The following is a 57,671-nucleotide window of genomic DNA, read 5'->3' on the forward strand; positions in this document are numbered from 1 at the left end:
AATTTAACGTGAACTTCAGTACAGCAGTGTATACATCTTCCGCTGATACTCGATGGCTAATGGGTCTCCTTTACCCAAAACCGCCAGAATGTCAGCAAACACCTTTTTTGCCTCGCCATCGTTAAAGTTCATTTCCAGCTTAAGAATACCGTATAACAATGCCAGCGCCTCGCCATAGAAGTCGTGCTGACTGTACTGAACCGCTAACAAAAACGCCGTTTGCCGGTTTGCGGGGTCTTCTGCCAGCTGTTTTTCTAATGCTTCAATTTCAGGAGCCTTACCGGCCTCTTGGGCCAACTCCAACCGAGCCCGCACATTTTGATACTCTGGGCCTTGATCCGCCATTTTCACCGTTTCAAGCACTTGCTGAGCATTCTCCAGGCGCTTCAACTCAATTAAAACCGACACCAATACAATCGCAATATTGCCCTGCTCACCGGAATCCCTGTAAGCCTGCTGTAATAAGGGCAGTGCTTGAGCGTAATTTTCTTGGCTTATTAGCTCGTTAGCCGACTGCAATTGTAGATCCCAGGGTTTTGGTAAGTACTTTTCCAGCAACTCCCTTACCTGCGGCTCTGGTTGCGCACCGGTGAACCCGTCTACGGGCTGACCATCTTTCACCAACATCACCGTAGGAAGTGAGCGCACCCCGAACTGCGACGTAATGGCTTGCTGCTCATCGGCATTCACTTTTGCTAATAAGAATGCGCCTGCATACTCATTCGCCAACGTTTCCAATATTGGCATTAAACTTTTACACGGTGCGCACCAGTCAGCCCAAAAATCGATAAGAACCGGTCGTTTAAATGATTCATCTATCAATAGGGCCTGGGCATTTTCTTGACTAATTTCAACAATGTGATTCGACACATTTCTTCCCCAAGGATTAAGCGTTGTACGTTAATAGAATTAAAATTCATATATGGTAGTTGGAATTCAATTTTCAATGCCACTTTCGGGTTAATCACTCGCTCTTTTACGGCCAACCCCGGTAATATCAACCTTGGAGTTTCGAAAGCTTTAACCTCAACTAAAAAGTTATCGTTCAAGGAGAATACCCTATGAGCAGACTCGCTCTTGTTACTGGAGGTACACGCGGTATTGGTAAAGCCATTTCAATCACGCTTAAAAGGTCTGGTTACAGGGTGGTAGCCGGCTACGCAAGCAATGATCAGAAAGCTTTAGATTTCCAAGAAATCAATGATATACCCATCTACAAATTCGACGTTGCAGATTTCGACGCATGTAAAGCAGCCATCGAAAAAATTCACTTAGACATGGGGTGCGACATCAGTGTTCTTGTAAATAACGCCGGTATCACCCGCGACAATACTATCCACAATATGACGCCACAATGCTGGCATAAAGTAATGGAAACCAACCTCGGCTCCTGTTTCAACATGTGCAGAAATGTGATTGGCGATATGCGTTCCAATAATTTTGGTCGTATTGTTAATATTGGCTCTATTAACGGCCAAGCAGGCCAGTACGGCCAGGTGAATTATGCGGCGGCAAAATCGGGGATTCACGGGTTCACCAAGGCCTTGGCTCAGGAAGGTGCCAAGCACAACATTACCGTGAATGCAGTCGCCCCGGCTATATCGAAACAGATATGGTACGAGCGGTGCCTGAACGCGTTCTTGAAAAAATTGTGGCAAAAATTCCAGTAGGCCGATTAGGTCAAGCCGACGAGGTGGCGCGAGCAGTGGCATTTTTGGTTGCCGATGACGCTGGTTTTATTACCGGCTCTACCCTGTCGATTAATGGCGGCCAGCACATGTATTAAGCCTAAAAAAAACCCACCGGCACAATGACGAGCCCGTGGGTTTTTGCTTCACTCCGGTATTGCTTCACTCCGGTATTGCTTCACTTCGACATTGCTTCACTTCAATAGTGTGCCGCTCGCTACGAGTACCCATGACGGCGCCGTTTCACCATCACCGCTCGGAAACAGTAGCCGCCTCTCTATGGAAACCCTGCTCTAATCGGCTATCGTTTCAGTTTGCTGCGGCGCTACTTTCGCGGCGGTTTTGATTGCAGGCTTTTTCTTCCCGGTGGCTTTTTCCCCGATGCTTTTTTGGCTTCCGTTTTCGCGGGTTCGGCTGCAACCAAATCACTCCAAGCAGGTATTTCAGGCCAAACCACCGACTCTTGAACCATTTCGACGATTTTTTCTTGGGAATCACTCAGCAGCTCGAACGTATCTTTTGTGCTAGCCGAAACTTTCTCCTGAACGGTTTCCCAATAGCTTTTCTGAGCATCACAAATTGTGTCCATATCCGTTGTGCCCGACAAGCCCTTTGCATGCTCAATTGTGTCAGCCATTACACCACTAACCAGATCTAACTGCTTCTCTCGAATAGTATTCAGCGTTTCCAAGTTTATGGACATAATATCGGTCAAAGGTTTAAACATCGATTCAGTTTGTTCATACATTTTTTCGTACATAACGACGCTCCTTAATGTGTTTTGAGGCTCAGAGGCAGCGCCTACTGAATTCGCCACGCTATAAAGAAAAATAAAGCTATTTGCCCCGGGGCCACGCCCTTATCGGCTAGCCAATAACAACACAGCTCGCGGCTAAACCTTAGGAAACCGAACAAAACAATAGCCTGCTGCAGCGCAATAACGGCAAGAACCTTTCAACCAGAGGCACACGAGCCGACGACACCTTTCTCACCGTAGTAATATCAGCGCGTAAACGCCGGCAATGGAATGAGCAACCACTTTCCGGCATCACCAATCACCTACTCCCGGGTTCGTATCTCGCCGCTAAAGAAAAGCCCGGTCTGGCCGGGCTTGGAGCCCTACACAAAGGCTCGTTCAGGTTGGTTTTACTGCGCACTCCTTGGACCCGTCCATTTATAAACACCCAGCCCTTTAAAGAATGCACCCTGAACAGGGTTACTGAACTACAGCCGCGCTTTTAATCACTTCGCCGGCTTTTTCTTGGGTTGTGGTAAAGATTTCATAGGCTTCCGTAGACGCAGCAACCATCTTCTCCTGAAGACCTTCAACATAAGTTTTTTGCGTTTGGTAAACACCAGAAAAATCTTTTTGAGACCCTATCTCCTTAGCAAAGGCCATGCTTTCATTAACCATGTCAGTTACCAAAGACTTTTGCTTCTCTGCCAGCTCCTCCATCACTTTGGAGTTCAACGAAAGCAGTTCATTCATGGGTTTAAATACGTTTTGAGCTTGTTCGAACATTTTATCTAACATAGGTCTATCCTCCTTAAACACGATTGCTGCACTGCAATATTTACATGTAGTGTAAGAGTGCGAGCCATAGCCGTCAAGAAAATTGACGCGCCGCAGCATATTTTATTAGACGGATTTTATGTTAAAACTTAAGGGGGAAATAACCGGAAGCGATATACCACCCGGCGGAGGAAAATGGCTAAAGATATGCGGGTTAGGGCTCTCGCACTCAACTCAGCCCCAACACCGACATTGTTGGCGTTATTCGGGTTTAGAGGTAGGCTGATCGCCCTCTTCAGAAGGCGTATCTTTACTCTCGGAGGCTCCTGGCTTAGGGGTACCCGCACCGGCAAAGTTCTGCCAAATATTCATGTTTTTTTCCATCATCTGGTTAAACACATTCATCGGCGATGTCGTTTCCATAAACTCCTGCATAACCCCCTGGAACGCATCTTGGCGCTCAAGAAATGCCGACACACTCTGCTCTAAGTATTGCCGCATAAACACTTGCATGTCGGTGCCATAGAATCGAATAAGTTGTTTCAATACTGTTTGCGTCAGTATCGCTTGCTGGTCGCTCGCTTCTTGCTCGCTTATAATTTGCAGGAGAATACTCTTGGTTAAGTCATTCTCGGTTTTTGAGTCGATAACAATAAAATCATCATGCTGCATAACCAGTTCTTTAATGGTTTCCAAGTTAACGTACTGACTTTTAGAGGTGTCGTACAACCGTCTGTTTGGATACTTTTTTATGACTATCACAGTTATCTCTCAACTTGTTTACGAATTAAACTACGTCTTCACTTTTTTGCTCGGCAGGCTCTGTCACCGGTTCGAGGCGGACCTTCACATAGGCTCCAGGCGCATCTTCTACTGGTGTATATTGCTGGCCTCCCATTGCTGGCGGCACTACTTTTTTACCCGCAAACAACACCAACCATTGGTGCCAATCTGTCCACCATGAGCCCTCTTGCTGCTTTGCCCCCGCCAACCACCGCTGGTGATTTTCTGTCATTTTAGCGTTTACCCAGTGCGGATATTTCCCCTTACTTGCCGGATTAACGACACCCGCCACATGACCAGATTCAGTTAACACAAATCGTGTCTCCCCCCCTAACAATAGCGCACTACGATAGGCAGCAGGCCACAATACTATATGGTCTGCCATAGCCGCTAGGCAATACGCAGGGGTTTTAATAGCGTTTAAATCTACAGCAATACCTTTTACGGTAATGCCTCCTGCCTGGACTAAGTTGTTTTCCAAGTACATATTACGAAGATAGTACAGATAAGCAGGCCCTGGAATATTGGTTGAGTCTGAGTTCCAGTAAAGAATATCGAAAGGGGTGGGGTCTTTACCTTTGAGGTAATTATCGATGAAGAAAGACCAGAATAGGTTGTTTTCCCTCAACAAGCTAAAGCTAAGGGAAAGAATACGTCCGTCCAAAAAGCCCTTCGACTCAACCACCTGTTCAATAAGTGGATACATTTGTTCTGAAATAAAATTACCGACCTCACCGGGCTCAGAGAAATCGAGCAATGTTGTCAAAAAAGTCAAAGACTTTATGCGCGTATCCCCTTGAGACAAGAGCCAGGCCTGCGTCACCGCCAACAGGGTGCCGCCCACGCAATAGCCCGCCAGATTAATCTCGCTGTTACCGGTGACCGACTCGACAACGTTCAGCGCAGCCAATACCCCGTGACCGACATAATCGTCAAACTCTAAGCCCTTCAACGACTCATCGGGGTTCACCCACGACACCATAAATACGGTATACCCCTGTTCTACCAACCAACGAACGAGGGATTTTTTTTCATCCAAATCCAGTATGTAATATTTGTTGATAAAAGGTGGGATAATCAGCAGCGGAGTTTCGTAAACGTGTTCTGTAGAAGGAGAATACTGAATTAACTGTATTAACTTATTTTGATAAATAACTTTTCCCGGCGTATAAGCCAAGTCTTCTCCAAGCGTGAAGGCATCCAGATTAACTTGATTGATTTTAAATGCCTCGGTAGGACTATTGTCCAAATCCCGCATAAAATTATCGATGCCCTTAGCGAGGTTTTCTCCCTCGGTGGCCAATATCTCACGGCAGACTTCGGGATTTGTTAATACATAGTTACTCGGCGCCATGGAGTTTATAAACTGACGGGTATAAAACCTCACCTGCTCTTCCAGCTTTTTATCGTCAAATTCGAGCGTGTCCACCATTTGATGCATGTATTCAGCATTTAATAGGTAGGCTTGCTTTATGTAACTAAACATTGGGTTGCCGCTCCAATCACCATCGACAAAGCGTTTATCATCCTTTTCTTCAACTACAACCGGCTCAACCGGCTGCCCCATCATAGCCCGCGCCGCGTTTTGTAAAAGCTCCTGCTGTTTTTCCATAAAATGCAGCTGCTGCTTAACAAATTGCTCGGCATTAACTTTAACGTTGGGTAGCTTGGCGGTTCCGCTGTCCAGTTTGGGCGAAGAGTTCTGCGCCAACACATCGGCACTGAATTGGCTGCGCACAATGCGTTGCACAACCTCTTTCATCATGTCGTTAAACACGCCACCAAATTTATCTAAATATTGCAATACTTCGGTACGCTCCTGGTCGAGCATAGCGTATAACTCCTTTTTAAAGACCTCGCACTATTTAATGGTCCAGCCGCCATCCAGCACTATAGATTGCCCTGTTAAATTTTTCGCTGCCGCAGAAAGTAAATATTTAACCGTTTCAGCAAGCTCATCCATTTCGATAAACGCTTTTTTTGGCATGGGTTCAAGCATGATTTTATTGATGACCTCAGCTTCCGACATGCCATGCTCCTTCGCTTGCTGCGCTATCTGCTTTTCTACAAGTGGGGTTTTTACATAGGAAGGGCAAATAGTATTAATGGTGATATCAAACTCGGCCGTCTCTAAAGCCACCACCTTGGAAAAGCCCAAAATACCGTGCTTTGCTGCCACATACGCGCTCTTATAGGGTGAAGCAACAAGCGCGTGAATGGAACCTATGTTGACAATTCGACCAAAGTTGCGCACTTTCATGCTAGGTAACAGCGCTCGGGTTAGCATTGCTGGCCCAACCAGCAGCACCTCGGTAAGCAAGCGCCAACGGTCTGCTGGAAAAGCCTCCAATTTCGCCACATATTGAAGGCCCGCATTATTAATTAATACGTCTATATCACCAACAGCCTCAACGACTGAATCGATCGCCGCTTGAGAGGATACATCTAACGCCAGCGACCGAGATTTGTGGCCCTGCGCGCAAATTTCGCTGCTTACGGCTTTTGCCGCATCCCAATTTAAGTCGGACACAACAACCTCAACCCCGGTAGCCGCTAGTGCCATCGCGAGAGCCCTGCCGATACCACTGCCGCCACCAGTAATTAAAGCTTTCTTTACAGCAGTAACACTTTCTTCGACCATCGCTAAACCCTCCCCCACACACGAATAAAGCATTGTACTCCTGGCGAGGGTTACACCGTTATGTCTAAGCGGCTATTAATTGATCCATCTAAGGGGTCACCCCATTAATTGCTTACGGCCTCTGGCTTTGCCTGCGGTTCATGCGCAAAACAAATTTACAGACACGCTGATAGGCTGTTGAAAATTTTAACCTTATAAATGAATCGCAGGCAAAGCCCCGAAGGGCGCGCAGAGGGTAAAACCAATGAATAGAGGTGCCCTAAGTAAGTACAGCTTCCTGGCTAGTCAACATTTCCTTGGTGAATGCCAATAGGCTAGAGCTACCTACCGCCACCTGCACATCGACAGGAATTTCATAGAGCAACCAGTCGACCGACCAACGGGACGCCATACCCGGCAAAATAGCCCGAAACGCGCCCTGCTGTTCTATTTCTATGTACGGATTCTGGTTGTCTGCATGGGCGTAAATTTCCACTTCGGCTTCGCCGGGAGCAATTTCGCTTATTTCAACTTGAGGGAATTTTTTCAAAAACAATAGACCCTTATTCACATTCGCCAACCAACCCTCGGTGTGATTGGCAAATATTTTGGGAATACCGGTTAATTTCTTGGGATTATACTCGTACCAATAGTGTCCATGAGCAAACACCGCATTACAGGTTGAGTGGATCTCTGGCGCGCCCAGTGAAGAATAAAAAGTAACGCCACCTGCTGTTCGGCTAATTTCCCAAGGGGCCATGGTGATAATACTATCGGTCTCGTTAACGATGGCATATTCAACCCGTATACCCTCATTTATCGGGCGAATGGTTTTTGTCAGGCGTATGCCCAAACTTTCATCCAGCTCACTTCTTACCGCTAAACATTGAGCAGAATGCTTAAGCAAGTCATAGCGAGATTCATCCAAGACTTTCGGTGGGGGCCAGCCCCACAGAGATTGGGGCGATGGCCAAAAGGTTGATCCAGTTTGAATGCCTTCCGCTAGGAGCGCATTTTGAGAATTGTATTCGAATGATGTAATTCGACCACCGTTTAGGCTTAATGAAATTTGTCGGCCACAGGAAATCAGTTTTAACGCGTTCTGCTTAATATCCACGCAAACTCCTAACGCACAGATTCCTTCCCTGAAGATAACTGCTCAACCTCAACAATCAACAAAAGTCAGCCACCGCACATTGGCCACTTTTGTCAGAGAATAGAATTTTTTATTGTTATCATTTTCGTCGCCCCGCTTTTCAACACGGAGAAACGGTCTCGGCAAGTCTCGTTGCTCCCGGCTGTTTATAACAGCCAATCGAGCAGAAAACAAATCCGACTGAAAACATGAAATAACACGCCACCATTCCCCTGTATTTGCTCAATAAAGGGGCAGAATTAGGGGTAACCGCTCACCCAATCCAGCTGTCAGATAGGTAGCAACCATTAGGGGTAGGTAAGTTGATCAACATCAGTGCAACCAGTTTTTTTATTCAAAATGCTGCTAATTATTTCAATATCTCCTAAAATGGCCGCCGCTCGTGACGATTGGTATCCGCTTCGTTTACCGGAAGAATCTTTTCTGGGGGTGACTGACCATGCACATAGCACATCTGCATGGTCAGCGCATAACAAAAGATTTTTTTCTAGTAACCAATGCTGGAATGACGAGAGCTAAAAGGTCAAACATAAGGCCTAACAAGCGCCACAGAGTTAACAGTTACTAACCAAAGGAGTGTCTGTACGAGCCTATGGCTCTGGAATGCCATTCAAAAGCATATAGGGAGTGCACTGCAATCCACATCTGTAGCGCCAAAACACCTCCACACATAACGCGCCTCCCAAAGCGGCTTCCACCAGACCTTATATAACTACAAAAATTAAGTAAGCATTAAGGCGGCAGTTTCATGCAATTATCGACTCTGGATATCTCCATTATCTGCTTCTATCTCGCCTCTACAATTGTTATTGGCTTGATATTGAAGAGAAAAGCATCAAAAAATCTCGACTCCTATTTCCTAGGCGGCAAGACTTTACCCTGGTACATGCTGAGCCTTTCCAACGCTTCAGGCATGTTCGACATTTCCGGTACCATGTGGCTCGTTACTCTACTATTCGTATACGGCCTGAAAAGTATGTGGATTCCGTGGTTGTGGCCAGTCTTCAACCAAGTGTTTCTCATGGTATTCCTCTCGCTCTGGCTGCGACGCTCAAACGTACTAACAGGTGCCGAGTGGATTCGCACCCGCTTCGGTGATGATCTAGGGGGCAAGCTTTCCCACGGTATCATTGTTGCCTTTGCGCTTATCAGTGTACTGGGCTTCCTCGCCTACGGGTTTGTGGGTATCGGTAAATTCATGGAAATTTTCATTCCATGGGAAAACGTATCGCCGTATGTACCCTTCGAAGTATCCGCACAATATGTACCGCACCTCTACGGCATTGTATTTACGTCAATCGCAACGTTTTACGTAATGCTCGGCGGTATGCTGAGTATTGTTTGGGCTGACCTGCTGCAGTTCACCATCATGACGGTTTCAGCGGTAATCATTGCCGTGATCGCGATGAATAATGTGTCGCCGGAAGCCTTCAACGCCGCCGTGCCGGATGGCTGGACCAACCCCTTCTTTGGCTGGGAGTTAGGCTTAGATTGGACAAAAACCATTCCTGAAGTGATGAATAAAATTAACTCTGATGGCTACGAGCTGTTCAGCATTTTTGTCATGATGCTGCTGTTCAAAGGGGTGCTTATCAGCGCCGCTGGCCCAGCCCCCAACTACGATATGCAAAAAATTCTCGCCACCAAATCTCCTCGAGAAGCGGCGAAGATGAGCGGGTTTGTGTCCGTAGTACTTATGCCTATTCGTTACTTAATGATCGCCGGCTTTACCGTTCTTGCCCTGGTGTTCTACTCCGAGCTCGATTTGCAATCCGGCGCCGATGTGGACTTCGAAAACATTTTGCCCGCCGCAATCAAGCAGTTCGCACCGGCTGGGGTAATGGGTTTACTTCTCGCGGGGCTACTAGCGGCCTTTATGTCCACCTTTGCCTCAACCGTTAACGCGGCACCGGCTTACCTTGTTAACGATATATACAAGCGCTACATAAACCCTGAAGCTTCAGCGAAAAAACTCATACACATGAGCTACGCCGTGTCGGTTGGCGTTGTCTTAATTAGTACGTGCATTGGCCTTTTCGTATCTAGTATTAATTCGGTATTACAGTGGATCGTATCCGGTTTATGGGGCGGCTACACCGTGTCTAACGTGCTTAAGTGGTATTGGTGGCGATTCAATGGCATGGGCTACTTCTGGGGCATGCTCGTGGGTATTCTCTGCGCATTGGTCGTGCCGCCTATCCTCTCGGCTATTTTCCCAGGCACACCTGGCGACATACTGCCGCTTTACAGCTTCCCGGTTATTTTAGTTGCCTCTTCTCTGGCCGCGGTATTCGGCAGCATATATACCGAACCAGAAAATGAAGAACGACTGAAAGAGTTCTATAAGAAGGTTCGCCCCTGGGGCTTCTGGAAACCAGTACACGACATGGTTGCCGCCGAAAACCCTGGGTTCACCCGAAACCCCAATTTCGGTCGAGACATGCTCAATATCACCATTGGTATTGTGTTGCAAACCTCGCTAGTAGCCTTGCCAGTATTCTTTGTTATTAGGGAATTTTACTCCGCCGCCATTACTGCTGCCCTCGCCGCTGGCGCTGGTTTGATTCTATGGCAAACCTGGTACAAAAAATTATGCGACTGGCCAGAAGAAGAAATGGCTCGCGAGCAGTCTGCGAAAGCAAGGGCCGCTGAATAATACGGTGCAAAATCGGCTTTCAGGTTTTTCCTTCAGCATAACAAATGCTGCAATGGGAAAAACCTGGGGGCCGCTGCTACCTGCGCAGAGCAGTGCAGTCACCAACGTATTCACAAAACCAACATTATAATAAGAAAAAATAGAGCGTTGCGAGCAAGCGATTTTAACCTCTTGCTCAAACCGCTCTCATTATTTTAATTACCAAAATCACTAGCTAAGGTACTAACTGAGATGAAATTTGGCCATTTTGACGACGTCGCGAAAGAATACGTCATCACCAACCCCCAAACTCCTTACCCATGGATAAACTATCTGGGCAACGAAGACTTCTTCAGCCTTATGTCCAACACAGCAGGCGGCTACACTTTTTATAAAGATGCCAAGTTCCGTCGACTCACCCGCTACCGCTACAACAATATCCCCGTCGATAACGGCGGAAAATATTTTTATATTAACGACGGTGGCGACGTTTGGTCTCCAGGCTGGAAACCCGTAAAAGCTGAGCTCGACAAATACTCCTGCGCACACGGCATGAGCTATACCCGCATTACCGGAGAGCGCAATGGCGTTGAAGCTGAGGTCACTTACTTTATTCCGCTAAAAACCTGGGCGGAAGTTCAAAAAGTAAAATTGACCAACAAGTCGAGCGAAACCAAAAAACTGAAGTTTTTCTCTTGGGCCGAATGGTGCCTGTGGAATGCTGAAGACGATATGCAAAACCTTCAGCGCAACCTATCCACCGGTGAAGTAGAAGTGGAAGATTCCGTTATCTACCACAAAACAGAATTTAAAGAGCGTCGCAATCACTATGCGTTCTACTCGGCAAACACGGCTATTCAAGGCTTCGATACCGATCGCGATATATGGAAAGGTCTGTACAACGACTATGACCGCCCCGACGCTGTATTTGAGGGTAAGCCTCGCAACTCCGAAGCCCACGGTTGGTCTCCCTGTGCGTCGCACTACATTGAGGTTGAATTAGCGCCGGGCGAAGAAAAAGACCTGATCTTTGTACTCGGCTACATCGAAGTAGAGCCAGAGAACAAGTGGGAAAGCAAAGGTGTTATCAATAAAGAGCCAGCAAAAGAACTGATTGCCCGCTTCGACACCGTCGAAAAAGTGAATGCCGAACTGACCAAACTCAGTGATTACTGGACGGACCTACTGTCAACGTATTCGGTTGATTCTGGTGATGACCGACTCGACCGCATGGTGAATATCTGGAATCAATACCAGTGCATGGTGACATTTAACATGAGCCGCTCGGCCTCGTTTTTTGAAACCGGTATTGGCCGCGGCATGGGTTTTCGAGATTCCAGCCAAGATTTAATCGGCTTCGTGCATCAAGTACCGGAACGTGCCAGAGAGCGCATTATCGATATTGCCTCAACACAGTTTGAGGATGGTTCTGCCTACCACCAATACCAGCCCCTAACAAAGCGCGGCAACGACACTTTAGGTGGCGGCTTTAACGACGACCCCCTATGGCTAATTCTGTCGACAACAGACTACATCAAAGAAACCGGAGACTTCGGCATTCTTGATGAACAAGTGCCATACGACAACGACGAAAGTAAAGCCACCAGCCATTACGAACACCTGAAGCGCTCGTTCTACTTCACGGTTAATAATTTGGGCCCCCATGGTCTTCCACTCATCGGGCGCGCCGATTGGAACGACTGCCTGAACCTCAACTGCTTCTCGGAAGACCCTAACGAATCCTTTCAGACCACCGGCAACAAGAAAGGCTTCACCGCTGAATCCTTAATGATTGCAGGTTCCTTTGTTCTGTACGGAAATGAATTTATCAAACTGTGCAAAACCATCGGCAAGGAAGACGATGCAGCTGAAGCCCAAAAACATGTTGACGCGATGATAGCCGCCGTTAAAAAAGACGGCTGGGACGGAGACTGGTACCTGCGCGCCTACGACTATTACGGCAAGAAAATCGGCTCTAACGAAAACGAAGAAGGTAAAATCTTTATTGAATCACAGGGTTTCTGTGGCATGGCCGGTATCGGTCAGGAAGACGGCTTAGTACAAAAAGCCATGGATTCAGTAAAAGAGCACCTCGACAGCGATTACGGCATTGTGTTGCAGCAACCCGCGTTTACCAAGTACTACATCGAGTACGGGGAGATATCCACCTACCCAGCAGGGTACAAAGAAAACGCAGGTATATTCTGTCATAACAACCCTTGGGTCATTATTACGGAAGCACAGCTGGGGAACGGCGATCGGGCTTTTGAGTACTACAGCAAAATCGCCCCCTCCTATCTAGAGGATATTAGCGACCTACATAAAGTTGAGCCCTATGTTTACTGCCAAATGATTGCCGGTAAAGATGCCTTTAAGCCCGGCGAAGGTAAAAACTCCTGGCTGACCGGTACCGCTTCGTGGAACTTCGTTGCCATTACCCAGTACATACTCGGGGTTAAACCGGAGTACAACGGGCTAGCCGTTAACCCAAGTATCCCTAGCGCATGGAGTGGCTTCAAAGTGAACCGTAAATTCCGTGGCACTCACTACAATATCGAAGTGAAAAACCCGAATAACGTTAGTTGCGGGGTTACCTCCTTAATGGTAAACGGAGAGCCTGTAGACGGTACTTTAATTCCCCTGCAAGCAGAGGGAATCACCGTGGACGTAGTCGTTACTATGGGTTAAACATTCCAATCAATTCAACACATGAGCCCTGGCAATTACCAGGGCTTTTTTTTGCATGGTGCAACACCACCTCCGGTGCGTGCAAATAAGTAACACCCCTCACCATACCTCAGCCCATTATTCTCTAATGGCATATAAAATGCTTAATAATGGCGTTAATATAACCCTTTAAAAGGTTATTGATTAAAAATTCCTCATTCGATAACAAAACAATCTAGCCGGAATGTAACTTTGGGTAACACTGATCGAGATGAATGTGTAACATACTCACATCTTATCTACAGCCACCCAACAAGAGTCTTACCCATGAAAGCAACTGTACTTATTTCAGCCCTGATAGTAACCCTGGCCGCACCTTTCGCCTCAGCCTACTCCATTGTCGACACCCAGCTTATTACAGGTACTGTTGAGAAAGTAGACGTACAAAACAACCTTTTAGTGATTAACAAAAACTTTGGCAAGCCTGAAGCCGTTCAGCTTCCAGCCAATGCTAACATTGAGCTTCAAGGTAAAACCGCCAGCCTATCGGCTTTAGAATCGGGCGATAAAGTGCGAGTTGCACGTACAACACTTACGCCTACCACCAAAGAGATTAGCGGTGAAATTGTTCGCTTAAATCGATCCGATAACAGCGCATCTATTCGTACAGATGCTGGCAAATTAGTCAAAGTAAAATTTGGTGACAAGCTGCGCGTCCACGGTATCGTTGAATCAAACTCAATCGATAGCCTACGCAAAGGCCACTTGGTGTCTTTTGGTAGCACCAAGTAAAGCAAACCACTACCCCATACGCCCAAAAAGCCCGCATTTGCGGGCTTTTTCGTTTCTTCACGCCTACCATTTGTGACACATCATTTAACCAAACATGAATGGTGCAGCCTCCCTAAAAAGCCGGTTATACTGCCTACGGCCTTTGTAACCGATTACCAAAATCGGACGCCACTTACTCTAGAATGTTCCAATAACAATAATATTAGTAAGAGACACCATGCCTAACACACGTAAAATTGACCCCACACAAGTGATTCCATTACAGGAAAAATTCGGCTACGCCCTCGGCGATTTCGCCTCGAACCTATTCTGGATGCCCTTCATTCTATACGGCACTTATTTTTATACCGATGTATTTGGCATATCCGCCTTATCCGTTGGCACAATGTTATTCGTTACACGTATTTGGGATGTGATCAATGACCCACTCATGGGCATCATCGCCGACCGAAACAAACCAAAAGAAGGTGTTGGAAAGTATCGTCCGTTTTTATATTGGTTCGCCGTACCCTTTGGCTTAGTGGGCGCAATAGCCTTTTTTACGCCCGACCTTAGCCCCCAGGGTAAGCTCATCTATGCCTGGGTTACCTACGTTGCCTTTGGCATGATTTACACGATTATTAATATCCCTTATTCGGCGCTTATGAGCGTCATGTCCAAAGAGCCGTCTGAACGAAACAGCACAAGTTTTTTCCGCATGATTGGGGCGCAAAGTGCCGGACTTCTTGTGGCCAGCAGCCTGATGACTTTCGTCGCGATACTCGGAGGCGAAAATGTACAACGAGGCTTCTTCTTGACCATGGCAATCTTTGCCGCTATCTCCGTGATCAGTTTTTTCCTCACCGGTAAACTGACCCGAGAACGAGTCAAGCCCGAACCCAAAAAAGATGGCGAACTCAGTAAAGACATGTCCGCTATTTTCACCTGTATCCCCTGGTGGATTCTGTTTTTCGTTGCTTTTTTTACCATTGCCGCTTTTACCATTCGCTTTGGTGTAGCAGCCTATTATTTTAAATACTATGCAGACCCAATTGCCGTAGAAGCATGGAACATCGGCTTTATTAAAGGTGGTGCCGTTAGCGCATTCTTCTTTTTTGGCACCATTTCCTCTCTGCTTGGGGTTTTAACATTCAGCTTTATAACTAAGGTCGTCGACAAGAAATCAATGTACTTTGTACTAATTCTTGTTTCTGGTTTGATCTCAACCTATTTTTACTACATCCCCAATACAGACATCACCACCATCATCATTACCCAAGCTGTATTTTCATTTTTAACAGGACCAACGGCCGCCATTATGTTCGCTATGTATACCGACATTGCCGCTTATATAAAACACCAAACCGGCAGTGACTCCGCAGGCTTAGTGATGTCTGCCGGCTCCCTTTCACAAAAGTTTGGCTGGGCCGTTGGCGGTTCGGTTACCGGGGTTCTCCTAGGGCTTGCTGGCTACGAAGCGGATCAGATTCAGCCCGAAAATGTGAAAGCGATTATGAGTATTATGATGAGCTGGGCCCCGATGGGCGCCTGTGTTCTCGGCGCGCTAGCTATGCTTGCCTACCCCTTGAATGACAAGAAAATGCGTGTCATTACGGATGAACTCGCCGCTCGAGAAAACTCGGAGTGAAACACCTTCTCCCCGGCTGATAACCGCCCGACCGGGGTTATATGAATGATGGATACAGTGTTAAATTACGCTAAACCCAACCAATGCTCACAACACACATTGCAGATTTTGAGCAATGTGTGTTGTGAGAAAACTCGATTATTGCTTAATCTTGCTCTATTGTTGGTTGCCGATAAACCTTGTCTGCCAGTGTAATAAACTGTTCTTCAGTCACCCCAGCCCTCAATTGAAAACGTTCATCAACTAACGTCATATTGTAGGCTGGCGCGCTGCGAAAATCGGGAGGAAACAATACCCCAAGCGACTCCGACATAACGGGAAGAAATGCGATTGTAGCGGCTACCCCCACAGATACACCCTTACCCAAGTGCATGGTTTGCGTGCAAGATACAAAGATAACACCCGCGACCAACAAGAAAGTAACCAACATTGAAAAATATTGGACCGACAACAACCAACCAAGGTTAAAATTATAAGCCCCCATACACATTTGAAAGAAGCCGTCGAACACTAGCATTAACATCAACAAATTCATATTCAACAGAAAACGCCCATCGACACGCTGTAATCGAGCAACCGTCATCCATAAGCCACCGTAACAAACAGCCGCAACAACAAAAATAACGACTGCATTTAGCTCTTTAAGTAATTTTTCGGAGAAAGGATCAATTAAGTAAGCTTCCCGTAGCGTAATAATCGTCGCTACCGCGATGGTCAGTACAGTCACCCAAAAAGTACTCAATGAGGTATATAACGGCTCCAAAGAAGACAGTTTTAGCGACGCCGAAATTCTGTAGCTCTCGTCTCGTAAACGAATATTGGTTTTCCCCAGAGTAAGTACTTTACCTAGGGCGAAGGTAATCGATTTACCGGCTTCAATTTTGACTTTACTACCATTGGCTTTAGTACCGTTAAGTGCGCCTAAATCCGTCGCCACAAACTCAGACGAATCGGTATTAACTTCAACACGTAAATGACTCGATTCCATATAGGGATCTTGTAAAATAAGATCGTTACCGTAGCCGCGACCAATTGTTATGCAGTTTTTCTGAAAAGAATGCACTTCCATAACACGACCAGATTTCGTCACTATCTCTACTATCATTGCCAATCTACCTGCTTAATGAAACGCGCCAAAAAGGCATTTGATTTATCTTTGCTTACACCGGAAAGACAAAAATGTTCCATAAGCGCTTTATTGCCTTTGTTCAGGGTAACCCCCATATAAAAAACATCGTATAAATTAGGGTATTTTTTATAGGCTCTAGCACAGTACGCGGTTTTACGTCGAATACCGTTGTCCTTCATTTGTACGATGTCATCTACACAGGTAAAATTCTCAACATCGTCTTCCCCAGCTCTATTAGACGGTCTCCCACGGGAAAACTCCTGTGTCGCATAGCGATAAAACGCCGGTTCTGGCCAATCTTCACCCTCTAAGTAGCGAAACTCATATTCGAAAAATCCCGAGTTAAGCTCCCGAGAAACATAAATCGATTGACGACTATTACAGGTTTTCACCACGGTCAAAATATTTTTTTTATCGTCTGTATCGCTCTGTCCCCAGCAGTGAAACCCCGGGTGTACTTTACCTGTAACAGTAGCCCCCGAAAGCTCATCCAAAGGCCATTCCCGTGAATTAATTTCATCAATAATCGCATCAGTTGCCGCAGAAATTTGTACACCAATGCTTTTCTGAAGCTCTTTGTAAACAGACATTGGTGCCGCCCCTTGCGCCTCGGTATCCAAAGGTGACAACCCTACACGTCCATACGCTGCAGGGCCTAACACACCCTGCAGAAGGTCCGACAATTTATTGGCCGGCACCAGAAAGCCAACCTGATTTCCCGCCGTTTGCACATTAACCCCCACAACTTTACCGCTGGCATCGATAGTGGGTCCACCACTCATCCCTGGGTTCAGCGCACCGGAAAAGTGGATCCTGTCGAATACGTAATCGTCCACCAGGCCATTGTAGTTACCCTCCACTATTGTCATACCAATGTTGTGCGGATTACCAATAGAGTACATTTTCTCGCCTTTGGACGGCAATTTTTCTCGTAACGCCAGAGGCTCCCCCGACTGCGGTATACTCAATACCGCTAGGTCGTTGACAATATCAATGGCTTCAACCTCAAGCTCAATTTCTTGTTCATTTTTTTCAATGATAATTTTGTATTCTTCTGGCTCGAGAACAACCGAAGACACAACGTGATAATTCGTTGCAAAGTGTTGACCATCGCCAACGTAAAACCCACTGCCCGAACTATTTAAGTTTTTCGATTTAACATTAATAATACGCACTTGATAAATGGAGGAACCAAATTGCGCAAACGCCTGCTCAGCCTTGCCCCTTACTTGCTCCTGCCCCACGGCAAGGCAACTCACTGAAAGCAGACTTAAAAATAAGATTGCTTGAAAACGGCGGAATACTACGGCTTGCTGTATGTCCAAAAATTACCTTCCAGTCCGGAAAGCCCGGTTAACATATAAAACAAAATTATACTGCCCATAGCAACAGCTGAACTTCACTTGGGCAAAGAACTCGATAATATAAGCCGCCCCTAGTGAAGTAAAGCCAAGTATAAGTCGGCGACAGCTGCGTGCAGCTGGCTTATAATTGGCAAGCCTCTGTCGAGGCTTTCAGTGAAAAAACGGCTACAAGAGAGCCTCTATAAGGGCAGCTCACAAAGAATGAGCGACTAACCATAAAAATACCGCTAACTAAAAAGTGCCACTAGCCAAAACGTGCCACTTACTATAAGAACAATAGTACATACATTATCCACTAAGGTTGCTAAGCGAGAACAACATGAAATACGGTTATTTCGACGATCAAAACCGTGAATACGTCATCACCCAACCCAACACGCCACGCTCTTGGACTAATTACCTAGGTTCAACCGAGTATGGCGCGGTTATCACCAACAATGCTGGTGGTTACAGCTTTTACAAATCAGCTGCACAGGGCCGATTCACACGCTATCGCTCCAATGCCATTCCCATGGATCAGCCCGGTCGAAACATTTATATTCGGGACCAAGATTCTGGCGATTTTTGGTCCAATGCCTGGCAACCAGTGGGTAAGTCACTTGACCAATTTAAAAGTGAATGCCGACACGGCACGGCCTATACAACCCTTCAGTCTGAGTATGCAACAATAACAACCAACACCACTTATTTTGTTCCACAAAATGAAACACACGAAATTTGGCACACCCGTGTAACCAATACCGGTGACAGTCCACGAAAACTGCGCCTGTTTACGTATGTCGAATACACCAACAACTGGAACCTGACTAACGACCTTCTTAACCTGCAGTATTCGGCCTATATCGTGAATATGTCGGTGAAAGACAACATCATCGATCACGGTACAAATGTAAGTATGGATCCAAACCCAGAAAACTTTGAGGATTCAGACCAAGGGCGCCATACATTCCTAGCCGTGGCCGGTGTAGACGTGAGTGGTTTCGATACCGACCGTGAAAAATTTATTGGCCCCTACCGCAGTTATCACAACCCCCTGGCAGTGGAACGCGGCGAGTGCAGTCAGTCGCTTGCCGTTGCCGATAATGGTTGCGGCAGCCTACAAATTGATATTGAGCTGCAGCCTGGAGAAACCAAAGCGTTTAGCGTCATCATGGGAATTGGTCGAGCTGAGTGCGAAGGCGTTGCCGCGCGAGAAAAGTACGCAAAAACAGAAGTTGTAGAAAAAGCCCTTACCGCCGTGAAAAGCTATTGGCATGCACGGCTCAATAACTTCAGTGTGGAAACCCCCGACGCCGAACTGAATAGCTTTTTTAACACATGGAATCCCTACAATTGCTTAGTTACCTTCGCGTGGTCACGCGCAGCCAGTTTAGTGTACAACGGCGAACGCGATGGCCTAGGTTACCGCGACACCGTGCAGGACATGCTTGGCACGCTGCATTCGATTCCAGAGGAAGCACAGCAACGGCTTGAACTAATGATTACCGGGCAAGCCTCTACCGGTGGCGCCATGCCCGTGGTAAAACCCTACGCACACTCACCGGGGAAAGAAAAATGCCCGGCTGAATCCGAGTATCGCTCCGATGACAGCCTATGGTTATTCAATACCATTCCCGCACTGGTGAAAGAAACCGGTGATTTTAGTTTTTACAATAAGGTATTACCTTATGCCGACAAAGGCGAAGACACCGTACTCGGGCATTTAAAGCGTGCAATCGAATTTAGCCTTACCCGCCTGGGTAAGCACGGCTTACCTTGCGGACTACTGGCCGACTGGAACGACTGCCTAGTACTGGGCCATGATGGCGAAACTGTATTTGTTGCCTTGCAACTAAGGTATGCGCTAGCGAGCTATATCGAAATTTGCGCAATGAAAGGAAATCTGACTGAGGACATTCAATGGGCCGAAAAACACCTGCAAATACTTGACAATAATCTTAGCGAGCACGCCTGGGATGGCCAGTGGTACCGCCGAGCCTTTCGCGTCGATGGATTTGTCTTCGGTTCAAAGAACAACGAAGAAGCATCCATTTTTCTAAACCCTCAAACCTGGTCTGTTTTGAGCGGCCACGCGTCAAACGAAAAAGCACACCTAGCGATGAACAGCGTAGAACAGCGGCTAGCGACCGATGCGGGATTAATGGTTCTAGACCCACCGGTAACTAAACTCGACCCAAAAATTATGCGTGCGCGCTTGTTTAACCCCGGCATGAAAGAAAACGGCGCCGTTTTCTGCCACACCCAAGGTTGGGTTGTTATGGCCGAAGCTATGCTCGGTAACGGCAACCGCGCGTACCGGTATCTGCGCACTTTTATGCCCGCAGCATTTAACGAAAAAGCCGACGTGCGTGAAAGTGAACCCTACGTTTTTTGCCAGAGCACTCACAGCAAATACAGCCCGCGCTACGGTGCCTCTCGTCTGCCTTGGTTAACCGGTGCGGCTACATGGGCCTATCACGCAACATCGCAATACATGCTGGGTATTCGGCCCGAATATGAAGGCCTTAGAATCGAACCGTGTATCCCTTCTCACTGGCAGGGGTATACAGCCACGCGCGTTTTTCGCGGAAAGGTATTTAACATAACGGTTAAAAACCCCGGCAATGTCGAGAAAGGCATTATTTCAGTAACGCTTAACGGAGAAACACTCGACGGTAACCTAATCGAGGTAGAACACTGCCCGCTAGAAAATGAAGTAGTGGCGTTAATGGGCTAAGGTTGCATCGCCGTAAGGTGGTATTGAGCGATAATATGGGCAACAACATGTCGAGAACATCTGGCTTTTGTTGCCCTACAAAATTTTCATTAATCCACGGCTAAGGGGTTAGGTGTTTCATCTACCACCAACACGTCTACCCCCGAAAACCCGTATGAATATCGCCCCCTACTATCCGCTATGCCTGAAAGGCATTTTAATCAAAACCACAATCTTCATTTCAGGGCACTTGAATTAATACCGGTGCCCTTATTTATGTGGCTCACACTGACGTTGATGCCTGCGGGATTTATCCATTACAATTTCTGGCACACTCAAACCCAGAAAAACAACAATAAGGTTCAAAACCAATAATATACTGCCAAAATCTCCTGCTTTATTCACTACAAATGCCACTCCCTGTGCAAAACTCATGGCCTCACTTACCGTAGATACAATAACAACCAGTATAAAAGGTAATACCACCGTAGCGGCAGTTGCGAGAGTAATCGCCTTCAGTAGCCGCTGAACTATTTGAAAATTAAGTTCCAGCGTATGGCCTCGTAATTCTTGCTTGTCGCCAACATCGGCATGGGTTTCCTGCGCCCGTCTCCAGAAATGCCATAAACTATTTTTGAAAATTAAAGGAGCACTGCCGTTTTCACAATCAGCTTTCATCATTTCAGTATCCTTTTTCTGAGTATGCTATTGGTGTAACCTAGGCAACAACGGCCTATAGCTTGCCAATTTCGTCACTAAGCTGAAAACGTGGTGAGGTTACGTAAGCTTCTAGCTTTCTCAACCGACCTTCTACTTTAGTGAAACGGTCGTGCACACTATTAAAAACTGCTTTTCGCTCATAGGTATTATTGAACTTTGACTTCAATTGCCCAGCATTGTCCGTTAAAGTTTTAGGGTCGTCGCGGAGCACGAAGTAGGCTACCCAATAGGCAATGAACGCAACCTGAAGCGTAAAGAACAAACAGGTAATCGCAATAATCCTTACGAGGATAACATCAACATCAAAATAATCTGCCAGACCCGCACAAACACCCCCTATGACGCCTTTGCGGCGATTGCGATAGAGTTTTTTCTCACTGCGAAATTCGCTCATATCCCGTGCCTCCAATTGGGGTCCTGCTTGTCGAGAATAGACTCTAGAGTCTCGATTCTATTCTCCATTTTGTCGGCCATGGCAAGCAGCTCTTCAATTTTTCGCTTGTCCGCTTCAGACTCCTGCGGACGCGGCTTGCTTTTTTGCTTGTAGTGCATATACACCCAAATTGGGGCTACAAACAGGCAGAAAAGAATGAGGGGCGCTTCCAATACGCCAATTAATTGATGCAACATCTGAGGGCTCCCTACTTAGTCTCTTGTGATTTTGATTCTACTCTTTTCTTTAGTGCGGCTAATTGAGCTTCAACTTCATCATTCTTAGCAAGTTGCTCAATTTCTTCCGATAAGGATTTTTTACCCAAATCCATAGATTCAGCGCGACCTTCGAGTTCGTCCAGTTTACGCTCGTAACCTTCAAGCTTGGACAATGTTTCCTCTACAGAGCCACCTTGAAGCACCATACGCACTTTAAGTTTCGAGCTTGCTGTTTTTTGCCGGGCTACAAGGGATTTCTGTCGGGCCTTGGCCTCAGCAATTTTTTGCTGTAACTGGGTAATTTCACCTTCCAGCGACTGCAAGCCTTCCTCTATAGCCTCAAGCTCGGCTTCTACACCAACACCATCGTTAATGAATTTCAGCCTCTCAGCTAAGGCGCCCTTGGCGAGATCTTCGCGTTCTTTCTTAATCGCCAGCTCGGCTTTTAGTTCCCAAGCATCGGATTGATCCGCGAGCCACTGCTTACGGCGCAACAGTTCTTTTTTATCGGCAATCGCTTTTGCTGATACGGTGCGAACCTCCACCAGTGTTTCTTCCATTTCCTGAATAATGAGGCGTACCATCTTTTCTGGGTCTTCAGCCTTATCCAGAAGAGAGTTAATGTTAGAGTTAATAATGTCTGAAAATCGGGAAAAAATGCCCATATCCTATTTCTCCTTGGCGCCAGTTGTATCTTTTGTCCAGCGCACACTGTGAATTAATTTACTGGGTTCGCGTTAACTATTACAGTTTCCATGCCAACCCTGATAAAAACCGCTAACCTATTGTTTTATATGGTTATATTTTAAAATCCTCAACATTCACACAAATTAACGATATAAGCGATATGGCCAACTATAAAGAAAATCACCTAACCATTAGCGAAACACGCCACGGTTAACACTTGAAGAGAATAAACAAAGAAATGTAGTGGAGACTGACGCCAGCCGAAAGCTTCGACTACACCTGCATCAACTCAATCCAACTTAGCTCGACTTAACTAAGAGGGGGCACGCAGGTCGGCAGGTTTATCAATGTCTTGTATAACGCCCACACAGGACGTAGAAAACAGCTCAAGCCTATCTTTATGGTCTTTGAGAATGCTCGCTGCGCCACTATCACCCTGCAGAGCCGTCAGCGCGCCGAAAAATTCGCCAGAAAAGAAAACCGGGTGCCCCCTGCGCCCCTTATAGGCAGGAGCCAGTATTGAGTGCTGCGGCCCCTGCTGGGCTATTTGCTGATATACGTGCTGAGAAATATAGGGCATATCCGCGAGGCAAATAATCCATCCACCCCACGCAGGATTCGCCTGAACACCAAAGGCGATTGAGTCTCCCAAGCCCGGCGAATTCCCAGGGTAGACAATGCTACGGGTAACCTGTGGGGCCAGTGAACCTTCCACGCTTTTATTCGCACCGGAATACACCACACACACACGACAAGAAACAGACGATACGGCCCCTACAACCCTCTGCAGCATGCTTTGCCCATTAACCACCGGTGTAGACAGCTTGCAGTCTGCGCCGAAACGCCGAGATTGACCTGCGGCCATAATCAGAAACCCTGGTGCTTGGTTGTTACTCTTGGACATGTCGTTTCGCTTCGCTGACCAAATGCGCGGCTATGCTGATGGCAATTTCGGCGGGTGTTTTACTGCCAATGTCGAGCCCAATGGGCGCATGCAACCGGTTCAGTTGGTCGTGGTTTATATCAAGTACAAGCAGTCGTTTTTTACGTGCCGCTGTCGTTCTAACAGACCCCATTGCACCAATATAGTAAGCATCACTCGACTGCATTGCCTCCATCAGCGCCATATCATCCAGCCGAGGGTCATGGGATAACGCGACAATGGCCGAATTATGATCGCTAAAATGCTGTTCAATTACGCCATCGGGATAACAACCGTAATAACTATAACCAGAGTCGTTCCAGCCAGTAGCAGCCAAAACCGGGTCACAAATACTGACATCAAAATCAAGTGAATATGCATAGCTTGCCAAGAACCGTGCAATATCGTTGGCACCCACGATTAGCAGCTTGCGCGTTGGCCCCAGATAAACCACGGCCTGCGTTTCAGACGCCTGTAATCGATGCGGTAATGTGCTGGTAAACGACCACTCACCCGTATACAAGTCAATGGTACGGCTTACCCCGCTACGTAAATTTAACAATTCACGGATATCACCCCACCGAGCGAGATCATCCACATTCAACTTTTCCAACAGCACCCTCAAAATAGCACCGCAGGGTAATTTTACCGCGCCATTCTGCTGAGGATCTTCACCGTAAGATAAAATGCGGGGGCCGCCATGAACGAATTCACCCAACCTCAACTGCTCGAGTAATCGCTCTTCAACACACCCCCCCGAAACGGAGCCGACCACACCTCCGGACTCACTCCAAACCATAATGGAACCCGGCGGCCTAGGTGAGCTGCCCCAAGTGGACAATACCGTCACTAAATAACAATGCTCACTTTTTCCCAAGTTTTGACACAGCGATTGCAGAACAGCCTGACTGGAAGATAAAAGCATGAGCGGAGTATCTCTTTTATTTTTATGGGCGGAAGAGAGTATTGTGCACCGCTGATGTGAAATTGATGTAAAAGGGCACGGCTATTCATTAGAGGTGCCCTGATGGCAAACAATAGTTCCCCCCACAATAAACCTGTTTGCGCAGCAGAACATACGTACCGCTAGTCCTCCAGCCAACTTATCGCAGCACGACCACGGGTAATGTCACTTAACTGTTTGGCACAGGCCATTTTCTTATCGTCAGCCACCTGTACACGCAGTATTACCCCGGTACTGTAATCGCTCCCAAACACCTCAGCCCCTATTTCAGCGAGCACATGCCGAACAGTGGCCTCATCAGCAAATGCTATGTCAATCTGGCATTCAGACGTTGGCACTTGGGTAACAAAGGTGGCCATATCTAACGCTTGGGAAACCGATGCACCGTAAGCTCTAACGAGCCCACCCGCCCCCAGCTTTACACCGCCGAAATAGCGCACAACAATAGCGACACTATCGCCCGCTCCACGATGAGCTAAAACATTCAGTATAGGTTTACCGGCTGTACCGGCAGGCTCGCCGTCGTCACTGTAGGCTTGTGTCACCGGCTGTAAAGGGTCACCGACCAGGTAGGCCCAACAGTGATGCCTGGCGTCGGGGAAAAGCTTTACAAGCTCTTGCAGATGCGCCATCGCTAGCGCTCGCGACGTTACGGGGAATAAATGACAGATAAAGCGGCTGCGCTTTTCCACAAGCTCAAAGACTACGGGCTGCGCTAATTGTTGGTAGGGAGAGCGCATAAGCCTAACTAACAGCGCTATTTTTTCTGACGATCAGGCGCTGGAGCGCCGATGTGATCGTAACCGCGCTCTCGCGCGAGTTTCATTTGTTTTTGACGCTCCATAAAGCGAGCTTTTTGGGAATCAGTAAGCGTATCGTGACAGCGTGGGCAAGCAACCCCATCAATGAATTGTTTTGACTGCTTATCTTCATCAGTAATAGGAAAACGACACCCATGGCAAAGCTCGTACTGGCCTTTTTCTAACTGATGATTGACGGTTACCCGATTATCGAAAACGAAACACTCACCCTTCCACAGAGTATTGTCCGCGGGTACCTTTTCCAAATAATTCAGAATACCGCCCTTTAGGTGATACACCTCCTTGAACCCCTGTTCTTTTAAATAAGCCGTGGATTTCTCACAGCGTATACCGCCGGTGCAAAACATCGCCACCTTCTTGTTTAGTTCAGGGTTTAAATTACGCGCCACATACGCCGGAAGCTCTCTAAAGCTTTCAGTGTTGGGATTAATGGCCCCCTCAAACGACCCCACCTCACACTCATAATCGTTTCGGGTATCGATAACGGTCACGTCTGGGTCGCTAATAAGCGCATTCCAATCTTTCGGCTCAATATAGGTGCCCACCGATAAGTTAGGGTCTATGCCCTCCACTCCTAGCGTTACTATTTCCTTTTTAAGTTTTACTTTCATCCGGTAAAACGGCTGTACCTCGTCAAACGACTCCTTGTGCTCCACTCCCGATAAACAGCGGTCACTGTTTAAATAGTGGAACAACGTGTCGATGGCGCTACGTGAGCCAGAAACAGTGCCATTTATACCTTCGGAGGCGAGCAGTATGGTTCCCTTAATACCCTCGGCTATACAAAGCTCAAGCAGGGGGCGCTGTAGCGCCTTGTAGTTAGGCAATGAAACAAATTTATAAAGCGCAGCAATAACAATTTCGGACATACAAGCTCAAGTGATTAAAAAAGGTCAAAATAGAGATTAAAAAGTGCGCGGCATTTTACGCCAACAACGAAGATACCGCACCTAAGGTCAGACATTAGATTTACGGCTTCCGGCACATTCAGGAGACATAGGAGCAGCGCCCTGCCTCTCCAGCCACTGATTGGGCGTATACAAATGCAGCGCCAGTGCATGCACCCCCGAGCTTAGCTCTTGTTGAAGAACCCCATATACCGCCTGATGCCGTTTTACCGGGGGCAGGCGCTCAAAGTCGTTTGAAACCAAAATCACCTTGAAATGCGTCTCCGAGTTGGCCGGTACGCTATGCATATGGCTCTCGTTAAGCAACTCAAGGTGAACCGGCGAAAAATGCTGCTTCAATTTGCTTTCGATGATCTGAAAATGACCACTCATCTAGACCTACTCCATTTTCTATGTGACAGGCATCACATTTTGCATTACGATAACAGTAGTTAGTACCAGTTTTTATAAGTAATAGCTAATTAATGAGTACCAACACTTGGGGCGGAGTTAACACTCCCTAATTTTGTATCCACGGCATCAACAGCACTAATTTCAAAATATCGGCGCGAATTACCTTACGGGCACCCCTATTAATTTATTTTTGTCTCTACCAAAAGTAATTACCGGAGGCGCCCTTACGCCAAACAGCCGTTTTTCCGCACGGAATCCTGGTTTATACCAACGAGCTTTGCTCTCAGGAAGTGACAGCTAAGCTGGTAATTGGGCTATTCCGTGCTATACGATAGGAATGGTATCACGTGAGTAAAGATAGTAATTCGAGAGACCTAATGAAAGAAAACAAAATCTTTTTTTTAAACCGACGCAAGGGTGACGACCGTCGGCTGGATTCAGATCCCTGTAGCGAGATGTCAATGGATCTTTACCACCGCAAGCGCCGCAAGTCGACTGAAAGACGGGACTCTAACCGAACCTTGAGCGATGATTACTACGCATACATGCGTAAAGTTATGGCTGATATTCAACGCAAGGCCAAGCGCTCCAAAGACCCAGCATAATGCTTCTGCGCCTAGACTGGAGCGCAACTTGAGGCAACTGAATCGCTAAGGCGAGCATAAAAGTGCCAATGCGCCAAATAACACACCATAACCTCCCCTCAAATTACTCAACTTTTTGCATTTCTTCCTATACTTGTTCAGAGGCTCCCTAGAACGGTCCTTTCCAAAGCCTGCGCAAGTTCAACCGAAGAAGGATTGTAATGTTTACCGCTGCTGAAACAAAAATTGTTGTCTCAACCCTAAACAAACGCCGGGCCTGGCTAAAGAAAACACTAGAAGACGCCAACCAAGACCCGGCCATGCGTGCCGAGCACGCAGAGTCTTTGAAACTCATAGACAGTACTTTACGAAAAATGGCGCCCGACACCGTGATCCCTCCAGTCAAACGCACCATGGGCACCATGCGCGTATTGATAGCCGAGGATAATGCCGACTCGGCCAATCTACTGCTGGATATCCTTCAAGATTTCGGCATGAAAAATGTCGATTTAGCGGTCGACGGTATCGAAGCGTTCGATAAAATAAAAAAATCAAAAGCACCCTACGACTTGGTGTTATGCGACTGGGATATGCCCGAACTCAATGGCCTGGAAGTGCACAGCAAGGCGAAAGCTTCGAACACCTTGCGTGGGGCGCATTTCATGATGGTCACAGCCGTATCAGAGGCTTCGCGTATCCGTGAAGCCATTCAGCAGGGTGTTAATGACTACATAGTCAAACCCATTGATGTCGATGTATTAGAAAGTAAGATTAAAACAGCGCTCAAGCTCGACCCAGAACCAAACCAAACGCAAGCCAGCTAAGGGGGGCTCACGGTCACCGCTAAAAACTGCGACCGCCTCTGAGCGGGCCGGAAAGCATTAGAAGGCTGACGATGCAGCGCAAGACTGGCGGCCTTTCCAAGTAGCTCAACGCCACGATAGCCTGTTTTCAAACCTTGCCCTCAAGCCCAAAAAAAGGCCACTGTTAACAGTGGCCTTTTTAACAAGAACGAGCTTGATCTATCAGGTAATTTCGGTACCCACCTGAAGTATCTTCATGGTGTTTGTGCCACCGTGAACATTGGCCGAATCGCCTTTGGTGATAAGTACCAAATCGCCGTCTTCCAACCCTTCTTTTTCCATCAAAATTTCTAAAGCGCGAGCATTAGTCTCGATGTAGGGGATTTCACCGCTTTGGAATAATACCGGTTGTACGCCACGGAATAAGGCCGCCTTACGCAGTGTTGCCGGATAGCGAGAAAAAGCAAAAATAGGTAAGCGAGAACCGTAGCGAGACATCAGCAGTGGTGTTGTGCCAGATTCCGTCATAGCCACAATACACTTAACCTTTTGTGTCTGACGCGCCGTGTACATAGTTGCAGACGCAATAGCCTGGTCTGTTGCCACGTAGCCACCGTCAGGCTTAGTGGGGCGAGTCTCGGCCCGTGGGTGCTTCTCTGCACCACGGATAACACGTACCATCGCCTCAACTGTTTGCACAGGGTATTTACCAGCAGCCGTTTCTGCGGAAAGCATTACAGCGTCGGTGCCGTCCAAAACCGCATTCGCCACATCAAACACTTCGGCACGCGTTGGCATAGGGCTGCTAATCATGGTTTCCATCATCTGGGTCGCCGTAATAACACAGCGGTTAAGAATCCGCGCACGCTCAATCAGGTGCTTTTGAACACCAATCAGCTGAGCATCACCAATTTCAACACCCAAATCACCACGGGCAACCATTACCGCATCGGAAGCGAGAATAATATCGTCTAGAATTTGGTCGTCAGCAACCGTTTCTGCTCGCTCTATTTTGGCAACCATCGACATGTCACCGCCAGCTTCACGAACGAGCTGACGCGCTTGGTTCATATCTTCTGCGCAACGAGGAAAAGATACCGCGAGGTAGTCCACGTCAATTTCAACCGCCGTTTTTATGTCTTCACGGTCTTTATCGGTCAGTGCCGGGGCGGAAAGCCCACCGCCTTGGCGATTAATACCTTTGTTGTTAGACAGCTTACCGCCTACAACAACCTCAGTATGAATACGGGAGCCGTCAACAGACTCAACCTTCAAGACCACACGGCCATCATCCAACAACAGCATATCCTCGGGGTTCACGTCCCGTGGCAGCTCTTTGTAATCGATACCAACTTCTTTCTTATTGCCCGCATCACGGTCTAGGCTGGCATCCAAATCGAACTTGTCACCGATTTCCAGCTGAATAGGCCCTTCGGCAAAGCGTGCAACACGGATTTTAGGCCCCTGGAGATCTCCAAGAATAGCGATATAAGTATTGTGCTTGGCACATAATTCCCGAACGTGTCTCGCCCGCTCTTTGTGATCTTCTGCGCTGCCGTGGGAAAAATTCATACGTACTACGTTCACACCTGCGATGATCAACTTCTCTAAAATGCCAGGTTCATCGGTGGCTGGGCCAAGGGTGCTTACAATCTTCGTACGTCTATACATACATTACTCCGTGAGGGACTGGTAGTGAAAAACGCGCGCATTCTACTATATGCGCGACAGGAGTTAAAAAGGAATCGTCTCGAAATTGCCGCTATTTGAAGTAAACGTGAAAAGAATTGGGCAACTAGGCGTTCATTTTGGTGCAAATCAAGTATTGGCCAGACAATCTAGAACGTTAGTGTAAAACCATTAAAAACCATATTGGTCATACAAATAAAAAACGGACACCGAAGCGTCCGTTTCAGTATAGCCAGTGACAAGCTACATGCCGGTAACCATCGAAATCATCACACCAGCCGCAACAGCAGAACCAATAACACCCGCCACATTCGGCCCCATGGCGTGCATCAGCAGGAAGTTGTGAGGATTCGCCTGTTGCCCCACCTTATTCGACACGCGTGCTGCCATCGGCACCGCAGAGACACCCGCCGACCCAATAAGGGGGTTAATTTTCTGCTTACTCAGCACATTCATCAGCTTGGCCATGAGCACACCCATGGCGGTGCCGATAGAGAAGGCAACAATACCTAAGAGCAAAATACCCAATGTTTTTGGATCGAGAAATTTGTCGGCGGCCAACTTAGAACCAACAGAGAGCCCTAGGAAAATCGTCGTGATATTAATCAGCGCATGCTGGGTTGTATCAGACAAACGATCCACCACACCGCATTCACGCATCAGATTACCGAAACAGAACATGCCCAGCAGCGGTGCCGCATCTGGCAACACAATAGCCACCAAAATCAACAGCAAGATGGGAAAGGCAATCTTCTCGCGACGGCTGACAGGACGCAGCTGAGTCATCACAATTTTGCGTTCTTCCTGTGTGGTTAACGCTTTCATAATCGGCGGTTGGATTAAGGGAACCAATGCCATATAGGAGTATGCCGCTACCGCAATCGCGCCTAACAAATCGGGTGCCAACTTGCTGGAAACGTAAATCGCCGTAGGCCCATCGGCACCGCCGATAATACCAATTGCGGCGGCATCAGCAATACTGAAATCCATAATGCCAAAGGCGGAAAGCGAAACAGCGCCAATGATGGTGGCAAAAATACCAAACTGAGCCGCAGCCCCCAAAAACAGCGTTTTAGGGTTCGCCAGTAAAGGACCAAAGTCAGTCATAGCGCCCACCCCCATGAAAATAATCAAGGGTGCAGCTCCGGTGGCAACAGCAACAGAGTAAAAGTTATAGAGCATGCCGTTGGTGTAACCGGCTGCAAGTGCAATCTCAGTAGCCGCATGCTGCGCAGCAGGAGCCGCCGCTTGGTAGGCCGCCAACATTTCTTTAACATTTTCCCAGCCGACGACACCCAGAACTCTCGCTAACTCAGCCATAATGGCAGGGTCGCCCCCGGCGAAGGCATTCTCCACCGCAGGCAAAGCTAAACCAGCACCGGGAATATTCGCCAGAAGCCCACCAAAACCGATGGGCACCAACAACAAAGGCTCAAAGCCTTTTCGAATAGCGAGAAAGAGCAACATCAGGCAAATCAACATCATAATGAATTGCCCAGATTGCAGCTGATACAGGCCAGAAGCCTGCCAAAGACCTAACATATTCTCCACAAATGCCCCCTATTGTTATCAGGCGAGGGTGAGCAGCGTATCGCCCACCGCTACTGTATCGCCTTCTTTTACGCTCACAGAGCCTACAATACCGGCTTTAGGTGCGCTCACTTGTGTTTCCATCTTCATGGCTTCAAGAATCAGTAGGGTATCCCCCTCTTCTATCTGCTGCCCAGGGCTAACCATGACGCGGAAAATATTGCCTGAAAGGGGCGCCGGTACCGGATCGCCATCGGCCACCGCAGCGCCACCGCCTGCACTAGGTGCAGCACCAGAAAGCGGCACAATACCCGTTAGCTCACCACCATTGCTGACGGTAACGGTGTAATCCTTACCCTCCACATTAACGGTATACACTTCATCACCGCTAGGCGCTTTCACCGCCGCAGACTCTTTGCCCGTTGGCGCTGGTTCAAAGGCGTCGGGGTTACCGCGATTAGCGAGGAACTTCAGCCCGACCTGCGGGAACAAGGAATAAATCAGAACATCATCAATTTCCTGATCACCCGTATGCAGTTTTACATTCTGTTCTTTGGCTTTTTGTTTTAGCTCTGTAGTTAGCGCATCCAACTCTGGTTTCAATAAATCGGCTGGACGACAGGTAATGGGCGTCTCACCTTCTTCAAGTACGCTCGCCTGTAACTCTTTATTAATCGGCGCCGGAGAAAGGCCGTACTCACCGCGTAAAATACCGCGTGTTTCTTTCGACATATTCCCGTAGCGCTCACCGCATAACACGTTCAGTACTGCCTGGGTGCCCACAATTTGCGACGTAGGCGTTACCAGAGGAATGAAACCAAGGTCTTCTCGCACACGAGGTATTTCTTCTAACACTTCATCCAAACGATCGGCAGCGCCCTGATCTTTAAGCTGGCTTTCCATGTTAGTGAGCATGCCACCCGGAACCTGAGCGGTGAGAATACGCACATCTACACCTTTCAGCGCACCTTCCCACTTCGCGTACTTAGGTCGCACATCGCGGAAATAAAGGGCGATTTTTTCTAAGCGGGCCAAGTCTAGCCCCGTATCACGCTCTGTTCCCTCAAGGGAGGCCACCAAGGTTTCTGTGGGGCTGTGGCCGTAGGTGGTAGACATAGAAGAAATCGCGGTATCGACGTTATCAATACCGGCTTCGGCCATTTTGATGAGTGTTGCATGGGCCAAACCAGTGGTGGCGTGGCAATGAAAGTGAATGGGGATATCACACGAGGCCTTCAACTGCTTAACAAGGTCGTAGCCTTCGTAAGGTTTCATCAAACCCGCCATGTCTTTAATGACAATGGAGTCTGCGCCCATATCTTCGATAATCTTGCCCTGCTCTACCCATTTTTCAATGGTGTGAACCGGGCTAAGCGTGTAAGAAATAGTACCCTGGGCATGTTTACCCATTTTCTTAACCGCTTTTAACGCCGTTTCAATGTTACGCATATCGTTCATGGCATCGAACACACGGAACACATCCACACCATTAACAGCGCAGCGCTCTACGAATTTAGTTACTACATCATCAGCGTAGTGACGATATCCGAGAATATTCTGGCCGCGGAACAACATCTGGTGCGGCGTTTTCGGCATCACTTTTTTTAGCTCGCGTATACGGTCCCACGGGTCTTCACCTAAAAAACGGATACAGGAATCAAAAGTAGCACCACCCCAAGTTTCCACCGACCAGTAACCGACATCATCCAGCTGCTCAGCTATCGGCAGCATATCGTCGATTCTCATACGGGTGGCAAACAAGGATTGGTGCGCATCACGCAGCACAACCTCAGTTACGCCCAATTTTTTCTTTGTGTCACTCATTTACTACAGCCCCCACTCGTCGGTGAATGTTCGTAGATTGAAATTATTGTCGATGTTTGGCTCGGTGGGCCTGAACGGCCGCTTGGATAATCGCGAGAGTTTTTTTACCAACTGGAGCAGCGCCGTTCCCGTTTGCGATGGGCACCAACTCTGGTTCAGGTTCTTCCGCGAAGAATTTACTGACTAATGATGACATCAGCATAGTGCCGATAACGAGCAAGGTGAGAAAGACAAAGACTGTACCCATGCCGAAAAGCATGAGGTCCACACCTTGGTGCCATAGATTCTCTTGCATAACTTCCCTCTTACCTTTTTTTATTTTCGCTGTAGTGTACCGGAGTTGTCGACGGGTAAGTTGTTTGGCATCAAAAACCAGTACAACAATCCGCCAGACTTCATACCCCAGCATCGCAGCATCTGCTGGATACGAAGTGAACAGAAACCACGAAGAGAAGGTATAACATCATCTCAACTTCTTCGAGACATCCAAACAATACTTAGCAACGGTTACCGAGCAGCATTCGAGCTGAATCTCATCACCACACTCCGCCATTAACCTGACTTTCTATAATGCTATTACATACATTACTAGGCAGCCGCATAAGATAAAGAAAACTGGCACCTTTGAGCAAGTGCAACATAGTGATTTTTACCTTGCGACTGTATATATTTTCACCTTAAAGAACAAATCGCCGCCAATATTGAATTTATGCACCCCACACCCTAGACTCGCGCGCCAAGTTCGCAGTAAAAACGGTTAACAGAAATGCAGATTTATCTTGCGCCAATGGAAGGTGTTGTCGACCACCATATGCGCCAAACAATGGGTTCGCTTCAATCCGATATAGACGGTAGCCACGTAGGAATTGACGCCTGTGTTACTGAGTTCATTCGCATTACCGACCACACACTGCCCCGCCGAGTGTTTGTTCAAAGCTGTCCAGAACTCATACAAAACCGCCACGGTCTCCCGGTAAGGGTTCAATTACTCGGGAGTAATCCCCAAGCTCTCGCAAGCAATGCTCGAAAAGCCGCCCAACTGGGTGCCCCTGCGGTAGACCTGAATTTTGGTTGCCCAGCCAAAACGGTCAATAAAAACCGAGGGGGCGCCTGTCTTTTAAACGAAACCCACTTAATAAGCGATATTGTAGTCGCTGTACGCGAGGCCGTACCAACAGATACGCCTGTAACGGTAAAAATCAGACTCGGCTACGAAGAGCGCAACTCCTATTTGGCGAACGCCAGGGCCATAGAGCAAGCCGGCGCAAACGAGCTGATTGTACACGCTCGGTCAAAAGCCGACGGCTACCAGCCACCCGCCTATTGGCATTGTATCGGCGAAATCAAAAAAGAACTGAGTATCCCTGTCATTGCCAACGGCGAAATATGGAGCGTAGAAGATTACCTGGCCTGCCGCGAACAAAGTGGCTGTGAAGACGTAATGCTCGGCCGTGGCCTGCTAGCCAAACCCGACCTAGCCCATGCCATTAAAGCCCACGTACAAGGCCGAGACTTTCAGTACATGCCCTGGACGGCTATCGCCGAGCATATTCTCCAATTTTTTTTGCGCACCTGCGAAACCTATCCAGCAAAATACACCGGTAATCGATTAAAACAGTGGCTTTATTATCTCCAGAAAAACTACCCTGAAGCCAAACAGCTTTTTGATGATATAAAACGTAGCCGTGATAAAAACTATATTGAAAACAGAATCCATCAAGACATATGTAACCAAAATCAAAGGCACCTCTATTAATTGATTCTGCCGCCGCTTGGCCCACTGGTGGCCTAGACAGCCAAAGAATCGACCTTCGCAGCTAGACTCGCCCATCAGGCTTGCCTAGTCGTGCCCTTCAACCATGGTATAATTCACCTTCATTGAAGAAAAATAACAGACCAACAGGACGGACTATTGTGGGCTTTTCACTTCGACTTTCTATCGTCATCTTTCTAAGCGTTATCTATCTAGGGCTAGCAGCGGCATTCGCAACGGCGGCCCCTATTCCACTTAAGCATTTTGCCAATCTCCCGGATGTGAGCAATGTAACGCTCTCCCCTAACGGAAATAAAATCGTTTCGAAAATTAGAATCGATGTGGGCGACAGGCAAGGCATTGCGGTACAAAGCCAAGATCTCGTTACAAAAGAAAAGAAAATGCTGCTTTTCACCGACAACACGAAATATTTTATTTCGTCTATCTGGTGGAAAGACGACACAACCCTTCTTGTAAGAACCTGGTACCCCTCAGAACGCGATACCTGGACAGGCTTTAGCCAAGCTCGATTCAAAACCCGTGAAACAAGGCTGTTGATAATCAACACTGAAACCGGGGAAGTTACGTCCCCCTACACTACGGCCTATCTAAAACAGTTTACGATATTACCGGTAAACTTGAGCAACGTTATTTCAAGCCTCCCCAACGACCCCGATCACATTTTGATGTCTAGCGCATCCTCCGAAAGAGGATTTCCAAGCTACCCGACCGTACACAAAATCAACATAAAAAATCATTCAAAAACGTCGGCCCAGCGCAGTAAAGATCGCGTTTACGGTTGGAGAACTGACCAACAATCTCGTGTTCGTTTAGCTATTTGGCGAAAAGACGATAGAAATGCAACCCTAGTAAAAAACCTTAAAACAAATAAGTGGAATAAACTTTGGCCGTACACAGATTTTTCCGAAGACGAAGTCCACGCACTTGGCTTCGATAAAGACCCCAACATTCTCTACATCAACGCCTACCATGAAAAACGCATGGCAGTATTCAAGGTCGACCTACGGGATAAAAAACTAAACCGACAATTAATGTATGCCGACGAACACTACGATGTATTTGGTGGATTAGTGTATTCGCCTTTAACAGGTGAGGTTATTGGCATTGGCGGTAGCGGAGAAGAAGGCACCAAATTTTTCACACCAAAACTGAAAAAACTTCAGGCCAGTATAGATAAAGCGCTGGCCAATACCCGCAATTTTATTTACTCCATTACCGATGACGAAAATAAATACCTCGTATACTCCACCGGCCCCACAGAATCTGGCACTTATTATATGGGGCAAGTAAAACCACCCAAACTAAAGGCTATTGCCTATCGTTACAATCAATTGCCACCGGATGCCCTTGCCAGCGTTGAAAAAATTTCGTACCCAGCGCGCGATGGTCTGAGCATTGAAGCCTATCTAACATTACCCAAAGGCGGAGGCAAAAACCTGCCCACATTGATGTTCCCCCACGGCGGCCCCTTTGCACGCGATTCACTATCCTTCGACTATTGGGCACAATTTTTCGCCAACCGTGGCTACGCCGTATTGCAAATGAATTTTCGAGGCAGTGAGGGCCAGGGCCTAGAGTTCCGAAACTCCGGCTTAAAAAAATGGGGGAAGGAAATGCAAGACGACATTGAAGACGGGGCCTTAGACCTCATTAAACGCGGTATTACCGACCCCAACAGAGTTTGTATCGTTGGCGCCAGCTACGGTGGCTATGCCGCGCTAATGGGCGTAACAAAAACCCCCGATCGCTACAAGTGCGCCATAAGTGTTAATGGTGTGAGTAACGTGCGCGAACTGGTGACAGATAACCGCTCCCTCTGGAGCAGCTACAATGTAGTCGAAGAAATGATTGGTGACGACCTAAAAGAACTCAAGCAAATATCACCGGTATACAACGCCCAGAAAATCAAAGCCCCGGTGCTACTGATTCACGGAGCGCTAGACCGGCAGGTGCCCATTAAACACAGTGAGCAAATGCACGAAGCCTTACTCAAAGAGAAAAAGGATGTCACCTTTGTACAACAACCAATGGAAGACCACTACCTATCAAACGAAGCCAACCGGGTGGAGGCATTCAAACTGATAGAAGCGTTTTTAGCCAAGCACTTACTCGGCAACCGAACCGACAAACCCTCCACCTCTGTACTTACCCACTAAGCACACATTGCCGGAGCCATGGGCTCCGGTATTTCATACCTCACTGCATACGCTCTTTTAACCTTGGCTCTGCCACGGCAACAAAGCCGTCTTTTTCCAGAGCAATAGCCTGGGTAGAACCAAAACCCGGCCAGTCACGTAAATCGTGGCCGCGCTTCTTTAACTCTTGCTTTAATTCCTCCGAGGCGAAGGGATCAATCAAACCTTTTTCAGGCTTCCATTGATGGTGCACACGCGGGCTGTTAAGCGCTTGCTCCAATGGCATATTCAATGCCAGCCGGTTCACCAGCACCTGCACCACCTGATTAATAATGGTTGGGCCGCCTGCTGCGCCCACCGTCATAACCGGCTTGCCGTTTTTCAAAACAATGGTAGGGCTCATACTGGAAAGTGGTCGTTTACGCGCTTCCACTTTATTCGCACTATCACCCACCAAACCAAAAGCATTCGCCTGCCCGGTTTGGGCCGCAAAATCGTCCATTTGATTATTCATCACAACGCCCGTTCCGGGAATAGTTACCTTGCTTCCAAAGCTAGTATTAAGCGTGGTGGTTATCGCCACCCAATTCCCTTCCGCATCGGCCGTGGCAATATGAGTGGTATGTCGATTGAAAAGATCGGTACTAACATTGGGCGGAGTGCCGTAGGTCTTTACCGGTGTGGCTTTATCTAAGACGATGGTAGAGGCCAGTTTTTTCGCGTAGGACTTATCCAAAAGCCCCCGGGGTACATCGGCAAAATCGGCGTCGCCCATCCAATAGGCCCTATCGGCGAAAGCGCGTTTCATGGCTTCCAAAATCAAATGATAGCGGTCCGCCTCAGGTGCGGTCGCAATAGGAAAGGTTTCGAGTATGTTCAATATTTGAGCAACGTGCGTTCCACCGGAGCTTGGCGGCGGAAAACCAAATACTTGGTAACCATTAAACGCCGTTTTTACCGGCGTGCGGTCTAGCACTCGGTAATTGGCAAAATCTTTGGCGGTAATCAAACCGCCATTTGCCTTCATCCACTCATCCATTTTTTGTGCGAATTCACCGCGATAAAAGTATTCGCTGCCCTGCTTCGCCAATTTTCTATAGGTGGCGGCAAGATCCGGTTGTTTTAAGGTAGTACCGGGCAACAGAGGTTTGCCCTTTTCATCCAAAAACACCGCTGCACTGCCGGGATACTTTTGCATATGCTCGGCAACCCAGCCTAGGCGCTTACTGTAAATACCATCAATGGCAAATCCGCTATCTGCCAAAGCGGCAGCGGGCAGAATGGCCTCTTGCCATTTAAGTTTGCCGCCACGCTTTACCAGCGCCTCTAAAGCCGCAACAGAACCGGGCACGCCAATAGCCAAAGCCCCGGTCTTACTCAACTGTGGTTGGTATTTACCGTCTACCAAATACAGCTCCGCTGTAGCCGCTGCGGGCGCCATTTCTCGTCCATCAATTGCCTCTACCCGGCCATCGGCCCAATGAACAAGAATAAAGCAACCGCCACCTATGCCGGAGTTGGGCGTATCCACAACGCCTAAAGCGAAGGCAACCGCCGCAGCGGCATCTATCGCATTGCCACCCTTTGCAAAGGCCTCTAACCCAAGCTGCGTAGCCAAGCTGTTTACCGAAGCGACAGCGCCCTTGCCATCACCGGTAACGGCCGCCATGCTCTCATATTGATTAGTTTTCGGCTGACCGCCATCACTCAGCTGACAACTAAACAGAAAAGCAAAACAAAGAATCCATTGAATCCGTTTCAAACCAGAGCCCCCTCGGGTGTCAATTTGGGCCGTACAGTAACACGAAATCAGGCTGTAAGAAGAACGAAGAGAATACAGATATAACGCAGCTAACTACGCCCAGACCTAGAACCAAAAAGAACCAGCTCTACGCCCATCTACTCAAAACCGGCCGGGAAACTTAACGCCTATAACCGTACACGGTCAGATCACCTAAAAATTCAAATAGCTTACTCTATACGCGGGCTATTCGGCGACACTTGAGCTAGTTTGTAGTCAGGCCAATCGAACGGGGCTTACATTGTGATGGGCATTCTCTAGCAAATGGCCAAAACTACAGTACCGGAGTTCGCAGTACCGGAGATCGCAGTACCGGAAATGATTGTTGTACAGGCAGGAAAAACAGCAAGCCAAAACCGAACTTGCTGCGGGCACATAGTCTAGTGAGCTTAATGGGCGGCAGTAACAACAAAGCCGCCAGAACCACGCGACTACTCGCGACTACTTAGTTAGCGAGACGCTCGGCGATATACGAATCGTAATCTGGCACTTGCCGCTCGTATTCTTTAGAGATTAATTGCGAGGACAGAATAAAGTCTGCAGAAGCGGGGTTACAGGCAACAGGAATGTTCCAAACCGCCGCAATTCTGAGTAATGCTTTTACATCCGGGTCGTGGGGTAACTGCTCAAACGGGTCCCAAAAGAAAATGAGCGTATCCACATTGCCCTCAGAAATCTTAGCACCAATTTGCTGGTCCCCACCCATGGGGCCACTAATACATTTGTTGATTTTTAGGCCCGTTGCATCTTCAAGCTTGTACCCGGTAGTACCCGTGGCATACAGTTCATGGTTCTCAAGCTCTGCTCGGTGCTTAATAGCCCAAGCAGACAGGCTCTCTTTCATATTATCATGGGCCACTAGAGCAATATTCTTGCGCGCAAGTAATTTCGAAGCTTTGGTTTTCAAAATCTAACCTCTACAGTCGGGATGTTTTTGGGTTGAAAGGGATTACCCGCAAGTGTAACCGAAAATCAGCATAACTGCGGCACCCCCGGTATAGCGCCAATAAAATCACAAAAATCCCCCCGGGCCCTCTTGACTCCACCCCCCCAACTCAATAAGATACGCGCCCTCGACACGGCCACAGGCCAATCGAAATGCACTCGTAGCTCAGCTGGATAGAGTACTCGGCTACGAACCGAGCGGTCGGAGGTTCGAATCCTCCCGAGTGCGCCATACAATAAAAAAACCCGGACTGGCTCCGGGTTTTTTTATGCCTGCTATATGAGTAACAAGAGAGCCTAACCATATTGGGAACAGCCTAAACCCGCCAATTGAGCACCTAGCCGCTCGCGCGCCCCATATTTCTCAGAAAAAACGCACACACACCAACAGTGATACATCACAAAAATTGGGCAAGGAAGTGCGCCTAACCGCCGGCTAGGCTACATACACACCCTAGGGGGCTCACCTATAGAAAACTCCGGTTAAGCAGGTAACGTGAAGCCCCTTGGTTTTTTCGCCAAGTAAAGCCCACCCTGCTGGTTCAACGCTATGCGTCCAAAAATCTCAAGGGTTGGCGTAAACTAATGCGCTCCCGTTAACCAGCTGAATTAAAGCGCTTACTGAGAGTAACATTTGATTTCAGCAGCTCTTAGCCGAAAGTCCTCAGAAATCATTTAGTGCCGTACTGCTGCCCAAGCCATTAGTTGAGCAGCGCCGTAACCCCAATGCTATTTACCTCTCTGCGGTTTATACCTACGGCAGCTCCAGGCCCCGGTGGCTCAACGTACATGCACATTAGCATTTAACAAATAGAACATGGCCGTTACGTGGGAGCCTTAATCTAACCCAGCAGCTTTATTGAATACTGATCAATTATTGGATAATTTTTTATTTTTTAGCCCGTGTTTAAATACAGCGCCTGCGAACACGCTACACCACGCTACACCCTTGCCGCAATTACGCTCAAACACCTGCGCATAATCGGCCATGCGCGCCACCGAACCGGCACTGGAACCATAACGGCGACCAAAATTCTGAACGTGGTCGATCCATTTACTTGGATTAATACCCAACCGCGACACAATAGCCGGAAGTTCGCTGGCAATAGCCCCGCGTTTATCGTCTCGCAGAATACGCCCGGTGGTATCCACCAAATCAAAATAATCTTCACGGGTAAAGGGTAAGGCATGGTGAGTATCGGTATGGGAGGAACCATCAAAAGGCATTAACGGCGCTTCGGGTAAAGTATCCAAACCCACTTCAGCTTTAATTGCACGCTGCTTTTGAATACGAGCATTCAATTTCTGCTCGTCTTTAGATTTGGTATTTTTGTATTTTACGTAATCGAATAGGCGCTGCTGAATGGAGGTGAAATCACTTTCCATGAGATCCGTTTCCATCGCCGCCCGAATAGGGTTGAGATCGACATAGGCCATACAGCTCAGTAGTGCGGCTTCATCCAATAGGGCCTGACTTTTAAAACGCCCCTCCCAAAACCGGCCTTTACAACCCTCTTCGCTGTTTGCCATGCGGGCTATGGTTTCATTAACGCCGCGCATCAGCGTGCCCTTTGGGTAAAACCAGCTGATATCGTATAAGCGTTTACGCCACTTCGCGATAATCTCATCCACCACCGTTTGCCTAGCCGCATCAATAGCCTTCGGGTTCTCCAGCCAACGATCAACCAGCATATGGCCGCTATACAACTGCATCCAGCGCTCGGCCACTTCTTTATTGCTCCATGCCTGCGCCCTAGCTTTATCTGCATGTAACACCACATGGTAATGATTGCTCATTACCGCATAAGCGCACACATCTACCGCATACACATACGACAAAAAACGCAAGCGAGATACGATCCACTGCTTACGGTGATCGTAATTCTCACCCGTCGAATGATCGTCACCACACTAATATGCACGCCGAACACAGCGTACATAACAATGGTAAAACGGCGTTGAATCGTAAGCGCCAAACCAACCACACCCTAGCCAAGCCGCACAACCCAAGGCAACAATGCCTCAATCTGCTCAACATTTTGCGTACTGAGTAGTTATTCAAAAATGTCAAGTTTTTAGATGTCCTTTTTTTCTTTCCCTCCTATTTCTCTCCTATTTCTAAAGCAATAGATCAATGCAGCAGATCCTTGCCCCCTCTTGTATCGGTGATATAATAGCAAATCCTGACCACTAATTCGCCGAAATAAAAGCTCGCTCTCTCGCGACAAATCTACCCCCCTCTCCACTCCCAGAGAATTTCTTAATCCCGAACGAAATAAGGCCTTTATCACAGATATAATCGACACCTCGATAAAATCTAAATTTTAAAAAATTAAACTCTTTAGCATCCCTCACCGCATAATATATTTCTACATTTTTGGAATTTGAAATTAATAAATATTCGCCCTCAGAAACAGGCAAATCGGAATTTACCTTTTCATACGAATACCTTTCTGACAACGCAGTCAATAACGGTGAAAAATCTTTATTTTCACTAACATTCAAACTTTTTGAATCTACGAAATGCTCTGGTGATTTATTGTACACCCCCAAGAAATCACAACCAAACTCCCTAATTGTTTGTACCTGCAGTATATCCTCCATATTTCGCCAATCGTAATCATCTTCAAAACTACTAGTTTGACAACTCTGAATAAAAATAAGCGGTATAACATATTTTACAAATTTAGTAACCTCACTAAAGATCTTCATTTATTGTCCACCTCAAGTGATCAGGAACCATACTTGAAACTGCAATAGGTGTGGCCAACGCGACGCTTCCATAATTTACAAGTGAACCAAGAGTGCCCTTTAGTCCAACATAGTTTTTTACCATTCCAGCGTAAAGGCCCGAATCTATGTAAAAATATTGGGGAGTCAATTGGGGTCTACCCCCTATTTACTTTATTTATTTCTCTCTTTTCTTAATTAATTCCTTTTAATTGGGGGACCCCTATTCCCCCTTTAATTGGGGTGAAATAAGCTTCACTTTCTCATGCACTAAAGTCTGATATTTTGTGCCTCTATTTTGGATAACCATACTCACTCCTAGGTTAGTCATATACGAGGCTGAATACCTATCTACTGGGTTATTGGTCGTACCATACTTCCAAACCTCACCAGCACTTAACCAGACTCTCGCACCACCAATACCGGTTGGTAGTCTTGCCGGCTTTCGCCAACCTGTACGCCGTCGCTAGCACCCGTTTTATTAAAGCCCTCTTGTGCTTTAAACCCCTGCACCTTAAACAAGGCCAACCGCGCCGCTTGCGCGGCCATTTGCTCTATGGGGTAACGAATAGTGGTTAAGCGCGGCGTGCAGTAAGCGGCAATGGGTAAATCATCAAACCCCATTACGCTGACTTGCTCGGGCACTTTTATGCCGTTTTCCTGCAGGGTTTGGATAACACCAATGGCCATAAGGTCGTTGTAACACACCACGGCGTCAAAACACTGGCCGGTTAACAGCAGTTTTTGTGCGGCCAAGGCACCCCCTTCGCGATTGGGGTGCGCAATGGCTATCGCGCTTTCGTTGTGAGGTACGCTTGCTTCAATATGGGCTTGCTTTACCCCCGCTATACGCTGCTGAGGGTCGGCAATACCAAAATTACTGGCCACTATGGCGATGGCTTTTTTATTTTGTTTTAAAAGGTATTCTGCGGCTAACCGGCCACCCTCTTTATTATTTAGCCAAACGCAGCGCGAGGCTATTTTTTTTATGTAGCGGTTTACCAGTACAAAACCGGGAAGCCGCTCGGCAATTGACACCAACTGCTCGTCGCTCGCCACCTTGGCGTGTACCACAACCGCGTCACACTGCTGTCGAACAAGGTTATGAATGGCGGCCAGTTCTGTTTCGGCTGTTTTCCCCCCTACCGCTAAAAGAATATGCGTTTTGGATTGCTGGCAAATTTTTTCAATACCCGCCGACATGGTGGCGAAAAAAGGGTCTAGCATTTCTGGAATAACTACGCCTATGGTTTTGGCTCCTTTATTCGTAAGCGATTGCGCGTGCACATTCGGCCTGTAGCCCTGCTCTTCCATTACTTTTTTTACCAGCAGCCGTGTTTCTTCATTAACAGATGTACTGTTATTGAGTACACGTGAAACCGTGGAGCGTGATACTCCGGCCAGCGTGGCAATGTCTCGAATGGTTAGCATAAGCGGTACTTTATACGTTTTTTTTATTGCGTTATGTTGGTTTATGTTGGTTTATGTTAACTGAGTAAACAACGGGTTAAGCAACCGCTACAGAACTGCGGCTAATAACTATTGGTTGAAAACAACCAGAGTGCGCGTTGGTTTTGGCAGCCGCGAATCCCGTTTGAGCAAACGCTAAGTGTGCCGCCATTTCAGCCATTTCGGCAATGGGGTATTTCAGGGTGGTAATTCCCGGCAGAGAAGCGCTGGCAATATAGGAGTCGTCGAACCCGACAACAGAAATAGCCTTTGGTACGCTGTACCCGGCATCGTGTAGCGCACGTATAGCGCCCAGCGCCATATTGTCGTTGTAGGCCAGTAACGCCGAAAAGGGTATACCGGTTTCCAGCAACTCAGCCGTAGCCCCATGCCCACCTTCGGGCGTGGGCTCGGCTTCCGCATAATGACACAACAACAAACCCGTCTGCGCAAGCTCACACTCAATGCCTTTGCGCCGCTCTTTGGCGTCGGCAATGTTGTAGTGGCTATTGATAAACGCGACTTGGCTGTGACCGCGCGACAGTATTTGTCGAGCCATAAGTGCGCCACCCTGCTCGTTGTCTAGCCATACACAGCGGGCTTCTTGGGTGTTAACTTTTCTATTTATAATCACCAATGCTGGGTATTTACGGGCAAGCTCAACCAGCTGCGCTTCAGCCATAAATTTGGCGTGCAGCACAATCGCCTTGCAACCGTGGCTTACCAGAGTATCGACCGCCTCTTGCTCAGCCATGGCATTGAGGCCACTCACACTCACAACTGAACGCGCGCCCAGGGCTACACACACTCGCTCAATGCGGTCGGCCATGGCCATAAAAAAAGGGTCGGCCAAGGTGGGCAGCACCACACCTAACACCGGCTCGCGCCTGCGGGCCAGCGCCTGCGCACTGCGATTTGGCCGATAGTTCAACTCGCGCAGTGCGGCCTCTACTCGTTCGCGGGTTTTGCTGCCCACGCTGGCAGAGCCATTAATAACCCGCGATACCGTGGCCGACGAAACCCCCGCCGCTTTGGCAACATCGTCAATGCTCTTTAAATCAGTGGTTTTCATCTAATCGGTTTCATTTAGCGTATTTTTATCTCGGCTGCCCTCGCTGACTGCTGTCACTTACTGCGGTTTATTTACTTATTATGGCCAAACTGTACTCATTAGCTGTTACCGCTTTCAAGTATTTCCCTTTTAGGGGCAGCAAGCAACATAGAATCGTGATCCCACAACACCATAATCACTTTTTATAATGGATTTAATGCAGTCAGGAAGGAAAATAGTCTATGAGACCGCTTACATTTATTGCTATTATCACCCTATTGTCAGACTCGATATGCACGCCACGCACCTAAACGTGGGTATCTTTTATTGGGTACACCCCAATGCCCGGGAAACACTAGGCTCCCCCTTCACGGGAGTGACTGAATCCACGTATCGCTAAGCCGAAGAGGTTCCGCGATACCCGGTACTAGCCATTCATGAGCATGACGAAACGGTGGCTCAAGGTTGGGTTATACGGCAACGAGCTCGACGTCACCTAAGCACTAACACGGCTAAAGGGCACCACTCATTATTAAGAGTAGAAACATGACTGACTTTAATATTTCAGACCACCCCCACCGCCGCCATAACCCGTTAACCGGTGAGTGGGTATTGGTATCGCCCCACAGGTCTAAGCGCCCATGGCAGGGCCAAGATGAAGTGCCAGCCGTTGCCGAAGCAAAAAGCTACGACGAGAACTGCTACCTGTGCCCCGGCAATACGCGCATATCGGGCGATGTAAACCCTAGCTACGTCAATACCTTTGTGTTCAATAACGACTTTGCTGCACTCACCCCCAGCACACCAGTCGCACCGGAATCCACCGACCCGCTATTCACCCAAGAAAGTGCGCGCGGTTTAAGCCGGGTTATTTGCTATTCCCCCGACCACAGTAAAACGCTACCGGAGCTGGAACAAAAAACTATTGTTGGTGTTATTAATACCTGGTGCGAACAACTAGAGGACCTGTCGCCCGATTTTGAATGGGTACAACTATTCGAGAATAAAGGTGCTGTTATGGGTTGCTCACAACCGCACCCCCACGGGCAAATATGGGCCAACGATTTTCTGCCCAACCAGGTGGCCGCCAAAGAGCGTAACCTCAAACATTATTATGAGGAAAAGGGTAGCAACCTGCTATTAGACTACGCTAAATCTGAGCAGCAAAAAGCCAAGCGTATTGTAATAGAAACCGAACACTGGCTAGCGGTAGTACCTTACTGGGCGGCCTGGCCTTTCGAAACTTTACTGCTACCCAAAACTGCTATTCGCCGCTTCGATGAATTAACCGAAGAATTAAAGGCAGACCTTGCGCTTGCTCTAAAAAAACTGACCATTCGCTACGACAACCTTTTCAAGTGCTCCTTCCCCTACTCCATGGGCTGGCACTTTGCACCGTTTTTTAAAGACGGTAGGAATGTTGACCACTGGCAATTACACGCGAGCTTTTTACCACCACTACTGCGCTCGGCCACCGTTAAGAAGTTTATGGTGGGCTACGAAATGCTCGCCGAACCCCAGCGTGACCTCACCCCGGAACAAGCCGCAGAGCGCCTGCGTAACCTCGACGAAATTCACTATAAGGCTGGGCTGTAAACCATGAACGAGCTAACAAAAAAAACCCGAAAAACGTTTAAAAATATTTTTGAAACCGAGGCAAGCCACGTTATTCGCGCACCCGGTCGCGTTAACCTTATTGGTGAACACACAGATTACAACGATGGCTTTGTATTCCCCGCGGCGCTGAATTTTGCAACGGTTATTGCCGCGCGTAAAAGAGACGATGCCATTGTTAAGGTGGTATCACTGGATTACGGCAATGAAATTGACGAGTTCGATACAACCAAAAAAATTACCTACTCCGAAAAACCCTGGGCCAATTATGTGCGCGGTACCGTAAAAACACTGATCGACAACGGTTTTGAGGTAGGCGGTGCCGAACTGGCTATTTCTGGCGATGTACCCCAAGGCGCAGGCCTATCTTCTTCGGCCTCTTTAGAGGTTGCCGTTGGCTACACCTTCAAAACTTTGTTCACGCTAGAGGTAACCAATAAGAAAATTGCGCTGATGGGCCAGGAAGCTGAAAATAGATTTGTAGGCTGTAACTGCGGCATTATGGACCAGCTTATTTCCGCCTGCGGGGTAAAAGGCAAAGCCCTATTAATCGACTGCCGCACACTGGATTGCGAACCCTGCGAAGTGCCTGCGGATTTATCCATTGTCATTATCAACTCCAACATGAAGCGTGAGCTGGTGGGTAGCGAATACAATACGCGCAGAGAAAGTTGCGAAGAAGCCGCAGCGTTTTTTGGCGTTAAAGCGCTGCGAGATGTGTCTATAGCGCAACTGGAAGAAAAGCTGAATGCACTACCTGACGTTATTGGCAGGCGTGCGCGGCATATCGTCACCGAAAACCAACGCACACTGGACATGGGCAAGGCGCTAAACCAAAAAGACTACGCACACATTAGCCGTTTAATGGCGGGCTCTCATGCTTCGATGAAGGATGATTTTGAAATCACAATTCCCGAAATTGATTTTCTAGTGAACACCGGCTCCCAAGTACTGGGCGAAAAAGGCGGTATACGCATGACCGGCGGCGGTTTTGGCGGTTGCGTTGTGGCACTAGTGCCTAACGAAATGGTTGATACGTTTACAAACGTTGTGTGTAAAAAATATGTAGAGAAAACAAAAATAACGGCAACGGTTTACGTGTGTAAAGCCTCTGCGGGTGTTGAGGTTGTTCAGGGCTAGCATTGCCAACGTGTTGCTGTGCAATAGGTGAGTACTGTTGATTCGATGCACTTGCAACACCCTAATCTACTGCCCGCGCAAGCGGGTTTCTATCGGCGAGCTTACCTTAAAATCTGGCCATTCTAAAAAATGTAAACTCCTGCCTAGGTGGGAGTGACACCTCCAAAAAATGCCGTATCAATTCGGCCAACAATGCCTTTCAAGGCTCTGCCCGAGGGGTTTTCGCACAGCTCCGCCCCTGCTTTATCCACAAAAAAATGCCGCTTACGGAGAGCAATACAAACAACAATACAAAAACGTCCAGAATCCAAATACCCCAGCTACCCAAGAATCGCCCCGCGTGAACATCCAATAGCAAACGCTGCCAGCTAAAAGCGCTAGGCGCGGCGGCGGCTATATTTTTGGGTAAGGGCTGCAGCTTAAGCCACTGAAGCGTTGAGCCGAAAGGAATAAACCGACCCGATTCAAAATTATACTGTTGGGTGCCTGTTGATGTGTTTAAGCAAAGTCCGTCGCAATTGGCTATAGCCGTTACGGGCGCGGGGTAACCCACTCGCGCATTCAAACTTTCCTGTAATTGAAATTCACCGTCGTACACATGCAAGGAATGTTCGCAAACCACAAATAAAAACGGTTCCAACTGTAGTGCACCAACCAAGGGAGAACCACAGGCTTGCAAAGGCTGCGTACCCAGGTAAATCGCGGCAGTATCCAATTGATACAACCAGCCTCCCTCAAGCCTTTGCCCGGTAAGGCTAATATCTTCGTGCGTGTATAGCCAAGACGCCGTAGCACGGGACAGCTTTTTAGAGGCCAAGCCAAACGCTTGACTGTGGTTAAGTAAAAAACCGGTAACCGACAATAACAATAATACGAGGGCACTAATAACACCCGCACGGCGATGCCAGCGCAGAACCCAGCGTTTTTTTATACGTTTAGACATGGGCAGTTTAGAACCAGCAATGCGTATGCACTCCAGAAAATTCTACAGGGCACCTCTATCAATTGATTTTGCCTCTAGGCTTGGCCCCCTATAGAGCCAAGCCAATAATGACATTATAACCTTGGGGAAGTGCTCAACTTAGAAAGACCAACCCAGCCCTAGGTTTAAGCTGTCGTTGCTGTTTGCACCCTGGCCGTCGGAGTAGTCGGCTTTGAACACGACACGCGGGTGCAACCAGTAGTTTACGCCCACATCAACGGCTTCGGCATCTTCACTACCTGCCGCATTCACTGTGTTATTCCAAACACTGTAGCGCACAAATACACCGACTTTCTCGTTGAAGGTATAGGAAGGCTCAACATAATAACCCTCTTGCTTGTCGCGCCCCAATAATTCGGCTTCATCGCCACTCAAATTCCAACTGGCATACAGTGCGCGCAGACCAAAGCCGTCATGCTGGTAAGCCGCGTGGGATTCAAACAGGCTGGCAGAAGCCTCGTCATGTGCACCCTGCGAAATATCTTCTTGGTATTGGTAGGTAGCCGCCAGTTCTAGGCCGGAAATACCGGTGTATTTAACCCGTGCGGTGTACGCAAAATCGTTTGCTTTGGCTTTAGCCGACTTCTGTCGACCGCTGCGAATATTGGCTTCTTCATGGCTAAGGCCGCTGTGAACAGCAAAATCGTAGCTCACGCCAACGTCAGTTTGGCCGTGAATCATGGCACCGGTTTCCCACCAGGTGGCAGGAATAATGTTTTTCTCAACCGCATTGCGCTCTACACCGAAGAAAGTGTCTGGCTCATGGGTTTCATTCAAAATACCGACCGGCACCAGAAACTGCCCGGTAATTAAGCTGTGGTTTTCGGCGAAATCCCACTGAATGTAAGCTTGCTCCAACTCCACTTCCCCAGGCTTACCCTCGCCCGCCAAGCCGTGTTCTATCTCTACCTCGGAGAAGAATTTAATTTTGTCATCGAATTCGTGGGCAACATACAAAACAAAGCGGTGTGCATCTATTTGGTCGTCGCCATTGTTATTGTTGTTGTAGTGGTGCTCACCATAACCGCCAATTTTTGTACGGCTGGCCCACTCACTGGTTTTAGCCGAGGCAACGCCTGTTCCGCCTTCCAAGGCATCGGCCGTTGCTTCAATTTTTTTGTCCGTTTCTTGCTGCTCTTGCTTCAGCTCATCTATTTCGGCTTGCTGCTTTTTAAGCAATTCCAATAGCTCTTCGGTGGTTGGGCTAGCAATAGCGGCGTGTGTGGCGGCAACGCCGAGTAAAAGGGCAGACAATTGCGGGACTAATTTCATTGGGTTTCCTTATGGCTCCATTTGGCTTCGTTAAGCACAGCGGCGCATTGTACGCGAACAATAGCGATTATCAATAGCATTACGATTTGATTTACATCATAAAACCGAGCTTTAGTCGTTCTATTTAGGTTGGTAACCGGGTAACAAAAACTAACGGGAAAGTGTTTGAACACTAAGCCGAGCAGCGGAAAACCAGTCAGCGAAAGCACTGTGGCTTAAGTAGCAGGGCAAAATACGTGTGAAGTACAAACGCGCTAATGCGCGCTATCTATCACCGCAATTTTGGAGGTGGAGGAAGACAACAGCTTACAGCGACCCTTATCAGCGATAAAAGTACGCATGTATAAATAGGTGTTTGTGCGGTATTTCGGGGTATCGGTGCTCTTATCGATCTTTGTCACTTTGCTATGACCGACAACCACCCAGGTTGCCCCGCGATGAATGACTTCGTGCTGCTCTACTTCCCTTGCTACTGGCGGCTTGTAAGCTTTGGAGGCAAGCCGCTGTAGGAGTAAGCTACGAGTTTCACGGGCGGAATCACGGCTGTGCACCCACATAAAATCGGCGTCTAGGTTCTCTGTAAGCCAGGTAACATCAGCCTTCAATATGGCCTGTTCGTAACGCTGATCGAGCGCCATTAATTCGCCCTTTCCATCACAGGCAACAGAAGGGCCAGCTAACCAGGCCAAGCCTGCCATTAGAGTGGCCAGTAGACGAGAAAGCGGTTGCCGCAAGGTTAGGTACCTACATTCAATGAGTCAGCTCAACATTAAAACAGAACGAATTACGCGCCAGCAAGGGTTAGCGTCCCTATGTGCGAACATTGTTGGGTACTCGTCTAACTCATGCCATTTGGGTATTAAGGCATTTACCATCAGCCCGTGCTATTAAGCCGTGCTATTAAGCCGTGCTATTAAGCCGTGCTATTAAGCCGTGCTATTAAGCCGTGCTATCACAAGCCGCACTATCAAGCCTAATCAAGGTGTCGCGCTAGGCTATAAAAGCACTCTATAATTCTAAGCCTCGCCTATTGTCGGCAAGACCCACCTATAGGCACCTCTATGTCGAATGTTATTGAATTTAAACGCCCAAGCCTTAAACAAAAGCATAAAGGTAAAACCCTGTGCCGCAGCGGCTTCCATAAATGGGAGGTGGTTACGAAGAATAAGTTTGACGTAAAACAGGGCAAGCTAGTGACGCTTTACCAATGTAAGCGCTGTGGCGAGCAAAAAGTAACGGCACTTTAGCGCTAGCCTTTAACGTTAAGGGCACCTCTATTCATTCAATATTTTTACGGCCTGCCGCTGTGCCCCCCGGTCACCCGGAGCCGCCTCAAAGATGCCCGCTACCCTTGCCCCACAGTGGCCACATAAGCCCATATGAGCTTCCTCTCCAGCGGCTATGTGCCACTCACCCAGTTGGTGCCAGTCTCGCTCAATCACACATTTTTGACACTTAGGGCAATAGCTACTGCCACCAACAGGGTCGTGTACATTGCCGGTATACACATAGTGCAGACCTGTTTTGAGCGCTATATCCCGTGCGCGAGAAAGCGTTGCGGCAGGTGTAGGTGATTTGTCGCGCATTTTCCAGTCGGGGTGAAAAGCGGTGTAATGCAATGGCACTTCTGGACCAAGATTGTCCATTATCCACTCGCACGCTTGGTGCAACTCCTCATCACTATCATTTTCATCGGGAATAAGCAGCGTTGTAATTTCCAACCAAACCTTGGTTTGCTGCTTTATGTAGCACAGTGTTTCCAGCACATTGGTTAAATCGGCTGCACAAAGTTTTTTATAAAACTGAGGGGAAAAAGCCTTCAAATCAACGTTTACGGCGTGCATGTAGCGAAAAAATTCTGCTCGCGGCTTCGCCTCCATATAGCCCGCCGTTACCGCAACGGAATAAATACCCAACTCCCCACAAGCTTGGGCGGTATCAATGGCATATTCATGGAAAATAACCGGATCGTTGTAGGTAAAAGCGACCGAGCGACACTGGCTGTTTTTGGCCGTGATAGCCAACTGCTCTGGCATGGCCGTAGAGCTGAGGGTGTCCATCTCTCTGGATTTCGACATATCCCAATTTTGGCAAAATTTGCAGCCTAGGTTGCAGCCAGCAGTGCCAAAGGAAAGCACCGTTGAACCCGGCAGAAAGTGGTTAAGCGGTTTCTTCTCAATAGGGTCGATACAGAAGCCACTGGATTTGCCGTAGCTGTAGAGTAGAACCTGGCTGTGCTCACAACCGCGAACAAAACAGGCACCGCGCTGCCCCTCATGCAACTTGCAAGCACGCGGGCAAATATCGCACTGTATTCGCCCATCCGCTAATAAATGCCAGTAGTCGGTTGCAACCGTATGGGGTTGTTGCGGAAAAAAACGGCGCTCGTTCATTCGCATCTCTCCAGCCATGGGCATACACTTAGAGTTGTCCTTATATTTATCTTACTCCCTAAATATAGGCGTACCCATGCTTATTCGCCCCGCCGCCGCCGCTGGAACCTTTTACCCCGCCTCACCTGTTGCGCTTAGCGAGCAACTGGATCAATTACTGGCACAATACCGTTCTGCGGCTATCAGCAATGGCGCTCCCGCCGAGGTATTGCCCCCGAAGTGTTTAATCGTGCCCCACGCGGGTTATGTGTACTCGGGGCCAACCGCCGCTCTGGCATACACCGCGCTAGCCGATGGCGCACAGGCTATCGACAGGGTTGTGCTATTGGGGCTTTCCCACAGGGCTTTCCCACAGGGTTTTCTTCCGGGGTATAGCCACCAGCAGCGCCCAGAAATTTGCCACCCCCCTCGGGGATATTGAGCTGGATCGCGCAAGCCTTGTCCCCCTTATCGAGGAAGGCTGTATCACCGAAAACGATTCAGCCCACGAGGGGGAACACAGCCTTGAGGTACAGCTCCCCTTTCTGCAACGGCTATTGGGAAGCTTTAAATTAATACCTTTAGTAACAGGCGAATGCGAAACGCAAGACGTCGCCGCCCTGCTTGCACGACTGTGGGGCAGCAACAATACCTTAGTGGTGGTCAGTAGCGACCTTAGCCATTTTCACCCCTATCAACAGGCGCAAAGCATAGACCAACAAACCTGTACTGAGATACTGCGGCTATACTCTAGGTTAACCCCGGAACAGGCCTGCGGTTGTCGGGGTATTAATGGCCTGCTGCACCAACTTCAAAAAGCTCAATACCGTATTGAGCTTATAGACTATCGAAACTCCGGCGATACTGCCGGCGATAAAAACCGGGTGGTGGGTTATGGCGCTTTTGCGATATACGCGAACCAACGATGAACTTTCCTATGAACTGCAACAACAACTTTTAAAAATTGCGCGGCAAAGCATCGAATATGGGTGTGAACACGGCGCCCGCCTACAGGCCGATCATTTGCTTTATTACCCTGCCAGCCTCACAAACATCGGCTGTTGTTTTGTCACGCTCACAGCACCCCAAGCCAAGGGGGCTTATGAGCTGCGCGGCTGTATTGGTTCGCTTACCGCAAGCCAGCCACTGCTCAAGGATGTGGTTGAACACGCTTATGCGGCCGCCTTTCAGGATTCACGGTTCCCCCCGGTTACCACTTCAGAGGTTGCCCACCTGCATATTGAGATCTCTGTTTTATCGCCGCAACAGCCTTTACAGTTTCGAAATGAAGCCGAGCTGCTCAAGCAACTGCAACCCCATAAGGACGGCCTTGCAATAGAGTATGACGGCCGCCGCGCCACCTTTTTACCCTCCGTATGGGCGCAGCTGAGTGAACCCGCCAAGTTCCTCAGCAAGCTCAAACAAAAAGCCGGCTTTGCTGACGATTTTTGGAGCAGTGAGCTGCGCGCCTATCGCTATAGCTGCCAGTCTTTCGAAGAAGGTAAAACCACATAACACTGTGCGTTTTCTGGCAATTGTCAAGACTACCCCTACCCGCCCTGAACGACTACCATAGAGGTCCCAACAGGTTATAGTCGCCCCCATGTTTTTTACCCCGGAACGTCAGCAATTTTTCAAACCACTTACCAGCAAATATCGCGAACAGGTAGTGCAGTGCCTGTGCCTGCTGTATCAGCGGCTATACAGCTCTAACGCCGACTACGGCTCGTCTCTGTCGCGTGAACAGGTGGTCGAAATCCTAGAAGAAGCGCTGGTGCGCGCCCCTGTACTAGAGGCCGAAGACGGCGAAGAAGAAACCCGCTTTAAAAACAACCGCGAACAAGCCAACTGGATATTGAAGCAGCTATTAGACTGTGGCTGGCTAGAAAAACAGGTAGACACCGCAACACTGCAGTCTACTTTCCCTTTCAGCCGTATGGGCCGGCTATTTACACAGCCTTTAGTAGAATCGGGCAGCACCCAAATTCGTACCCGCCACCGCAACACCCGCAATACCCTTAATGCCCTAGAGGCGTTTTTGAATCGTGGCGAAGTACACGACCTACTGGATGCCTTTGAATACTCAGAGCGCATCGTAACCGACTTTACCGACGTTATTTCCGAGCTGGAAGAGCGTAAACGGCAACTCGTAAGAGAAGTGGAATCGCAGCAGTTGGTACAACAGGCCACCGACCAGTTTTTTGAATTTATGGAAAAGCGCTTCCAGCCCGATGTATCTGTTCGGCTTTCGGCCGACAGCGTAGAAAAACACCGGGACCAAATACACAAAGCCATCAGCAAAATTCGCCGAAAAAAAACCGAAAGCAAACGTGAGATCGAATTGCAATTGCGCCGTCAGGTACCCGAATTTGCCCTGGAGGGGCAATCGGTACTCTGGCTGATTCTCGACACGATAGAACGCCGTATGGGTAACGCCGCCGATATAATGCTACCAGCCCTGCGCCGCGCTCTGCATAGCTTCACCAAGCGCGCCGACATTATTATTCGCCAACTCAGCTATTTAAACAGCCAACAAAATACCGACTTACTGCAAGTGTGTAAGCATTTAAAAAACTGCTCAAGTGAAGAGTTTGAACAAAAACTGAATGTAGCGGCGGAACAAATGGCCACGGTAAACCTTCAGTTAATCGACCCAGCACACATTAAATTGCAGGAACGCAAGCAAGCCCAATTTGTGCACACAGCGGTAAACGAAGACCAAACCGTAGATGAAGAAGCCCAGCGGGAAATACTAATCCAACAATTACTCGACCAAGCCTTCTCCATTAACAACCAGAAAGTGCGGGAATACGTTTTAAACGCCTTACGTTCTGGTCAAAAAATATCGTCTCGAAATTTACCTATAGATTCCGCCCACGACTTACTGGCCATGGCCCATATTATTGAAGTTGGAGCCGTTAACAATTTAAGTACTGAATACCAGTTCACGGTGGAACCCACCGGGCGAACCATTGAATCTGAGTTTTATCGCGAACAAGATGAGTTTACGATTGAATTAAAAAACAACCAGCATTAGAGCTTCGCACTAGGTTTGCCACTGGCGGGCAAACATACACCGCACAAGATCGACATAAAAGAGTTTCCGATACTGTAATGATAGAAAACTTCCTAACAGCACAACTCGAAAAATCTGGCCTAAAACAGGAAGAATTTTCCGAAATACTCATTCGCCTGTTGGACTACGGCGTTATATGCCGAGAAGAGAGTCAGGTAGAAGCCACACTCTACGACCGCTACCTGCAATGTGACGCATTGGTAGAAGATTATCTGCGCGTAATTGGCGTACGTATACAGCATAATCGGCAATTTGCTTTTATTCGCGTTTATCCGCCGGGCGCGGAAATTCCCGGCATGATGGACGAAGAAAATTCACCCTTCAATAGCGGCTTTCGCTCTCGCCCTTCACAACAAGAAATTGCCGTTATTCTTGTACTGAGAACCGAATACGAAAAAGCCCTGCGTGAAGGCCAAGTAGATGAAAAAGGCCAGGTAATGATCTCTTTGGAGGCTTTGGCCATTGCCATAAACAACCTGCTAAAACGCAACCTTCCAGAAGGCCAGGTGGAACGCAAACGACTTTTCACTCGCCTTCGCCAACTGCGCCTGTTGCAATTTAATATGGAAGACGAACTCGACAGCAATGAAAGCTGGTTGAGCATTCAACCCTCCATTACCAGCTTTGTTACCGATGAAGTACTATCGGGGCTAATGGGTGACACGCCGTTAACGGAAGCTGAAGCCATAGAGCATACTGATGAAAATGCATCTAAAAATGTAACTAAGAATATAACTAAAAGTGTAGCTGAAAGCATTGTAGCCAGTACCCTGTTTGCAGATTCAACCGAAGAAGCTAACGACCATGGGGAGCGCACCTAAATGTTTTTAAAGAAAGGCATCTTCGTAAATTGGGGTAACATCCCGCAACTAGAGTTTGATTTCGGCCCTATCAATTTATTTTCTGGCGGCAACGGCTCCGGTAAAACAACGGCTGCAGACGCCATCCAAACACTGATGACAGCGGCCCACGAAAACCTGTTTAACTACAACCCTGGCCAGGATGAAACCACACAGAAAGGCCGTGGCGGCAAACAGGTTCGTACCCTCGCCTCCTATGTTTTAGGTTGCGACGATGGCAGCTACGCCCGCCCGCACATCACCGACGGCTATGTGGCCGGCATTTTCCACCCTACACAAGGGGAAACCGGCGAGGCATTTACCGCGGTTATGTGCATGCGTGCCCATGTTGATAGCGCTGGTGCTCAAAAACAGGCAAGGCTCGACGATTTAGTGTTTTTGATAATACCCGGCGAACAACTACTGCTGAAACATTTTGTCCGCCACTATGCCGACGGCAAACACATCGTTCCCATTACCGAAATCACATCCCTACTGAAAAAAGAATTCGGCAACAAAACCGTAGAAATTTACGATAAAAAAGGCGCCTACTTACGTCGCCTTTATGGTGCGTTACGCGGCCGTCGCGAAGCGGTTTCTGACCGCGAAGCAAAACACGCCGCCCGTACTTTTTCTAATTTTATGGCCTACAAGCCTGTTAAAAGTATTAATGAGTTTGTCGCCCGTGAAGTACTGGAACCCAAAGACCTAGGCGATGCCATTCGCAATGTATCGGAATTGATGAAAACCATTCATCTAATGGAAACCGATACTAAAGCCTTACGCAACTCTATTGAAATTCTAGGTAATGCCGGAGATGCGACCGGCCGCTATATTGACACATGGGTAGAACGCCGACTGGCAGAATACACCGAAGCCACCCGCCGACTTAACACAAATCACACGGCCTACCTCAGCGCTAAAAATAACCAAAAAGAAACACGTGAAGCACTCAGTGAAAACGATGAAAAAACCGCCCTGTGCGAACAGAAACGCGGCCAAACCCACGAGGACATCATTACACTGGAAGCACAGCGCCAGGGTATTACCGCGCTAAAGGACAAAGATGCACTGGAAAAAACCATTGCCGAAGCCAACCGAAAACTTACCGAAAAGGCACGACCACTACTGGAGCAGCACCAGCAGTTGGAACGTAATATACGAGCCACTGAAAAACTGCTTCAGGGTTTAAATGAATACTCTCTCGCAGTTGATATTCCCGCACTCGACAGCCGTGCATTCCGCCAATTAGCCAAGGCCACAACCAGCCACAAAGACGTCATCGATTTCGACCTAACCAAACTTTTGGGTAAAGATTGGATCGAC

Annotated in this window: 50 protein-coding genes, 1 tRNA gene and 1 pseudogene (1 of these 52 running past the window's edge); 20 read left to right on the forward strand and 32 right to left on the reverse strand. The window is 48.0% G+C overall.

The genetic code is table 11. The annotated features are described in order from the left end of the window. Positions 1-15: 15 nt before the first annotated feature. Entirely contained in the window at positions 16-870 is an 855-nt protein-coding gene (gene trxA, locus H5336_RS21855) for a thioredoxin (RefSeq protein ID WP_185236569.1), read from the reverse strand. Between the two features lie 191 nt (positions 871-1,061). On the opposite strand from trxA, the pseudogene phbB reads away from it, so the two are divergent. Then, positions 1,062-1,786: pseudogene (gene phbB, locus H5336_RS21860) on the forward strand (acetoacetyl-CoA reductase). Between the two features lie 227 nt (positions 1,787-2,013). On the opposite strand, the gene H5336_RS21865 reads toward phbB, so the two are convergent. The 6 genes from H5336_RS21865 to H5336_RS21890 all read right to left on the reverse strand — a co-directional run bounded on the left by H5336_RS21865 (position 2,014) and on the right by H5336_RS21890 (position 7,721). Further along, positions 2,014-2,448, reverse strand: coding sequence for a phasin family protein (locus H5336_RS21865; protein ID WP_185236570.1), 435 nt, complete (start codon positions 2,446-2,448; stop codon positions 2,014-2,016). A gap of 456 nt (positions 2,449-2,904) precedes the next feature. Further along, positions 2,905-3,222: a phasin family protein gene (locus tag H5336_RS21870; protein WP_185236571.1), complete on the reverse strand. Its 318-nt coding sequence runs from the start codon at positions 3,220-3,222 to the stop codon at positions 2,905-2,907. A gap of 240 nt (positions 3,223-3,462) precedes the next feature. Then, positions 3,463-3,963: a polyhydroxyalkanoate synthesis repressor PhaR gene (gene phaR / locus H5336_RS21875; RefSeq protein ID WP_185236572.1), complete on the reverse strand. Its 501-nt coding sequence runs from the start codon at positions 3,961-3,963 to the stop codon at positions 3,463-3,465. Positions 3,964-3,988: 25 nt separating this feature from the next. Then, positions 3,989-5,815 carry a PHA/PHB synthase family protein gene (locus tag H5336_RS21880; protein WP_185236573.1) on the reverse strand — a complete coding sequence of 609 codons (1,827 nt, stop codon included), beginning with the start codon at positions 5,813-5,815 and terminating at the stop codon, positions 3,989-3,991. Positions 5,816-5,845: 30 nt separating this feature from the next. Continuing rightward, entirely contained in the window at positions 5,846-6,658 is an 813-nt protein-coding gene (locus H5336_RS21885; RefSeq protein ID WP_246439470.1) for a 3-hydroxybutyrate dehydrogenase, read from the reverse strand. A gap of 226 nt (positions 6,659-6,884) precedes the next feature. Continuing rightward, positions 6,885-7,721 carry a DUF4380 domain-containing protein gene (locus H5336_RS21890; RefSeq protein ID WP_185236575.1) on the reverse strand — a complete coding sequence of 279 codons (837 nt, stop codon included), beginning with the start codon at positions 7,719-7,721 and terminating at the stop codon, positions 6,885-6,887. Between the two features lie 787 nt (positions 7,722-8,508). Between H5336_RS21890 and H5336_RS21895 the strand changes: the two genes are divergently transcribed. The 4 genes from H5336_RS21895 to H5336_RS21910 all read left to right on the forward strand — a co-directional run bounded on the left by H5336_RS21895 (position 8,509) and on the right by H5336_RS21910 (position 15,481). Next, positions 8,509-10,416 carry a sodium:solute symporter family protein gene (locus tag H5336_RS21895; protein WP_185236576.1) on the forward strand — a complete coding sequence of 636 codons (1,908 nt, stop codon included), beginning with the start codon at positions 8,509-8,511 and terminating at the stop codon, positions 10,414-10,416. Between the two features lie 231 nt (positions 10,417-10,647). Then, complete coding sequence (locus tag H5336_RS21900; protein WP_185236577.1) at positions 10,648-13,083, forward strand: glycoside hydrolase family 94 protein; 2,436 nt, start codon at positions 10,648-10,650, stop codon at positions 13,081-13,083. A gap of 306 nt (positions 13,084-13,389) precedes the next feature. Beyond that, a complete protein-coding gene (locus H5336_RS21905; protein ID WP_185236578.1) occupies positions 13,390-13,854 on the forward strand; it encodes a hypothetical protein in 465 nt (154 codons plus the stop codon). 217 nt (positions 13,855-14,071) lie between these two features. Beyond that, entirely contained in the window at positions 14,072-15,481 is a 1,410-nt protein-coding gene (locus tag H5336_RS21910; protein ID WP_185236579.1) for an MFS transporter, read from the forward strand. Positions 15,482-15,626: 145 nt separating this feature from the next. Here the strand turns inward: H5336_RS21910 and H5336_RS21915 are convergent, their stop codons facing one another. Together H5336_RS21915 and H5336_RS21920 are read right to left on the reverse strand one after the other, a co-directional pair. Further along, positions 15,627-16,586, reverse strand: a complete 960-nt coding sequence (locus H5336_RS21915; protein ID WP_185236580.1) for an FHA domain-containing protein — start codon at positions 16,584-16,586, stop codon at positions 15,627-15,629. After that, the gene (locus H5336_RS21920) at positions 16,583-17,935 is read right to left on the reverse strand and encodes a S1 family peptidase (protein WP_185236581.1); all 1,353 of its coding nucleotides are present in this window, start codon (positions 17,933-17,935) and stop codon (positions 16,583-16,585) included. Before H5336_RS21920 ends, H5336_RS21915 begins: the two co-directional genes overlap by 4 nt. Before the next feature lie 358 nt (positions 17,936-18,293). Here H5336_RS21920 and H5336_RS21925 point away from each other — a divergent pair, with 358 nt between their 5' ends. After that, positions 18,294-20,690 carry a glycoside hydrolase family 94 protein gene (locus H5336_RS21925; protein ID WP_185236582.1) on the forward strand — a complete coding sequence of 799 codons (2,397 nt, stop codon included), beginning with the start codon at positions 18,294-18,296 and terminating at the stop codon, positions 20,688-20,690. 249 nt (positions 20,691-20,939) lie between these two features. On the opposite strand, the gene H5336_RS21930 is transcribed toward H5336_RS21925, so the two are convergent. From H5336_RS21930 to H5336_RS21970, 9 genes are all read right to left on the reverse strand, one after another. Then, positions 20,940-21,350: a hypothetical protein gene (locus H5336_RS21930; RefSeq protein ID WP_185236583.1), complete on the reverse strand. Its 411-nt coding sequence runs from the start codon at positions 21,348-21,350 to the stop codon at positions 20,940-20,942. Between the two features lie 52 nt (positions 21,351-21,402). Then, positions 21,403-21,783, reverse strand: a complete 381-nt coding sequence (pspC, locus tag H5336_RS21935) for an envelope stress response membrane protein PspC (protein WP_185236584.1) — start codon at positions 21,781-21,783, stop codon at positions 21,403-21,405. After that, positions 21,780-22,019 (reverse strand): envelope stress response membrane protein PspB, encoded by a 240-nt coding sequence (pspB, locus tag H5336_RS21940; RefSeq protein ID WP_185236585.1) that lies wholly within the window; start codon positions 22,017-22,019, stop codon positions 21,780-21,782. Before pspB ends, pspC begins: the two co-directional genes overlap by 4 nt. An 11-nt stretch (positions 22,020-22,030) precedes the next feature. Beyond that, the gene (gene pspA / locus H5336_RS21945) at positions 22,031-22,705 is read right to left on the reverse strand and encodes a phage shock protein PspA (RefSeq protein ID WP_185236586.1); all 675 of its coding nucleotides are present in this window, start codon (positions 22,703-22,705) and stop codon (positions 22,031-22,033) included. Positions 22,706-23,040: 335 nt separating this feature from the next. Continuing rightward, positions 23,041-23,631: a nucleotidyltransferase family protein gene (locus tag H5336_RS21950; RefSeq protein WP_185236587.1), complete on the reverse strand. Its 591-nt coding sequence runs from the start codon at positions 23,629-23,631 to the stop codon at positions 23,041-23,043. Next, positions 23,618-24,574, reverse strand: coding sequence for an XdhC family protein (locus H5336_RS21955; protein ID WP_185236588.1), 957 nt, complete (start codon positions 24,572-24,574; stop codon positions 23,618-23,620). Before H5336_RS21955 ends, H5336_RS21950 begins: the two co-directional genes overlap by 14 nt. A 161-nt stretch (positions 24,575-24,735) precedes the next feature. Continuing rightward, positions 24,736-25,353 carry a YigZ family protein gene (locus tag H5336_RS21960; RefSeq protein WP_185236589.1) on the reverse strand — a complete coding sequence of 206 codons (618 nt, stop codon included), beginning with the start codon at positions 25,351-25,353 and terminating at the stop codon, positions 24,736-24,738. A 17-nt stretch (positions 25,354-25,370) separates the two neighbouring features. After that, complete coding sequence (gene trhO / locus H5336_RS21965) at positions 25,371-26,303, reverse strand: oxygen-dependent tRNA uridine(34) hydroxylase TrhO (RefSeq protein ID WP_185236590.1); 933 nt, start codon at positions 26,301-26,303, stop codon at positions 25,371-25,373. 87 nt (positions 26,304-26,390) lie between these two features. Beyond that, the gene (locus H5336_RS21970) at positions 26,391-26,714 is read right to left on the reverse strand and encodes a BolA family protein (protein WP_185236591.1); all 324 of its coding nucleotides are present in this window, start codon (positions 26,712-26,714) and stop codon (positions 26,391-26,393) included. A gap of 368 nt (positions 26,715-27,082) precedes the next feature. On the opposite strand from H5336_RS21970, the gene H5336_RS21975 reads away from it, so the two are divergent. Next, positions 27,083-27,340 carry a hypothetical protein gene (locus H5336_RS21975; RefSeq protein WP_185236697.1) on the forward strand — a complete coding sequence of 86 codons (258 nt, stop codon included), beginning with the start codon at positions 27,083-27,085 and terminating at the stop codon, positions 27,338-27,340. A gap of 200 nt (positions 27,341-27,540) precedes the next feature. Then, positions 27,541-28,143, forward strand: coding sequence for a response regulator (locus tag H5336_RS21980; RefSeq protein ID WP_185236592.1), 603 nt, complete (start codon positions 27,541-27,543; stop codon positions 28,141-28,143). A 201-nt stretch (positions 28,144-28,344) separates the two neighbouring features. Here the strand turns inward: H5336_RS21980 and pyk are convergent, their stop codons facing one another. The 4 genes from pyk to H5336_RS22000 all read right to left on the reverse strand — a co-directional run bounded on the left by pyk (position 28,345) and on the right by H5336_RS22000 (position 33,574). After that, positions 28,345-29,793, reverse strand: a complete 1,449-nt coding sequence (pyk, locus tag H5336_RS21985; protein WP_185236593.1) for a pyruvate kinase — start codon at positions 29,791-29,793, stop codon at positions 28,345-28,347. Positions 29,794-30,054: 261 nt separating this feature from the next. Then, a complete protein-coding gene (locus H5336_RS21990) occupies positions 30,055-31,362 on the reverse strand; it encodes a sodium ion-translocating decarboxylase subunit beta (RefSeq protein WP_185236594.1) in 1,308 nt (435 codons plus the stop codon). 18 nt (positions 31,363-31,380) lie between these two features. Continuing rightward, positions 31,381-33,165 carry a sodium-extruding oxaloacetate decarboxylase subunit alpha gene (oadA, locus tag H5336_RS21995; protein WP_185236595.1) on the reverse strand — a complete coding sequence of 595 codons (1,785 nt, stop codon included), beginning with the start codon at positions 33,163-33,165 and terminating at the stop codon, positions 31,381-31,383. Between the two features lie 43 nt (positions 33,166-33,208). Beyond that, positions 33,209-33,574 carry an OadG family protein gene (locus tag H5336_RS22000; RefSeq protein ID WP_246439471.1) on the reverse strand — a complete coding sequence of 122 codons (366 nt, stop codon included), beginning with the start codon at positions 33,572-33,574 and terminating at the stop codon, positions 33,209-33,211. A 357-nt stretch (positions 33,575-33,931) separates the two neighbouring features. Between H5336_RS22000 and H5336_RS22005 the strand changes: the two genes are divergently transcribed. Next, on the forward strand, positions 33,932-34,921 hold the full coding sequence (locus H5336_RS22005; protein ID WP_185236596.1) for a tRNA dihydrouridine synthase: 990 nt from the start codon (positions 33,932-33,934) through the stop codon (positions 34,919-34,921). A 158-nt stretch (positions 34,922-35,079) separates the two neighbouring features. Continuing rightward, on the forward strand, positions 35,080-37,095 hold the full coding sequence (locus tag H5336_RS23690) for an alpha/beta hydrolase family protein (RefSeq protein WP_185236597.1): 2,016 nt from the start codon (positions 35,080-35,082) through the stop codon (positions 37,093-37,095). A gap of 40 nt (positions 37,096-37,135) precedes the next feature. Here the strand turns inward: H5336_RS23690 and ggt are convergent, their stop codons facing one another. Continuing rightward, positions 37,136-38,743 carry a gamma-glutamyltransferase gene (ggt, locus tag H5336_RS22015; RefSeq protein ID WP_185236686.1) on the reverse strand — a complete coding sequence of 536 codons (1,608 nt, stop codon included), beginning with the start codon at positions 38,741-38,743 and terminating at the stop codon, positions 37,136-37,138. Between the two features lie 577 nt (positions 38,744-39,320). Continuing rightward, complete coding sequence (locus tag H5336_RS22020; RefSeq protein WP_185236598.1) at positions 39,321-39,782, reverse strand: methylglyoxal synthase; 462 nt, start codon at positions 39,780-39,782, stop codon at positions 39,321-39,323. Between the two features lie 193 nt (positions 39,783-39,975). Between H5336_RS22020 and H5336_RS22025 the strand changes: the two genes are divergently transcribed. Next, positions 39,976-40,052 (forward strand) — tRNA-Arg (locus H5336_RS22025). A gap of 638 nt (positions 40,053-40,690) precedes the next feature. On the opposite strand, the gene H5336_RS23230 is transcribed toward H5336_RS22025, so the two are convergent. The 4 genes from H5336_RS23230 to H5336_RS22045 form a co-directional block, all read right to left on the reverse strand. Beyond that, positions 40,691-41,680, reverse strand: coding sequence for an alpha-amylase family glycosyl hydrolase (locus H5336_RS23230; protein WP_376766562.1), 990 nt, complete (start codon positions 41,678-41,680; stop codon positions 40,691-40,693). Between the two features lie 330 nt (positions 41,681-42,010). After that, positions 42,011-42,532 (reverse strand): hypothetical protein, encoded by a 522-nt coding sequence (locus tag H5336_RS22035; RefSeq protein ID WP_185236599.1) that lies wholly within the window; start codon positions 42,530-42,532, stop codon positions 42,011-42,013. A gap of 414 nt (positions 42,533-42,946) precedes the next feature. Beyond that, complete coding sequence (locus tag H5336_RS22040; RefSeq protein WP_185236600.1) at positions 42,947-43,981, reverse strand: LacI family DNA-binding transcriptional regulator; 1,035 nt, start codon at positions 43,979-43,981, stop codon at positions 42,947-42,949. Positions 43,982-44,057: 76 nt separating this feature from the next. After that, positions 44,058-45,071 carry a LacI family DNA-binding transcriptional regulator gene (locus tag H5336_RS22045; protein ID WP_185236601.1) on the reverse strand — a complete coding sequence of 338 codons (1,014 nt, stop codon included), beginning with the start codon at positions 45,069-45,071 and terminating at the stop codon, positions 44,058-44,060. 525 nt (positions 45,072-45,596) lie between these two features. Between H5336_RS22045 and H5336_RS22050 the strand changes: the two genes are divergently transcribed. Next, positions 45,597-46,646 (forward strand): UDP-glucose--hexose-1-phosphate uridylyltransferase, encoded by a 1,050-nt coding sequence (locus tag H5336_RS22050; protein WP_185236602.1) that lies wholly within the window; start codon positions 45,597-45,599, stop codon positions 46,644-46,646. Positions 46,647-46,649: 3 nt separating this feature from the next. Continuing rightward, complete coding sequence (gene galK, locus H5336_RS22055; RefSeq protein WP_185236603.1) at positions 46,650-47,804, forward strand: galactokinase; 1,155 nt, start codon at positions 46,650-46,652, stop codon at positions 47,802-47,804. Positions 47,805-48,003: 199 nt separating this feature from the next. Here the strand turns inward: galK and H5336_RS22060 are convergent, their stop codons facing one another. The 3 genes from H5336_RS22060 to H5336_RS22070 form a co-directional block, all read right to left on the reverse strand. Further along, the gene (locus H5336_RS22060; RefSeq protein ID WP_185236604.1) at positions 48,004-48,747 is read right to left on the reverse strand and encodes a PepSY domain-containing protein; all 744 of its coding nucleotides are present in this window, start codon (positions 48,745-48,747) and stop codon (positions 48,004-48,006) included. Positions 48,748-48,885: 138 nt separating this feature from the next. Next, positions 48,886-50,058: a putative porin gene (locus tag H5336_RS22065; protein WP_185236605.1), complete on the reverse strand. Its 1,173-nt coding sequence runs from the start codon at positions 50,056-50,058 to the stop codon at positions 48,886-48,888. Between the two features lie 254 nt (positions 50,059-50,312). Further along, positions 50,313-50,756 carry a DUF4440 domain-containing protein gene (locus H5336_RS22070; protein ID WP_185236606.1) on the reverse strand — a complete coding sequence of 148 codons (444 nt, stop codon included), beginning with the start codon at positions 50,754-50,756 and terminating at the stop codon, positions 50,313-50,315. Between the two features lie 363 nt (positions 50,757-51,119). Here H5336_RS22070 and H5336_RS22075 point away from each other — a divergent pair, with 363 nt between their 5' ends. Further along, positions 51,120-51,305: a hypothetical protein gene (locus H5336_RS22075; RefSeq protein WP_185236607.1), complete on the forward strand. Its 186-nt coding sequence runs from the start codon at positions 51,120-51,122 to the stop codon at positions 51,303-51,305. Between the two features lie 27 nt (positions 51,306-51,332). Here the strand turns inward: H5336_RS22075 and amrS are convergent, their stop codons facing one another. Next, the gene (gene amrS, locus H5336_RS22080; RefSeq protein ID WP_185236608.1) at positions 51,333-52,451 is read right to left on the reverse strand and encodes an AmmeMemoRadiSam system radical SAM enzyme; all 1,119 of its coding nucleotides are present in this window, start codon (positions 52,449-52,451) and stop codon (positions 51,333-51,335) included. Positions 52,452-52,527: 76 nt separating this feature from the next. Between amrS and amrB (H5336_RS23525) the strand changes: the two genes are divergently transcribed. The 6 genes from amrB (H5336_RS23525) to H5336_RS22105 all read left to right on the forward strand — a co-directional run. Continuing rightward, a complete protein-coding gene (gene amrB, locus H5336_RS23525; RefSeq protein ID WP_221628262.1) occupies positions 52,528-52,872 on the forward strand; it encodes an AmmeMemoRadiSam system protein B in 345 nt (114 codons plus the stop codon). Next, on the forward strand, positions 52,769-53,359 hold the full coding sequence (gene amrB / locus H5336_RS22085) for an AmmeMemoRadiSam system protein B (RefSeq protein ID WP_221628263.1): 591 nt from the start codon (positions 52,769-52,771) through the stop codon (positions 53,357-53,359). The genes amrB (H5336_RS23525) and amrB (H5336_RS22085) overlap by 104 nt, the downstream gene beginning before the upstream one ends. Further along, on the forward strand, positions 53,325-53,945 hold the full coding sequence (gene amrA, locus H5336_RS22090) for an AmmeMemoRadiSam system protein A (protein ID WP_185236609.1): 621 nt from the start codon (positions 53,325-53,327) through the stop codon (positions 53,943-53,945). The genes amrB (H5336_RS22085) and amrA overlap by 35 nt, the downstream gene beginning before the upstream one ends. A gap of 88 nt (positions 53,946-54,033) precedes the next feature. Further along, positions 54,034-55,467, forward strand: a complete 1,434-nt coding sequence (locus H5336_RS22095; RefSeq protein ID WP_185236610.1) for a Wadjet anti-phage system protein JetA family protein — start codon at positions 54,034-54,036, stop codon at positions 55,465-55,467. 77 nt (positions 55,468-55,544) lie between these two features. Further along, entirely contained in the window at positions 55,545-56,327 is a 783-nt protein-coding gene (locus H5336_RS22100) for a DUF4194 domain-containing protein (protein ID WP_185236611.1), read from the forward strand. Next, a protein-coding gene (locus H5336_RS22105; RefSeq protein ID WP_185236612.1) for an ATP-binding protein crosses the window boundary here: on the forward strand, positions 56,328-57,671 show its 5' portion. 2,295 nt of this gene lie beyond the right edge of the window; the window shows 1,344 of its 3,639 coding nt (coding positions 1-1,344); it begins with the start codon at positions 56,328-56,330; its stop codon lies off the right edge, out of view.

The sequence above is a fragment of the Teredinibacter franksiae genome (genome assembly GCF_014218805.1).
Taxonomy (GTDB): domain Bacteria; phylum Pseudomonadota; class Gammaproteobacteria; order Pseudomonadales; family Cellvibrionaceae; genus Teredinibacter; species Teredinibacter franksiae.

What these genes read in the sequence shown, in the direction of transcription:
- H5336_RS21865 (WP_185236570.1), bottom strand. Translation starts at nt 2,448, where the DNA reads ATGTACGAAAAAATGTATGAACAAACTGAATCGATGTTTAAACCTTTG.
- H5336_RS21870 (WP_185236571.1), bottom strand. Translation starts at nt 3,222, where the DNA reads ATGTTAGATAAAATGTTCGAACAAGCTCAAAACGTATTTAAACCCATG.
- H5336_RS21880 (WP_185236573.1), bottom strand. Translation starts at nt 5,815, where the DNA reads ATGCTCGACCAGGAGCGTACCGAAGTATTGCAATATTTAGATAAATTT.
- H5336_RS21885 (WP_246439470.1), bottom strand. Translation starts at nt 6,658, where the DNA reads ATGCTTTATTCGTGTGTGGGGGAGGGTTTAGCGATGGTCGAAGAAAGT.
- H5336_RS21895 (WP_185236576.1), top strand. Translation starts at nt 8,509, where the DNA reads ATGCAATTATCGACTCTGGATATCTCCATTATCTGCTTCTATCTCGCC.
- H5336_RS21900 (WP_185236577.1), top strand. Translation starts at nt 10,648, where the DNA reads ATGAAATTTGGCCATTTTGACGACGTCGCGAAAGAATACGTCATCACC.
- H5336_RS21905 (WP_185236578.1), top strand. Translation starts at nt 13,390, where the DNA reads ATGAAAGCAACTGTACTTATTTCAGCCCTGATAGTAACCCTGGCCGCA.
- H5336_RS21910 (WP_185236579.1), top strand. Translation starts at nt 14,072, where the DNA reads ATGCCTAACACACGTAAAATTGACCCCACACAAGTGATTCCATTACAG.
- H5336_RS21915 (WP_185236580.1), bottom strand. Translation starts at nt 16,586, where the DNA reads ATGATAGTAGAGATAGTGACGAAATCTGGTCGTGTTATGGAAGTGCAT.
- H5336_RS21925 (WP_185236582.1), top strand. Translation starts at nt 18,294, where the DNA reads ATGAAATACGGTTATTTCGACGATCAAAACCGTGAATACGTCATCACC.
- H5336_RS21930 (WP_185236583.1), bottom strand. Translation starts at nt 21,350, where the DNA reads ATGATGAAAGCTGATTGTGAAAACGGCAGTGCTCCTTTAATTTTCAAA.
- pspC (WP_185236584.1), bottom strand. Translation starts at nt 21,783, where the DNA reads ATGAGCGAATTTCGCAGTGAGAAAAAACTCTATCGCAATCGCCGCAAA.
- pspB (WP_185236585.1), bottom strand. Translation starts at nt 22,019, where the DNA reads ATGTTGCATCAATTAATTGGCGTATTGGAAGCGCCCCTCATTCTTTTC.
- pspA (WP_185236586.1), bottom strand. Translation starts at nt 22,705, where the DNA reads ATGGGCATTTTTTCCCGATTTTCAGACATTATTAACTCTAACATTAAC.
- H5336_RS21950 (WP_185236587.1), bottom strand. Translation starts at nt 23,631, where the DNA reads ATGTCCAAGAGTAACAACCAAGCACCAGGGTTTCTGATTATGGCCGCA.
- H5336_RS21955 (WP_185236588.1), bottom strand. Translation starts at nt 24,574, where the DNA reads ATGCTTTTATCTTCCAGTCAGGCTGTTCTGCAATCGCTGTGTCAAAAC.
- H5336_RS21960 (WP_185236589.1), bottom strand. Translation starts at nt 25,353, where the DNA reads ATGCGCTCTCCCTACCAACAATTAGCGCAGCCCGTAGTCTTTGAGCTT.
- trhO (WP_185236590.1), bottom strand. Translation starts at nt 26,303, where the DNA reads ATGTCCGAAATTGTTATTGCTGCGCTTTATAAATTTGTTTCATTGCCT.
- H5336_RS21970 (WP_185236591.1), bottom strand. Translation starts at nt 26,714, where the DNA reads ATGAGTGGTCATTTTCAGATCATCGAAAGCAAATTGAAGCAGCATTTT.
- H5336_RS21980 (WP_185236592.1), top strand. Translation starts at nt 27,541, where the DNA reads ATGTTTACCGCTGCTGAAACAAAAATTGTTGTCTCAACCCTAAACAAA.
- pyk (WP_185236593.1), bottom strand. Translation starts at nt 29,793, where the DNA reads ATGTATAGACGTACGAAGATTGTAAGCACCCTTGGCCCAGCCACCGAT.
- oadA (WP_185236595.1), bottom strand. Translation starts at nt 33,165, where the DNA reads ATGAGTGACACAAAGAAAAAATTGGGCGTAACTGAGGTTGTGCTGCGT.
- H5336_RS22000 (WP_246439471.1), bottom strand. Translation starts at nt 33,574, where the DNA reads ATGCTGGGGTATGAAGTCTGGCGGATTGTTGTACTGGTTTTTGATGCC.
- H5336_RS22005 (WP_185236596.1), top strand. Translation starts at nt 33,932, where the DNA reads ATGCAGATTTATCTTGCGCCAATGGAAGGTGTTGTCGACCACCATATG.
- ggt (WP_185236686.1), bottom strand. Translation starts at nt 38,743, where the DNA reads ATGGCGGCCGTTACCGGTGATGGCAAGGGCGCTGTCGCTTCGGTAAAC.
- H5336_RS22035 (WP_185236599.1), bottom strand. Translation starts at nt 42,532, where the DNA reads ATGAAGATCTTTAGTGAGGTTACTAAATTTGTAAAATATGTTATACCG.
- H5336_RS22040 (WP_185236600.1), bottom strand. Translation starts at nt 43,981, where the DNA reads ATGCTAACCATTCGAGACATTGCCACGCTGGCCGGAGTATCACGCTCC.
- H5336_RS22045 (WP_185236601.1), bottom strand. Translation starts at nt 45,071, where the DNA reads ATGAAAACCACTGATTTAAAGAGCATTGACGATGTTGCCAAAGCGGCG.
- H5336_RS22050 (WP_185236602.1), top strand. Translation starts at nt 45,597, where the DNA reads ATGACTGACTTTAATATTTCAGACCACCCCCACCGCCGCCATAACCCG.
- galK (WP_185236603.1), top strand. Translation starts at nt 46,650, where the DNA reads ATGAACGAGCTAACAAAAAAAACCCGAAAAACGTTTAAAAATATTTTT.
- H5336_RS22060 (WP_185236604.1), bottom strand. Translation starts at nt 48,747, where the DNA reads ATGTCTAAACGTATAAAAAAACGCTGGGTTCTGCGCTGGCATCGCCGT.
- H5336_RS22065 (WP_185236605.1), bottom strand. Translation starts at nt 50,058, where the DNA reads ATGAAATTAGTCCCGCAATTGTCTGCCCTTTTACTCGGCGTTGCCGCC.
- H5336_RS22070 (WP_185236606.1), bottom strand. Translation starts at nt 50,756, where the DNA reads ATGGCAGGCTTGGCCTGGTTAGCTGGCCCTTCTGTTGCCTGTGATGGA.
- H5336_RS22075 (WP_185236607.1), top strand. Translation starts at nt 51,120, where the DNA reads ATGTCGAATGTTATTGAATTTAAACGCCCAAGCCTTAAACAAAAGCAT.
- amrS (WP_185236608.1), bottom strand. Translation starts at nt 52,451, where the DNA reads ATGAACGAGCGCCGTTTTTTTCCGCAACAACCCCATACGGTTGCAACC.
- amrB (WP_221628262.1), top strand. Translation starts at nt 52,528, where the DNA reads ATGCTTATTCGCCCCGCCGCCGCCGCTGGAACCTTTTACCCCGCCTCA.
- amrA (WP_185236609.1), top strand. Translation starts at nt 53,325, where the DNA reads ATGGCGCTTTTGCGATATACGCGAACCAACGATGAACTTTCCTATGAA.
- H5336_RS22095 (WP_185236610.1), top strand. Translation starts at nt 54,034, where the DNA reads ATGTTTTTTACCCCGGAACGTCAGCAATTTTTCAAACCACTTACCAGC.
- H5336_RS22100 (WP_185236611.1), top strand. Translation starts at nt 55,545, where the DNA reads ATGATAGAAAACTTCCTAACAGCACAACTCGAAAAATCTGGCCTAAAA.